Consider the following 57,037-nt stretch of genomic DNA (forward strand, 5'->3'; position numbering starts at 1 on the left):
CCATGGCGGACAAACCCGTTCCCACCGGCTTCGGCGCCTTCTGCTGGAGCCAGCTGAACGCCAGCGATGCGGCGGCCTGCGAGCCCTTCTACTGCAGCCTCCTCGGCTGGTCGGCCACCCACGAGGACATGGGCGGCACGACCATGTCCCTGTTCACCCGGGGAAAGGACCAGATCGGCACCCTCATGCAGATCCCGCCGCAGGGGGCGGAAACTCCCGGCAGCCACTGGATGGGCTATGTCTGGGTGGAGGATTTGGATGCTGCCTTCGTCAAGGCCAAGGCCCTGGGGGCCACGCCCTATGTGCCGCCGACCCCGATCCCGGGCGTGGGACGGTTTGCAGTGATCGGCGATCCCGGCGGCGCCATCCTGGGCATCTACGAGCAGGATGGGCCGGTGGATCCCACTACGCCCATGCCTACCGGTCATGGTGCCTTCAGCTGGTACGAGCTCACCACGCGGGCCGTGGCGCCCTGCATCGCCTTCTACACGGCCCTCTTCGGCTGGACCAGCCAGGACTGGCCCATGGACTTCGGCACCTACACCCTCTTCCTGCGCGGGGAGGAGGCGGTGGCCGGGCTAATGCCCATGGCTGGCCCCGAGTGGGAGGGTGTGCCCAACCACTGGATGCCCTATGTGGGTGTGACGGACGTGGATGAACGCTTCGCGGCAGTGCCCGGGCTAGGTGGGACCGGCTGCGTGCCGCCCACGGACATCCCCGAGGTGGGCCGCTTCGCGGTGGTGACGGATCCCACGGGCGGCACCTTTACCCTGTTCAAGGGCCTAGTGTGACCCGGTCCACCCCGGGGCTGATCCACCTCCACTGTGGGGATGCCGCCGCGGCGGTCCACCGGAAGTCGGGCCTGCCCGGCGAACTCCGCGTCTGGCGGGATTCCCCCGCAGTGGGTCCCTGGACCAAAGACGACAGGGAGCTGACCGGGCTTCGCGCCACCTGGTGGGGACTGCCCGTCATGGAGATGGGCGACATACCCCACCTTCAGGATCTGGCCCGGTCCACGGAACCGGTCCTGTGGTTCGGCCCCGATCCCTGGGAGCAGGCCTGCCTGCTCTGGGTGCTGGGAGCCCTGCCGGAAGGCACCCTGCCGGACCTCGTCCCCCTCGGGCTTGGGATCGGCCGGATGGCCCCTGGTGCGCTGCCCCGCTGCTTCGCCGGGAGGACCCTCCTCGAGGCCGAAACCCTCGCGGAGGCCAGGCTCCTCTGGCGTGCCTTTCTGCAGGGTGGCTGGAGCGCCCTGGGCGGAGCCAGTCTTGCGGCCCTGCCCTGGCTGGGCCAGGCCCTGGCCCGGCTGGCGGAGGACCACCCCCCCGCCGGTCCCGGACGGACGCGCCTCCAGCTCCAGGCTCTGGTGGATGCCGGTGTACGGGACCTGCCCGGTCTCATGAAGGGCCTCGGAGAGCTGGAGCACCCCGCCCACGGGGCCTGGTACGGAGACCTCTATGTCGCGCGGATGGTGGAGGCCATGGGGGTGCGGATAGGCTGAGTCAGCCGCCATGTCGCTCGCTCCGCTCCCCCTCTCCTCCAAGGTCACGGTCCTCCGGGGCCTGGGACCGGCACGGGCCGCGGCGTTGCAGGAGGCGGGCATCGACACGCTCCAGGACCTGCTCTGGAGCCTGCCCTACCGCTACGTAGACCGGGGCAGCCTGAGGCCCCTGGGCAGTCTGGAGATGCGGGGCCTCGAAGCCCAGGAGCCGGGTCTGGTCACGGTGCTTGGCACCATCCAGGACCTGCGCCAGAGCACGACACGGGTGCAGCGCATGGCCCTCACGGAGGTGCTGCTGACGGACGGTACCGGCACCCTGCGCCTGCTCTGGTTCAACCAGTCCTACCTGGGGCGCAGCCTGAAATTGGGAGACCGGCTGCTGGTGTTCGGCACCCTCACGGATGGCCGGCACGGGGTCGAGATGCGTGGCCCGCAGTTTGAGGTGATGGAGCGCAGCGGTGACATCGGCTGGGTGCGGCGGTACCTCCCCCTCTACCGGAAGCTGGGGCCCCTTCCGGGCCGGGCGCGCCAGAAGCTGGTGGCCGAGGCCATGAGCCGCGTCCACCTCGTGGAGGACTGGCTGCCCCTGGAGCTCTCGAAGGACCTGCCGGACACCCTCACGGCCCTGCGCCTGCTGCACGATCCTCCGGACGAGAGCGAGGCTCGGGAACTGGAGGAAGGCACCACACCGGCCCACCGGCGTCTGGCCTCGGAAGAGCTCTTCGCGTTTTCCATGGGGGTCGCCATGCGCCGGGCCGGGCGCATGAAACGCCAGGGCCTCATGGTGCCGACCTCCCCGGAATTGCGGGAGCGCCTGCGGTCCTTCCTGCCCTTCCACTTGACGGGTGCCCAGCGCCGGGCCTTCAAGGAGATTGTGGTGGATCTCACGTCTGGGCGCGTGATGAACCGGCTCCTGCAGGGCGATGTGGGCAGCGGCAAAACCCTGGTGGCCCTGCTCGCCCTGGCCATGGTGGCCGAAACTGGAGGGCAGGGGGCGCTGCTGGTTCCCACGGAAGTCCTGGCCCGCCAGCACGCGGCCAGCTTCCGGCGCTACCTGGGTGATCAGGCGGGGGCCTTGCAACTGTTGCTGGGCGGCATGAAGGCCGCGGAGAAGCGCGCCGCCTTGGCCCGCATCGCCAGTGGCGAGGCGCGCTACGTGATCGGCACCCACGCCCTGTTCCAGGAGTCGGTGGCCTTCCATCGGCTCCAGCTGGTGGTAGTGGATGAGCAGCACCGCTTCGGCGTGAAGCAGCGCGAGGCGCTGAAGGAGAAGGGCGGGGATCCCCACTGGCTGGTGATGAGCGCCACGCCCATCCCCCGCTCCCTGGCCCTGGCGGTCTTCGGGGACCTGGATCAGAGCGTGCTGGACGAGCTGCCGCCCGGACGGCAGTCCATTGTCTCCAAGCTGTACTCCAGCGAAGCGGCGGGCCGGGCCTGGGAGCAGGTGCGCCGGGAGCTGGCCGAGGGCCGTCAGGCCTTCGTGGTGAGCCCGAGCATCGACCCTTCGGACGAAGGCAAGGTGCAGCTGCGGGACATCCAGGCCATGGAGGCCCTGCTGCGGGGCGTCTTCCTGGATGAGACCATCGAGGTGGTGCATGGCCGGCTGAAGGCCGACGACATGGCCGCGCGGATGGGGCGCTTCGTGTCAGGTGAAGCCGGGATCCTGCTGGCCACCACGGTGATCGAGGTGGGTGTGGACGTGCCCAACGCCTCGGTGATGGTGGTGGACCACGCCGAGCGCTTCGGCCTCAGCCAGCTCCATCAGTTGCGCGGCCGGGTGGGGCGCGGCGCGCACCGCAGCCACTTCCTCATGATCAGCGACTCGGAGAACGAGCGGCTCCAGACCCTCCTCGAGACCCAGGACGGCTTCCGCATCGCCCAGCGGGATCTCGAGCTGCGGGGTCCCGGTGAGTTCTTCGGCGTCCGGCAGGCGGGGCTGCCGCAGTTCCAGGTGGCGGATCTCCTCCGGGACCGGGAGCTCCTCCTGCGCTGCCGGGAGGCCGCGGACCGGGCCCTCGTGATTGGGCTCAGCGAGGCCCAGGACGGTTGGCTGAAGCGGATGCAGGCCCGGTTGAAGCTGGCCGACGTGAGCTGAGGCCGGCCTGGTCACTCATGGCGTGGGGCGGGTTCCACGGGATAGAACCCCGAGGCCTGACTGGATTCCGGCCCGGCGCAGGGCAGCCTCAGGGTGAACGTGGTGCCCTTGCCCGGCTCGGACTGCAGGGCGAGACTCCCGCCCAGCAGACCCGTGAACTTTTTCACGAGAGTGAGCCCGAGGCCGGTGCCTCCGTATTTGCGGGTGGTGCTCTCGTCCGCCTGCACGAACTCCTCGAACACTTTGGCCTGCTGGGACTGGGTCATCCCGATGCCGTTGTCCTGGACCATCAGCAGCAGGTCGTCATCCTCGGACCAGGCCTTCACGAGGACCTGCCCATCCTTGGTGAACTTGGCGGAGTTGCTGAGCAGGTTCACGAGGATCTGCCGCAGGCGGGTGGGATCCGAGTGGATGCGCTCCGGCACCTCAAGGATCTCCAGCGTGAAACGGTTGCCATTCTTCTCGACCAAGGGGCGGATGGTCGCATCCAGGTCGCGCAGGAAGGAGTGGAGCTCAACCTCCTGCAGTTCCAGGCGCAGTCGGCCCGCCTCGATCTTGGACATGTCCAGGATGTCGTCGATGAGGCCCAGCAGGTGCTGGCCGGCGCTCTGGATCTTGCCCGCATCCTGTCGGAGGCCTCCCTGGGCTGGATCCTTCATGTCCTCCTGGAGAATCTCGGAGTAGAGCAGGATGGCGTTGAGGGGCGTGCGCAGCTCGTGGCTCATGTTGGCCAGGAAGGCGCTCTTCGCCTTGGAGGCCGCCACCAGGGCGGAGGTCTGCCGCGCCACCTCGTCGATGAGCTCCCGGTTCCGCTGCTCCAACCGCGCCTGACGGACCTTCACCAGAATGAAGACCAGGCCTGCCAGGCCAAAGACACCTAGGACGCGGACCCACCAGCGCTCCCACCAGGCTGGACGGACGTGGAAGTGGAAGCGGGTCACCGGACCGATGACGCCTTCACGGGTCTGGCTGCGGAGCTCAAGGGTGTGGGGGCCGGCAGGCAGACCGATGTAGCGCAGGTAGGGGGTCTCCGGGCGGATCCAGTCGGCATCCACCCCGGACAGCTTGGCCTCATAGATGAGGGCGTCCTGGATCTGGTAGTTGGGGACCATGAACAGCACTTCGAGCTCATTGCGATCCCTGGGCAGTTCCGGATCGGAGTCGCGCAGGTCGAGTTCCTTGGCGGCCACCCGGATGGAGAGGATGACCGGTGGCCGCAGGGCCTGGGCGGGCGGAAGCGGCTGGGGATCGTGGCTCATGAGGCCGGTGGGCGTGCCGATCCAGACGCGGTCCTGCTCCACCAGCAGGGCACCCTGGTTGCACTCCGGGTGGATGATGCGATCCTCCGAGCCCAGCAGCCGCAGCTTCTGGGGATCCTGGGCATCCGTGCAACCGAGGCCGCGTCCGGTGCCGACCCAGATGGTTCCGTTCGCACCGATGCCCAGGCTGTAGACCACCAAGGTCTTCAAGCCTGCAGCGAAATCGAGCGTCCCCGTGCGGACGAGCGTGTCACCCTGCCGTTTGTGGATGGTCAGCGCGGGCTTGGTTTTGTAGCCGATGACTACCTGTCCCTCGGGGCCGACTGCGGCGACGTAGGGAAGCTCGGGCAGCAGGTCCGGGACCTCGTGCCAGGTGCCACGGCTGTACACAGCCGCAGCCTGATCGAAGAGCGCCAGGACCTCGCCACCGGGCAGGGCCATGAGGGCCCGCAGCTCACGGGGCGGAGGACCCTCCCGTGGCACCAGCTCCCAGGACCAGCCAGTGCCGCTCTCCGTTCCCCGGACCACGGTGCCGTCCTCGTTCGCCAGCCAGGGCCTGCCTTCCCGGTCGACGGTCAATCCTGCGGTGATCCGGGCCACGGGCAGGGCCTGGATCCGGAACGACCTGGTGGCCATGGTGCGGGTGTTGACCAGGTGGACGGTCCCGGCTGGGCTGCCCGAGGCCCACAGTGAGTCGCCCTTCCCAAGGGAGAGGTTCAGGAACCGGCCTGTGAGGATCCGCCTGAAGCGCTTCCCGTCTTCGGCCCAGAGTCCCTTGTCCATGCCCACCCAGAGCCTGCCCTGGCGGTCCCGGACCATCTGCCAGGTCGTGTCGAGCGGCAACCCGTTGGGAGGGTGGTAGTTGCGCCACCGGGTGTGCCCCAGGACCCGGAGGACGCCCTTGTCGGTGCGAAACCAGAACCCCCCTTCCTGGTCGACCATGCCGCCCCGGGCATCATCCTGGGCGTGGCCGAACTGCACGCGGCGGTCCCCCCGGACGCGCCAAAGCCCCTCGGTGTTGTCCACCCAGACCCAGCCCTGGGAATCCCGGCTGAGCTTGGAGATGTGGCTGTAGCCGCCGGCCATCCTGATCCTGATCCAGGTGCGGGGCCCTTCGGCCGGCAGCCGCCAGAGGGCGCTGCTGGTGCGCACCCACAGGTGCTTCAGGCCATCGACGGCCACATCCCGGAGGGTCTCGCCAGGCGAGAACCGGGGGGTGGGCACCTGGATCCAGTTGTCGTCCTCCCAATGCCAGATGGTGCGGGAGGTGGTGGCCCAGGCGCCGTTCAGGGACGGGTCTGCGAACAGATGGGACGGGGGCTCCAGTGCTGGCCAGGGGGCCGGAATGGTGAATCGGTCGGGCGACTGCTCCATCCGGATGCCATCCGATCCGAGGATCCAGCGATGGCCCTCGGCATCCCTCACGACCTCCTGGACGGACCCCCGTGGGATGCCGTTGGCTTCGCCGAGGATCTGCACCTTGCCATGGTGGATGCGGGCCAGCCCGCCGTCCGTGGCCACCCACAGGGACCCGTCCCGGTCGACCGAGAGGCTCTGGACGAAACCGGAGGGCAGAGCGCCGGGGAAGGACGAGAAGCGGCTTCCGTCAAAGAAGCAGAGACCACCCTCGGTGCCGACCCAGAGCCGACCCTCCAGATCCTGGACCATGGCGGAGACCACCTCGCTGCCCAGTCCCTGGTCGGTGCCGTAGCGGCGGACTGGGAAGTTGCCCTCCACCTGGGCTTCCAGGGGGAGGACCAGGAGCAGGCAGATCAGCCTCAGGGCGCGGGACAGGTGGAGGAGCATCTTGCAGGTGTATCGGTTCGCGGGGGCAGCCCCTTCAATTTCAGGCCGTGATGGAAGCGGCCTCCTATTTGGCCAGCCGCTGGGCCACGCGCTCCCGCAGGGCCTCTGGGACCAGCTCGGAGAGGTTGCCCCCCATGCTGCCGATCTCCCGGACCAGACGGCTGCTGACGGCGCTGTACTTCTCCTTGGGCATCAGGAAGACGGTCTCGAGCTCCGGGGCGAGCTTGCGGTTCATCAGGGCCATCTGGAACTCGTACTCGAAGTCGCTGAAGGCCCGCACGCCGCGAACGATGAACTGGGCCCCCTGGGATTTGGCGAAGTCCACCAGGAGACCATGGAAGCTCGTGACGGTGACACTCGGCCGGTCGCCCACCAGTTCCCGGAGCATGGCGACCCGCTCCTCCACGCTGAAGGCTGAGGTCTTGGCCGGATTGTGCAGGACGGCGACGACGAGCTTGTCGACCAGCTTCTCAGCCCTCTGGATGATGTCCCAGTGACCGAGGGTCACGGGATCAAAAGAGCCTGGGTAGATGGCCGTCCGCACATGGGCTCCGGGGAGTGGCCCTAGCCTAGCGCACCAGGTCGGGTGTAGGTGTCACAGTGTGCAGGGATCGGGGTACAGTGGACGCATGCACGAGACACTGAGCATCGGCCTTCTCTTCGGCGGGGAATCCCCTGAGCACGAAGTCTCCATCGTCACGGCGCGGGCCATCGCCGAGCACCTGGATCCGGCCCGCTTCACCGTGCGGCCCATGGGCATCGCGCGGAACGGTGTCTGGGTGGTGACGGGCGATCCCTTCGCGCGTCTCGCCGCGGGCGAGCTGCCCCAGCGCAGCGATCACCCCTTTCTGCCCCTGGAGCGGGGCGCGGAAGCCACGTCCCTGCCTGACCTCTTCTTCAACGCCCTGCATGGAGCCGGCGGCGAGGATGGGCAGATCCAGGGCTACCTGGAGCTGCTGCACCGTCCCTACACCGGCGCCGGCCTGCTGGCCATGGCGGCGGGCATGGACAAGTGGATCACCAAGCGCCTGTGGGAATCCGAGGGCCTGCCGGTGGTGCCCTACGTGGGCCTCACCCAGGAGCGCTGGACGCGGGAACGGGCCGTCTGCCTTGCGGACTGCGGGAAGCTGGGTCTGCCCCTCTTCGTGAAACCCGCCAACCTGGGCAGCAGCATCGGTGTCGAGAAGGTGAAGCGCTCTGAGGACCTGGCCGTGGCGCTTGACCGGGCCTTCACCTTCGACCGCCGGGTCCTGGTCGAGCAGGGGCTGGACATCCGCGAGATCGAGGTGGCGGTGCTGGGCGGCGACGAACCCCTGGTCTCCAAGCCCGGCGAGGTGATCGTGGCCGATGAGTTCTACACCTTCGAGGACAAGTATCTCCATGGCAGGAGCCGCACGGAGATCCCGGCCCAGATCCCGGAGGAGCTGACCGATCTGGTCCGCAAGCTGGCGGCGAGGGCCTTCGCCGCCTCGGACGGCTACGGCATGGCCCGGGTGGACTTCTTCCTGGAGCGGCTGACGGGACGGATCTTCCTCAACGAGCTGAACTTCATCCCGGGGTTCACCAGCATCTCCATGTATCCGAAGATGATGGCGGCCAGCGGCGTGCCCTATTCGGACCTGCTGAGTCGCCTCATCCAGCTCGCCCTGGACCGGCATGCCCAGATGGCAGCCAAGCAGAAGGGGTTCCAATCCGGCAGCAATTGGTTCCAGGGACCTAAGAACCCCTGATGAAAAATCGTCAAGTCCCGCCAATCGACTGCCGATAGATTCTGCATGGACGTCGTCGGCATCGCACTCTCCGGTCTCCGTGCCTCGGGCGCGGGGCTGGCCGTGCAGGCCAACAACGTGGCCAACCAGCTGTCGGACGGATACAAGGCCAAGCGCGTCGACCTGGTGGCTGAAGCCTCGGGGGGGGTGCGGGTGTCGGGGGTCTCTACGGACCCTTCACCCGCCGGCCCCGCGCCCTCGAATGTCGATCTGGCCACCGAAGCGGTGCAGGGCATGGGTTTCGAGCTGATGTACAAGGCCAACCTCAAGGTCCTGAAAACCGCCGATGAACTGGCCCAGGCCACTCTGGACCTGAAGGCTTAGGCTCCTACCTGACCGATAGCCGACGGCCCAGGGCCGTTTCCTCATACACTGTCTACATGCATGCGCGCACTTGGCTCTCGGTCCTGTCGCTCCCCCTGGTGGCGGCCTTCACCTTGCCAGTGGTGCAGCAGGGCAACCCGCCAAAGCCACAGCCGAAGGCCGGAGCCAAGGCCGCGCCCCAGGATCCCCTCGCCGGGCTCTCGGACATCCAGGACGTGCTGTCCCTGGTGCAGCAGAACTATGTGGACCCCCCCGACATGGAGAAGGTCGTCTCGGGTGGCGTCCAGGCGGTCCTGGAGCGGTCCCACCCGTTGAACGCGTACCTGACCGCCGAGGACGTACGGCTGCCCGATCCGGGTCCGGCCGAGGCCGGGCTGATGGTCGTGAAACGCGGGATCTACGGGACGGTGGTCGCCGTGACGCCCGGAGGACCTGCGGCCAAGGCGGGGCTCCAGGCCGGGGATGTCATCCGCAAGGTGGATGGTGACTCCGTGGGCCGGCTCAGCGCCTGGGCCCTCGAGCGCAAGCTGCGCGGGCCCGAAGGCTCCTCCCTGGATCTCTACCGCTACAACGCCACCGGGGACCTCACCAAGACGACCATCACGCGGCAGCGGCTGGCCCCCGGCGCCTTGACCCTCAAGCCGGGGCAGAACGCGCTGCTCCTGTCCCTGCCGGACCTGGGGTCCGGCCGGGCTGAAGAGATCGGGAAGACCCTGACAGCCGCGGATCGTGGACAGACCCTGGTCCTGGATCTGCGCCAATGCCAGAGGGGCTCCGTGGAGGAAGCCGCCGCGGTGGCGGGCCTGCTGGGCCTGAAGGGCGCCTTTGCCACGCTGCAGGAGGCCGGCAAGCCTGAGCGGAGCCTTGCGGTGACTGGCACCGGCGCACCCTTCGCCCGCCTGGCCCTCCTGGTCGGGCGCTCCACCCTCGGGGCTTCGGAAGTCCTCGCCTCCTGCCTGAAGAAGGGAGGGGTCCGGACCTTCGGTGAGCGCACGCCGGGGTTGGGCGTGGAGCGCACCCGTTTCGCCCTCAAGCAGGGGGGTGCGGTGGAACTGGTCTCCCGGCGCTGGGTGGGGCTGGGCGGCGAGAAGCTCGATCGCCAGGGTGTGGTCCCCGATCAGGTGCTCCGCATGACCGAGACCGAGGATGCCCTGGCCAGGGTGTTGACCGCGCTGGCGGCACCCGCTCCTGCCGCGCCGATCCCCGCGAAGGCCTCCTAGCTTGGCTCGAGCCAAAGGCCGACGGGCGTCCACCCTGGTCCTCGTCGGGTGGGCCGTACTCATGCTCGCCCTGGGCCTGGGTGCAGGGCTCGTGCTGGGGCAGCAGGGCTGCAACCGCAGGGAGGCGCCCGCGAAGAAGGACACGACGCCCAGGCCCGATGCCAAGAAGCCCGAAAGGAAACCCCCTGAGCCGAAGGCGAAACCCAAGTCTGAGGCCGTCAAGCCTCAGAGCCCCGAACCGGCTCTAGCGCTTCCCCGCCTCGCCCTGGTCATCGATGACCTCGGCTACATCCAGCCGGAGCTGGTCACCCGCCTCTGCAGTCAGCCCGTGCCCTTCACCGTGGCGGTCCTGCCCTACCAGGAGCACACCCGCGAAAGCGCCGACATCGCCCACCGCCTCGGCAAAGAGGTGATGCTGCATCTGCCCATGGAGCCCCTGGGCTACCCAGGACCGGGCCGCGATCCGGGCCCCAATGCCATCCTCTACAACCTGCCTGAGGCCGAGGTCCGCCGCCGGGTGCGCATGGCCCTGGATGACATCCCCCACCGCACTGGCGTGAACAACCACATGGGCAGCCGCATCACGCCTGACCGGACGCGCATGGGCTGGGTGCTCCAGGAGGTCAAGGCGCGGAAGTACTTCTTCGTGGACAGCCGCACGGAGAAGGACAGCGTGGCGTACGACCTGGCTGAGGAGCTGGGCGTTCCCGCCGTGCAGCGCCGCGTCTTCCTCGACGACGACAAGGCCTTCCCGGAAATAGAGAAGCAGTGGGAGCGGGCCCTCAAACTGGCAGAGAAGGAAGGGGCCGCGCTGATCATCGGGCACATCTATCCTGAGACGGTGGAGGCCCTGGAGAAGCTCGTGCCCCGCAGCAAAGGAAGGGTGCGCTTCGTGAGGGCAGGGGAGCTGGTGAAATGAACCACGCCTGGCTGGTTCCGCTTCGGGGGAGGGCAGGCCGATGAATGTCGGAGCGACCTTGGCCGTGGGTATCGGCGCGGCGCTGGGCGCCTGGTTGCGGTGGGGCTTCGGAGCCTGGCTGAACGCCCATTTCCCCACGCTCCCGCTGGGCACCCTCACGGCGAACCTGGTCGGGGGCTATCTGGTGGGTCTGGCGGTGGCCTTCTTCACGCAGCACCCGGGGCTGTCCCCGGAGCTGCGCCTGTTCGTGATCACGGGCTTCCTGGGGGGCTTGACCACCTTCTCCACCTTCTCCGCCGAAGCCGTGAGCCTGCTGGGCCGGGGGGAGTACGGCTGGGCCCTGGCGCATATGTCGTCCCACCTGGCGGGATCGCTGCTGCTGACCTTCCTGGGCATGGCCACCGTCAGAATGGTTCTGAGAGGCTGAAGGAGTTCCGATGCAAGGGATCTGCCTGAAGTTCTACGTCCAAGAGGATCGGAAGCACCACCACGTCCTAGTCTACGAGTGGCTGCTGGAGCAGGCGCGGCAGCTGGGTCTGAATGGCGGCTCGGCGTTCAAGGCCATGGCTGGCTTTGGCCGCCACGGACTGCTGCACGAGGATCATTTCTTCGAGCTGGCCGGGAAGCTGCCGGTGGTGGTGGAGTTCATCGTCACGGAGGCGGAGGCGGATCGGCTCCTGACCCGGGTCCAGGCCGAGGAGGTCACGCTCTTCTATGCCAAGACGGCCGTGGACTTCGGCTGGGTGAAGGGCCTCAAAGGTTGAGATCCCGCGGTTAGTGACCGCAGCCGCAGCCGCCGGTGAAGGCGGCGCTGCGGGCCGCGCGCACCATGCCGAGGCCCTCCTTGCCGATGAGTGCCGCCAGGCCCAGGGCCGCCGCGGCATCCACCCACCAGAGGGCGGGCAGGATCAGGAACAGCAGACTGCCGGAAAAGAGCACGGCCGAGAGCTGGATGCAGGCCAGGCTGCAGGCGGCGTCGGCTTCCAGGGTGGCGCTGTCCAGGGCCTGGGCGGCGAGCAGCTTGGCGCGCCACAGGAAGACCATGAAGGCGAGGGACAAGGTTGAGATGACCAGCCCTGGAACCGTGGTGGGCGGGTGGCGCCGGATCGCCAGCTGCAGGACCGCGCCGCCGGCGATGCCCGCGGCCAGGGCGAGGAACAGGCAGCCGATGGCCAGGGTGGCCTTCCGTTCGCGGGAGAGGTTGCCGTGGTCCAGGAGCTTCCACAGCACCAGCAGGGCCGAGGCCACCTCGATGAAGCTATCGGCGCCGAAGCCGAAGAGGGCCATGGATTCGTCGGCCCAACCGAAGGCCATGGACACGAGCCCTTCGACCAGGTTGTAGGCGATGGTCAGGGCGGAGAGCCAGAGGGCCCGTCGACGCCACTGGTCCTGATTCACGGATGCGACTCGCGAACCTTGCGCGCCTTCACCAGGACGAGGGTGGAACCTTCGGGCCGGCGCTCCATGTGGACCTCGTCCATCACCTGGCGCATGAAGTAGACGCCCCGGCCACCCGGCTTGAGCAGATTCTCTGGCAGGTTTGGATCCGGGAGGCTGGCGAGGTCCACACCGGGTCCCCTGTCCTCGATGCGGATCTCGAAACGGTCCACCCGGGGCGTGAAGGTGACCTTCACGGGCTTGTCCTTCTGCAGCTTGTTCCCGTGGCGCATGGCGTTGGCGATGCCCTCCTGGATGGCCAGCCAGAGGCGCTCTCCGTCCTCCTGGGTGAAGCTGAGGTGCTTGAGGAACTCCGCACCCACCACCTGGATCAGGTCGATGAAGCGCAGGTCTGTGTTGCACGTGAGGACGACGGGCAGAAGGGCGGGGTGGGCCATGGACGCGGATTCCCTTTCACAGACCGGAAGAACCAAGCCCAAGGTACTTGGAATCCCGGCGATTGGGCAGGGGTTTTGCCATATGGGCCAGCCTCTGGGATCGGTGGCGCGTGTCATGGATCACAATTAAGAATAGTTGGTCTTAAATAATAAGAATCATGAAACACTGCTTTCCGGCGAGCAGATCCGCCCTGATGGAGGTTCCGATGAAGGCAAGATGGTGGCTGTTATTGCTGGTGCTCTTGGCAGGCTTCGGCGTGCTGGGACTAGGCGGGCGGCAGATCGCCCAGAATGCGCCGCCCATTCCACAGAAGGTGGTGGCCGAGGATGGCACCCTCCTGGTGGGACCCGGCCAGATTCTCGAGGGCCAGGTCAGCTACCTGGGCCACGGTGGCCAGCACATCGGCTCCATCTGGGGCCATGGGGCCTACCTGGCACCGGACTGGACGGCCAAGGCACTGCACCAGTGGGCCTCCCACACCCTCGATGGCGTGAAGGCCCAGGGTGGGTCGGTCGCCGATGCCAAAGCCGGCACCATAGCTATATTTCAGAATAATAAGTATGAATCATCCAGCGGCACCCTGACCCTGGGCGCCGCCCAGGCCGCCGCCTACCTGCAGACCCGAAGCGAGTTGGCGAAGATCGCAGTGGACGGCGACAAGGGTGCGGCCATCCCGGCCCGCTGGATTCCCACCCTGCAGGAAGGCGAGCGAGTGGCGGATTTCTGGCTTTGGACGGCCTGGTCCGCCGCGGCCCGTCGGCCCGGCGCCGACCACAGCTTCACCCAGAACTGGCCCCAGGAACCCCTGGTGGGCAACAGCATCACGCCCATTAGCCACCTCTGGAGCATCCTCTCCATCATCCTGCTGATCCTCGGCGTGGGTCTGATGGTCTGGCATCACGCCAGCCAGCCCGAGGAGGCGTTTCCCGCGCCCCAGGGCATCCCCGCCGCCCCCGCCACCCCCAGCCAGCGCTGGTCGGCCCTCTATTTCGCCGTCGCCATGGCCCTGTTCCTGGTGCAGATCGGCATGGGCGTGTTGACGGCCCATGACGCGGTGGAAGGCAACGGACTCTACGGCGTGGACCTCTCTCACATCCTGCCCTACGCGGCCTCCCGCACATGGCACCTGCAGCTGGCCGTCTTCTGGATCGCCACCTGCTGGCTGGCCACGGGCCTCTACCTGGGCCCCAAGCTGAGCGCCAAGGAACCCAAGGGCCAGTGGTTCGGCGTGGCGGGCCTGCTGGTCGCGCTCGTGGTGGTGGTGGTCGGTGCCCTGGGTGGCAGCCACCAGGCCATCCTGGGCAAGCTGTCCGGTTCCTTCATGCTGGGCCACCAGGGCTATGAATACGTCGAGCTGGGCCGACTCTGGCAGATCCTGCTGACGGTGGGCATGATCGGCTGGCTTGTGCTGGTGTTCCGCGCGCTGATTCCAGCGCTGAAGGGTGAGGCCGGCCGCGTGGGCCTGCTCAAACTCTTCGTGCTGTCAGCCGTCGCCATTCCGCTCTTCTACTCCGCGGGCTTCATGTACACCCGCGAGACCCACGTGGCCCTGGCCGAATACTGGCGCTGGTGGGTGGTCCACCTCTGGGTGGAGGGTTTCTTCGAGGTCTTCGCCACCGTGGCCATCGCGCTGCTTTCCACCCGCATGGGACTGCTGCGCGAAACCACCGCCCTCCGTGCTGTGAGCCTCTCGATGGGCCTCTTCCTGGGCAGCGGCGTCATCGGCACGTTCCACCACCTCTACTACACGGGCTCTCCGGCCTCCATCTCGGCCCTGGGCTCCGTGTTCAGTGCCCTGGAGATCGTGCCCCTCACCATCGTGGGCTTCGAGATTGCCCAGAGCCTGCGCGCCGGCAAGGCCATCGGCAGCGGCTACGAGTGGCCCTTCAAGTTCTTCGCGGCCGTGTGCTTCTGGAACCTGATCGGCGCGGGCGTCTTCGGCATGCTCATCAACCCACCCTCGGTGCTCTACTTCGGCCAGGGCCTGAACACCACCCCCATCCACAGCCACTCGGCGCTGTTCGGGGTCTACGGCTTCCTCGCCATCTCGCTCATGCTCTTCGCCCTGCGCGGCATGACGCCGGACAAGGCCTGGGATGAGAAGTGGCTGAAGGTGGGGTTCTGGGGCCTGAACCTTGGCCTTGGGCTGATGCTGGTGTTCTCGCTGATCCCCAGCGGGTTCTTTCAGATCGCCCAGAGCCTGGAGCACGGCACCTGGTATGCCCGTAGCGCCGAGGTGGTGCAGAGCCCTCTCATGCGCACCTTCACCTGGCTGCGGATGCCTGGCGACGTGGTCTTCGGCGTCGGCGCCCTCGCCGTCATCCTCTTCACGTTCAAGGCCGTCATCGGCGCCTGGGGCTGGAGGGAGGCGGAGGAGATCGAGTCAGCAAAGGACAACCTGCCCGTGGCTCCCGCCTTTGCTGTGGCCGAGGACTGACTCGATTTTGATGTAAGACGGGGCCCCTGCCGCAAGGTGGGGGCCTCGTCCCGGAGGGTGGTTTCCCGGGGCGTCGAGGCGCTGCGGTCCCGCTCGTCCAGCAGGCGGGCGATCTCCATCTGCGCGTTGAGGATGCACTTGCGCTGCACTTCGGTGGGGTGGGCGGTGAGCACCGGGCGGACCTGGGCGCTGGCGAAGAAGGCCCGCAGCGCCTCCGCGTCCCATCCCGCCTCGCCTGCTCTGAGAAGGGCGTGGCCCAGGGAGCTGGGCCTGGGTGGGGCGTTTCCCATGCGGTGGGCCCGGGATCGCCGAATGTGATGCTGGTCTTTGGCTAGGTTGGCCAGCTGGGAGAAGTAGCTGAAGGCGCGGACCACCAGGATGGCGCGGCCGGGACTGAGGTCACTCAGGATGGCCTTCAGGTCGTCGCCCGCCCCGGCATCCTGGGCACGGCGGAAGCGCACCGCGCTCTGCCGGATCCGCTCGATGAGCCGGAAGGTCTCGTCGCCCTCCTGCTCCCTCACCGTATCCCCCAGCACTCGGCCCAGAAGGCGGATGTCCTCCTTGAGGGGCAGGTCCTTGTCGGGGTGGGCTGGGTCCATGGACAGGTCTCCCTGGGGCAGGCGGCCTGGGTGGCGTGCAGCCAGGGTAAGGGATTTCGGGCCTGCGGCCCGGGGGAAGTGCCCCCCGGAGGGAAATTGAGGTCTTTGAAATCCCAACCGGTGGGCTGACCATTCCTGAACCCCCAACCTTCCCCTCCAGGAGCTCCGCCCATGAAGCAACACCACCGGCTGCTGATGGGCTTCGTCCTGGGTGTCCTGGGCGGACTGCTGGGCTTCTACCTGCTGCCGGCCCGCGACCATGCCGTCATGACGAGGATCACCGAGGTCTTCACCTTCGTGGGGGCCGTCTTCCTGCGGCTGATCTTCATGGTCGTGGTGCCGCTCATCCTTTCCGCGCTGATGCTGGGTGTCATGGAGTTGGGAAAGGGCCGGGGGCTTGGAAGGGTGGCGGGAAAATCGCTTCTCTACACCATCCTGCTCAGCGGCCTGGCCGTCCTCATCGCCATCTTCACCACCCACCTCTTCAAACCCGGCGTGGGCCTGGTGTTCGACCGTGCGGCCTTGGCGGGCAACTCCGGCGTGCTGAAGCTCCAGGAATCGGTCAAGACCGTTACCGCCAAGCCCTGGTATCAGTACCTCGTGGATCTGCTCCCCCAGAATCCCATCGACTCCGCGGCCCGGGCCTTTTCTGGGGAGATCGTGGCCTTGATGGTCTTCGCCCTCTTTTTCGGGTGGGCCCTGAGCACCGTCATCAAGGAGGACGATCATCCACTGGTGCGGTGCCTGGAGGCGACCTTCCAGGCTTGCCTGAAGATCATCGATCTGGCCATGATCCTGGCGCCCTTCGCCATCTTCGGCATGGTGTTCAACACCGCCTACCGGATGGGGGCCGGCTTCCTTGGCAATGTCGCCTACTATGCCGCCGTCGTCGTCTTGGGCCTCGCCCTGCAGTTCTTCGTGGTCTACGGGTTTTTCCTGAAGGTCGTGGCCAAGACCTCGCCCTGGGAATTCTGGAAGGCCTGTCGTGATTTGTTTCTTTATGCCTTTTCCACCGCCTCCTCCAACGCAACCCTGCCCATGTCCCTCGAAACTGCCGAGCTGGTGCTAAAGCTCCCCCCGAAGATCTCCCGCTTTGTACTGACCGTTGGGGCCACCGCCAACCAGAACGGCACGGCCCTCTTCGAGGGGGTGACCGTGCTCTTCCTGGCCCAGGTCTACGGGGTGGACCTCAGCCTGGGCCAGCAGCTGCTCGTGGTGCTGATGTCGGTGCTCGCGGGCATCGGAACGGCTGGGGTTCCCGGCGGGTCGCTGCCGCTCATCGTGGTGCTGCTGACCCAGGTGGGCATCCCGGCCGAAGGCATCGGCCTGATCCTCGGGGTGGACCGCTTTCTGGACATGTGCCGGACCACCCTGAACGTGGCGGGTGACCTGGTGATCGCCAAGCTCGTCAGCGTGGGGGCTGAGGAGGTCGACGCCCGGACCGAGGATGGACCGGCCACCTGAGGGGCGCGCTGGCCGCCGGGCTTCCGGCCCTGACACTCATCTGGACAGCCGGACGCACGCCGTCCCCAGGGAGGTCGTGCACCAGGGGGCCGCGGGCGCTATGATTGATAACCTGACCAACATGGTCAGGATTGTGGAGTCGGGATGAAGGTCGTCGTCGCCAAGACCGCGGGGTTCTGCTGGGGCGTGAAGCGCGCTATGGACGCGGTGCTGGAGGCCTCGGTGCGCAATGATGGCCGGACGGTCCAGACGCTTGGGCCCCTCATCCACAATCCCCAGGCCCTGGAGCTCATCGGGAAGCGGGGCGTGGCCGTGGCCGAGACCCCGGACCAGGTGCAGGGCGGCACGGTGGTGATCCGGGCCCACGGCATCCCCATCCAGGACCTGCGGGGCCTCAAGGAGCGGCAGGCCCGGGGCGAGTTGAAGATCGTGAACGCCACCTGCCCCGAGGTGGCCAAGGTCCACCACAAGATCAAGAAGTGGAGCCCCAAGGGCTACTTCACGGTGATCCTGGGCAGCCATGGACATGCCGAGAGCGTGGCCCACCGCAGTTTCGCGGAGAGCGGCTCGATCATCGTGGCGACCATGGCCGAAGCCGAGGCCCTGACGGAAGAACAGTTGCGGAAGGTGCTGGTGGTGGCCCAGACCACCTTCACGGTGAAGGACTACCACGCCATCAGCGACTACATCCGGAACCGCGCGGGCGAGGCGGTCCTGGAGAACACCATCTGCGAGGACACCTGGATGCGCCAGGACGAGGCCAGGGAACTGGCCCGCACGGTGGATGCCGTGATCGTCGTGGGCGGCAAGGCCTCCAGCAACACCAAGCACCTGGCTGAGCTGGCCCAGCACTACGGCAAGCCCGTCCAGTATGTGGAGACGGCCTCGGAGTTGGATCTGACCGGCTTTACCGGCCATGAGACGGTGGGCGTGCTCGCCGGTGCCTCCACGCCGACCTGGCTGGTGGATGAGGTGGTGGAGGTCCTGGAGGAGGTGGGCGACGCCCCCGGGAAGTTCGCCCACTTCATGTCAAGCGCCTTCGCGACCCCGGTAGTGATGGCCGTGGGAGCCGCCCTTGCCACCCTGGGCGTCCAGAAGTGGCTGGGGCTCGCGCTGGGCTTCCGCTCCCCTCTGATCACGGGTTCCTACGTGCTGGCGATGTACCTGCTGAACCCGTTCCTGGATCCCATGGGGCTAGGCGTCAAGGGACCTGGCCGGGAGCGCTTCCTCGTCAAGAATCGGGCCATCCTCCTGGGCATCGCCTGCGTCTCGCTCTCCGTCTCCATCGGCACAGCCGCCTTCCTGGATTGGCGCGCACTCCTGGTCGTGGTCTCCGCCAGCATCCTCGGGTCCACCTACAAGCGCGGATTCCGACTCGGCAACCGCTTGGTCAGCCTCAGCTCGCTGCCCGGGGCCAAGGATGTCCTGGTGGCCGCCGCCCTGAGCGTCGTGGCGGTGGTGATGCCCAACTGGGTGAAGGGCGGGCACTGGGACCTGCATACCTTCGCCGCCGTCGTTCTGGTCGCGGCCTTGGGCTTCTCCCGAACGGTCATCTACGACATCCGGGACATGCAGAACGACCAGGTGCTCGGTCGGGACACCCTGCCGATCCTCATGGGCAAGCAGGCCGCGAAGCGCGTGCTCATCGGCCTGCTCTCGGGCATATTGCTCGTGCTGATCGGTCTCACCCTTTCCTCCCGGGCCCCGCGGGCAGTGTGGGAGGCTGGGATCATGGCGTCCGCCCTGATCTACCCACTCCTCTACCAGTGGTACTACCATGAGCGCTTCAACGCCGGCCGCCCTGCCTTCGAGCTCAGGCCGGAGTTCAGCTTCTACCTCCTCGGTCTCCTGGTCATCGTCTGAACCTGCTAGCCTTGGGGCACCTTTTCCAAGGAGAGCCCCATGCGCATGAAGTCGATCGCGGCCTTCGCCGCCACCGCCATCCTCAGTGGCGCCCTTGCCTGGGCCGCCGCGGCCGCCAGCTACCAGAAGACCGGCGTCGTGAAGGAAGTCTCCGCCGACAGCTTCACCCTCGACCTGGGTAAGGAGGAGTGGCGCTTCTACACCGACGGCGGTACCACCGGAAAGGAGGCCGTCAAGGCCGGCGACAAGGTGACCGTCACCTACAAGCAGATGGCGACCAAGGTTGAAGCCAAGGGCGCCGCCAAGGCTCCTGCCAAAAAGAAGTAGTCCTGCGCCACGGGCGATGACTGCGAAACGGGGCGCCAGGGGCGCCCCGTTTCGCAGGATGTGAAAGGATGGATGGATGCGCCACTGGGTCCTCATCACCGGCTGTTCCACGGGCATCGGGCGTGCCCTGGTGCCCCTCTGCCGGGCGGCGGGCTGGGGCGTCGTGGCCACGGCGCGCAAGCCGGGAGACCTGGCCAACCTGCCACCGGGTGAGGACCTGCGGGTCCTGCCCCTGGACGTGACCGACCCCGCCAGCATCGCCGCGGCGGCCGGTGCTTGTGTGGATCTTTCCTTGAAGGCCCTGGTGAACAACGCCGGCTACGCCCAGGTGGGCCCCCTGGAGTTGCTGCGCCCGGAGGAACTCCGGGCACAGTTCGAGACCAATGTGATCGGTCTCCACGCCGTCACCCACGCCTTCCTGCCTCTGCTGCGTCGTGAGCCCGGCGCGCGGATCCTCCAGGTGGCCTCGATCCTGGGCCGCATGTCCGCACCCCTGGCCGGCCCCTACAACGCCTCCAAGCACGCGGTGGTGGCCCTGGCGGAAACGCTGCGCCTGGAGGTGGGACGCGAGGTGGCCGTGGTGGTCGTCGAGCCCGGCGCCGTCCAGTCTGAGTTCCGTGCGACGCTGGCGAGGGTCTGGGGGGACCTGCCGGAACGAGCGCGCGGCACCCGCTATGAAGCCATCATCAGCGGCTACCTGGCTCACCGGAACCATCAGGCCGGACGGCACGGACTGACTTCGGAGGCCTGTGCGCGCCGCCTGCTCAAAGCGCTGAATGCCGAGCATCCCCCCCGGCGGCTGGTCATCGGGCGTGATGCCTTTTGGGCCGGATTCGCCAAGGCCCTCCTGCCAGCCGCCTGGTGGGAGGGCCTCCTGCGCCGAGTCTACCGCCTGGGCTGAGTTACCTGTAGATCCCGCAGCCGACGATGATGTCCCCTTCTGCGATGCAGAAGGACGTCTTCTGCTCGATTTTCTTGGTTTCAGGATTCTCGACCAGATGGTCTACCCAGCCGCCGCCTTTCTTCATGCCAGTCTTGATGATCTCCTGCACGTTGAACACGCCATCCGGCCCCTTTACATTCCAACGGTTGACCCCCAGCCAATTGCTCTTGGAACCATGGGCCAGCACCACGCCCTTGGGGTCGTAGACGAAGAGATAGAGGGTGCTGCCTGGCTTCACGTGGAAGCGACCGGAGCCCATGCTCACTTCGGCGAAGAAGGCCTCTTTGCCCTTCGCCTTCAGGAAGGCGATGCCCTCTGTGACCATGGCCTGGGCCTTGGGGCGTTCGGCGGGCTGCGAAGCGAGGGGGATTGCCAGAACGCAGGCGAACAGGGGAACGAGGTGGAACGTGCGCATGCTGCCTCCAGGACCGGTGGGTCTCCACCCTTTTCGGAGGGCAAGGGACATTCATGAATCCCCGCATGCCCTGCCAGACTGGAGCCATGTCCGAAGACCGCCTCTACTTCACCAACACCTTCGCCTCCACCCTCTCGGCATCCTCTGCGCGGATACGCGAGACCTCGCCGTTGCGTGGGGAGGTGGCCTGTGGCTGAGGATCGCCTTTACCTCATCGACACCTTCGCCTTCATTTTTCGAGCCTACTTCGCCAACCCCCGGCTGAAGAACGGGGCGGCCTATACCTTCACGCGGCTGGTGCTGCAGCTGCTGGAGAAGCACAAGCCGACGCACATTGCCTGTGTTTTCGATACGCCGGAGCCCACGTTCCGCCACGAGATCTATCCCGAGTACAAGGCCAACCGGGATGCCATGCCCGAGGACTTGCGCCCCCAGATCCCCATGATCCGCCAGCTGGTGGAGGCGTTGAACATTCCCATCGTGGAGCTGCATGGTTACGAGGCCGACGATGTCATGGGCACCTTGGCGAGAGAATCCGCCGCCATGGGCCTGCCGGCCGTGATCGTGAGCCCCGACAAGGACCTGCTGCAGCTGGTGGACGACGGCCTCCGGATCCAGGTGCTCAACACCAAGGACGGTGAGGTCTGGCACGACCGGGAGGGCGTGAAGGCCCGCATGGGCGTGTGGCCCGAGCAGGTGGTGGACTTCCTGAGCCTGGTAGGGGACGCCTCCGACAACGTGAAGGGCGTACCCGGCATCGGCGAGAAGGGCGCGGCCCTGCTGCTGGAGAAATTCGGGAGCCTGGAGGGCGTGATCGCCTCGAAGGCCGAGCTGAAGCCAAAGCAACGAGAAGGTCTGGAGGCTGCCGGCCAGTGGCTGGACCTCACCAAGCGCCTCGTCACGGTGGTGACAGATCTCAGCCTTGCCCTGCATCCCAAGGACCTGGTTTATCCCGGCGTGGATGAGGGCAAGGCCCGCGTGACCTTCAAGGAGCTTGGCTTCCAGACCCTCACCAAGGAGTTCACCCAGAGTGCCGAGCAGGCCGGCAGTGCAAGAACCTACCGGTCGGCGGCCACCCTTGGCGACCTCGAATCCGCCGTGGCCGCCTGTCGCGCCGCCGGCCGTTTCGGCCTGGATACCGAGACCACGAGCATCGATCCCACCCGGGGCCACCTCGTGGGCCTCAGCCTGGCCTGGGCGCCCAACGAGGGGCTCTACGTGCCCCTGGCCCACCTCAAGCCGGCCACGGCCGATACCGAAGGCTCGTTGCCGGGCCTTTTGCCGGATTCGGGACTGCCTGAAGCCCTGCTGGACCTGCGGGGTGAGGCGGCTGACTTCTTTGCGGAACTGGCGTCCCACCTGGATCCTCGCAACCTGCCCTTCTCGGAGTCCCGAGGCATCCTGGCGCCGCTGCTGGCGGATCCAGCCGTCGGCAAGTGCGGCCAGAACCTCAAGTACGACCTCCAGGTCCTGGCCCGCCATGGCCTGCCGGTGGTCGGTCTGGCCGACGACAGCATGATCCTGAGCTTCCTGCTGGAGAGCGGCGTCCGCCACAACCTGGATGACCTCTCCGTGCGCCTGCTCGACGTGAAGCCCATCACCTTCGAGGAAGTGGTGGGGAAGGGCAAGGCCCAGAAGCGCTTCGACGAGGCCGACTTCGACCAAGCCGTGCAGTACGCCGCCGAGGATGCCGACCTGGCCCTGCGCCTTTGCGACAAACTGCGGGAGAAGCTCACGGATGACCAGCTGAAGCGTCTCTACGCCGAAGTGGACCTGCCCCTGGTGGAGGTGCTGGCGGCCCTGGAAGGCCACGGGGTCCGGCTTGACCTGAGTGTCCTTTCCCAGCTCGCCGTGCGCATGCACGGTGAGCGCAAGCGAGCCGAAGCCAGGGTGCTCGAGCTCGCCGGCGAACCCTTCAACCTGAACAGCCCCACCCAGCTGGGGGCGATCCTCTTCGGCAAGCTGGGCTACAAGCCCGTGAAGTACACGGGCAAGACCAAGGCCCCCAGCACCGATGAGGATGTCCTCCAGGAACTGGCGAAGGAGCAGGGTGCCGAGATCGCCAGTGAGCTGCTGCGGCACCGGCAGATGGTGAAGCTGCTGGGCACCTATGTGGAGGCGCTGCCGCAGATGGTGAACCCCGTCACGGGCCGGGTGCACACCAAGCTGCACCAGGCTGTGGTGGCCTCCGGACGACTGGCCTCCAACGACCCGAACCTGCAGAACATTCCGATCCGCACCGAGGAAGGCCGCGCCATCCGCGGCGCCTTCGTGCCCGAGCCGGGCTGGGTGCTGCTGGACGCGGACTACAGCCAGATCGAGTTGCGCGTGGTGGCGGCCCTGGCAGAAGATCCCGTGCTGCTCGGGGCCTTCGCGGCCGGGGAAGACATCCACCGCCGCACGGCCTCGGAGGTCTTCAGCGTGCCCATGGATCAGGTCACCTCCGACCAGCGAAGCGCCTCCAAGGCCGTGAACTTCGGCCTGCTCTATGGCCAAGGTGCCTTCGCCCTTGCGGCCAACATTGGCGTCAGCCAGAAGGAGGCCAAGGCCTTCATTGAGCGTTATTTTGAGCGCATGCCGAGGGTGGCTTCCTGGATCGAGGGCGCCAAGGCGAAGGCAATCGCCGAAGGCCTCGTCCGCACCCACTGGGGCCGCATCCGCCGCATCCCCGAGCTGGAGAGCCCCAACAAGCAGTTCCAGGCCCAGGGGCTGCGCGAGGCCGTGAACACCATCGTGCAGGGCACCGCCGCGGACCTCATGCGGCGGGCCATGGTGCGCTTACACCGCAACCTCCAGACCTCAGGGCTCAGGGCCCGCCTGCTGCTGCAGGTCCACGATGAGCTGCTGATGGAGGCCCCGCCGGAGGAGGTGGAGCGTGCAGCGGCCCTGCTGAAGGAGGCCATGGAGGGCGCCGACGATCTCGGAGCCCTGGGTGTGAAGCTGGCCGCTGAGGTCCGCACCGGAGACAGCTGGCTGGCCTGCAAGTGATTTGACACTTTGTCGGGCCGGTTCCCCAGATCATGCGATTTCGGGGGGTTTTGTGATGGCTGACCGGGCCCAAACTTAACGGGGAGGTCATGATTGGGCGGATCCGGAGTGATCCTCTGGGCGATTCCAGCCCCCTTCTGCAGGAGCCTGAACATGAGCCAGTACAGGATTGCGTGGTTGCCCGGTGACGGCGTCGGCATCGAGGTCATGGAGGCGGCCAGAATCTGCCTCGACGCACTGAAGTTCGATGCCGCCTACACCCATGGGGACATTGGCTGGGAGTTCTGGTGCAAGGAGGGGGAGTCCTTCCCCCAGCGCACCATCGACCTGCTGAAGAACAGCGACGCCGCCATGTTCGGCGCCATCACCTCCAAGCCAGTGAAGGATGCCGAGGCGGAGCTGGTGCCCGAGTTGAAGGGCAAGGGGCTCATCTACCGCAGCCCCATCGTCCGTATGCGGCAGATTTTCGACCTCTTCACCTGCCTGCGTCCCTGCAAGGCCTACCCCGGAAACCCCCTGAACTACAAGGAAGGCATCGACATGGTGGTGTTCCGCGAGAACACCGAGGATCTCTACGCCGGTGTGGAGTTCAGTCCCGTGCCCGATGAGCTCAAGGAGAGCCTGAAGAAGCTAAGCAAGCCCTTCGGGCACTTCGCTGACATCCCCGGCGACCAGTTCGCCATCACCTGCAAGGTGAACACCCAGAAGGGCTGCGACCGCATCATCCGCGCGGCTTTCGAATACGCCCAGAAGTTCGGCTACCCCAAGGTCACGGTCATCCACAAGGCCAACGTGGTGCGCGCCACCGAAGGCATGTTCCTGGAGACCGGCAAGCGCATCGCGAAGGAATTCCCTGGCATCGAGATGGACGACGCCAACGTCGATGCCATCACCATGTGGATGCTGAAGAACCCGAAGAACTACGGCGTGATGGTGGCTACGAACCTGTTCGGAGACATCATCAGCGACCTGGCGGCCCAGATGGTGGGCGGCCTGGGCTTTGGCTGCTCGGGCAACATCGGCGAGAAGCTGGCCGTGTTCGAGCCCAGCCACGGCAGTGCGCCGAAGTACGCGGGCCAGTACAAGGTGAACCCCATCGCCACAATCCTCGCCGCCAAGATGATGCTGGACTGGCTGGGCGAAACCGAGAAGGGCGCCAGGCTTGAGGCCGCCACGGCCGCCGTCATCGCCGAGGGCCAGGTGCGCACCTACGACATGGGCGGCAGCGCCACCACGCTCGAGATGGGCGAGGCGATCGCGCGCAAGCTCTGAGGCAGTCATGAATCCCATCCTCATCCACGAAGTCGGCCCCCGCGACGGCCTCCAAGCCGAGAGCACCGTGGTGCCGACGGAGGTCAAGCTCGACTGGATCCGCCGTGTGGCGGCCTCCGGCGTGGACATCGTCCAGGTGGGTTCCTTCGTGCGGGGCGACAAGATGCCCCAGATGGCAGACACGGACGAGCTGTTCCGCATCCTCGCGAAGGAATCGCACCGGGCCATCCTGTCGGGCCTGGTGCTTAATGAGAAGGGGCTTGAGCGGGCGCTGGAGGTGGGTGTCCAGCTCATCTGCATGGGCGTGTCGGCCTCAGACACTCACAGCCTCAAGAACACGGGCATGAGCACCGAGGATGCCACCCACCGCATCGTCGCCACGGCTCAGGAAGCGAAGAAGGCCGGCAGCAAGGTGCAGGTGAGCGTGCAGAGCGCTTTCGGCTGTGGATTCGAAGGGGCCATCGACGAGGCTCGCGTGCTGGCCATCGTGGCCGCCTATCTGGACGCGGGGCTGACTTCCATCAGCCTAGCCGACACGGCGGGCCACGCGCACCCCGCGCAAGTCCGTCGCTACGTGCAGAAGGTGCTGGAACTTGATCCCGCTGCCGAGATCACGGCCCACATCCACGACACCTACGGCCTGGGCATGGCCAGCGTCTACGCGGCCATGGACGCGGGCGCCCGGACCATTGAAACCAGCTTCGGCGGGCTGGGGGGCTGCCCCTTCACCAAGGTGGCCGCGGGCAACGTGGCCACAGAGGACCTGGTGCATGGCCTCCAGCGCACCGGGCAGCGGGTGGACATCGACCTGGCAGCGCTGGTGGGCATCACCAAGGATGTGGCCCGGCACTTCGGTCTTGAACTGCCCGGCTGCGTCTACAAGACCGGACCCATTCAAGCGAAGGTCACCTCATGAGCAAGAGGATTCTCGAAGGCATCAAGGTCCTCGACCTCACGAACGTGCTGTCCGGTCCCTTCACCACCCTCCACATGGCGCTGCTCGGCGCCGAGGTCATCAAGGTGGAGAACCCCAAGGACGGGGATCTGGCCCGCAAGCTGGGCATCGTTCCCGGATTGAACAAGCAGCTCATGGGCACCAGCTTCCTGGCCCAGAACTGCAACAAGCTGTCGATCACCCTCAACACCAAGTCGCCCGAGGGCAAGGCGATCTTCCGCAAGCTGGTGAAGGACGCGGACGTGGTGGTGGAGAACTTCCGCCCGGGTGTCATGGACCGGCTGGGGCTGGGCTACAAGACTCTGGCCGAGCTCAATCCTAAGCTCATCTACTGCGCCATTTCCGGATTTGGCCAGACGGGCCCCGATGCCCTCAAGCCGGCCTACGACCAGATCATCCAGGGCCTGTCCGGCGAGATGGCGGTCAACGGCGATGAGCGGCTGAACCCTCTTCGCACGGGCTTCCCAGTCTGCGACACCGTAGGCGGCCTCAACGCGGCTTTCGCCGTCATGGCGGCGCTCTTCCACCGGGAGCGCACCGGCGAGGGGCAGTTCATCGACGTAGCCCTGCTGGACAGCATCATGCCCCTCATGGGCTGGGTGGCGGCCAACCTGCTCATCGGCGGCGAACAGCCGGTGCTCATGGGCAATGACAACTTCACGGCGGCGCCCAGCGGCACCTTCCGCACCCAGGATGGCCACATCAACATCGCGGCCAACAAGCAGGAGCAGTGGGAGGCGGTCTGCGAGGTGCTGGAGGTCCCTGAGCTGAAGACGGACCCGCGCTTCCAGGAGCGCGACACCCGGAAGAAGAACCGCAAGGGCCTCACACCACTGCTGGAAGCCAAGCTGGCCCAGCGGCCCACCGCGCACTGGGTGGAGGCTCTGAACGCGAAGGATGTGCCTAGCGGGGACATCCTCAGCCTGGAGGACGCCCTGCGCCAGCCCCAGGTGCAGCATCGACAGGTGCTCCAGAAGGTGGCGGTGGCCGGTGTGGGCCAGGTGGAGGTCTTCGGGCTGACGGCCCTGTTCGAGAAGACGCCGGGCACCGTGGACACACCTCCGCCGACCCTGGGCGAACACAATGCAAGGATCTTCGGGACCCTGGGCCTGTCGGAATCAGAGCAAGCTGAATTGAAAGCCAAAGGCGTCATCTAGGAGGTTGTATGGGTATGACCGTTGTCGAGAAGATCCTGGCCCGCGCCGCGGGGCAGTCCTCCGTGAGAGTCGGGGATGTGGTCGAGCCCAAGGTGGACCTGGCCATGTCCCACGAGAACGCGGCGCTGGTGATCAACCAGTTCCAGGAAGTGTTCCAGGGCACCGGCATCGAGCCCAAGGTGTGGGATCCCTCCCGCATCGCCATCATCTTCGACCACCGCGTGCCGGCGGAGTCGCCGAAGACCGCCACCAACCACAAGAAGATCCGCGGCTTCGTGGCGGCCAATGGCATCACCAAGTTCCATGACGTGCGCGGCGACGTGGGCGGCATCTGTCACCAGATCCTCCCCGAGTACGGCTACGTGCGGCCGGGCTTCGTGGTGCTGGGCACGGACTCCCACACCACGAGCCACGGCGCGCTGGGCGCCTTCAGCTTCGGCGTGGGCGCCACGGAGATGGCCTCGGCCTGGAGCCTGGGCATCGCGGTGAACATCGAGGTGCCCGCCACCATCAAGGTAGTGGTGAAGGGCGCGTTCCCGCCCATGGTGGGCCCCAAGGACCTGATCCTGCACCTCATCGGCAAGCTCACGGCCCAGGGCGCCAACTTTAAGGTGCTGGAATTCCACGGCGAGACCATCCGCAACATGAGCACCAGTGGCCGCATCGCCATCTGCAACATGAGCGTGGAGGCGGGCGCCACATCCGGCATCGTGCCCGGGGACGAGGAGACCGTGCGCTACCTGCGTGAGGAGGCGGGGGTCACCGAGGCCATTCCCTGTGTCACGCCGGATGCGGACGCCACCTACGTGCAGACCGTGGAGATCGACGTGTCGGCCCTGGAACCGCAGATCGCCTGCCCGCACATGGTGGACAACGTGAAGTCCATCGATCACGTGGTCGGCACCAAGGTCCAGCAGATCGTCATCGGCAGCTGCACCAACGGCCGACTGGACGACCTGGCAGATGCTGCCGCCATCCTGCGCGGCAAGAAGGTGGCAGAAGGCACTCGCATGCTGGTGTTCCCCGCCTCCAGCAAGATCTTCGCGAAGGCCCTGGACCTGGGCTACATCCACGACTTCATGAAGGCCGGCGCCGTGGTCATGAACTCCGGCTGCGGGCCCTGCCTGGGCGTGCACGAGGGTGCTCTGGGCGATAATGAGGTGGCGCTCAGCACCACGAACCGCAACTTCAAGGGCCGCATGGGCAACCCCACGGGCGAGGTCTATCTCTGCAGCCCCGTGGTGGCCGCGGCTTCCGCCATCACCGGCGTCATCACCGATCCACGGAAGGGCTGAACCATGTCCAAGGTCATCATCAAACTCGAGAACGACATCAGCACCGACGACATCTATCCGGGCCGCTTCATGGCCACGGTGCTGCCCACGGAGACGCCCCAGTTCGCCTTCTTCGACCGCACGGAGTTCAACGCCCAGCTCAAGGCCAAGGCCTTTCCGGCGGGCTCGATCATCGTTGGGGGCGAGAACTTCGGCTGCGGCTCCAGCCGCGAGCAGGCCTGCTCCACGCTGAAGGGCCACGAGGTGGCTGTGGTGGCCAAGAGCATCTCGCGCATCTTCCTGCAGAACAGCATCAACCTCGGCCTCCAGGTGGTTATCTGCCCCACGGTCGAAGCCAGCGAAGGTGACGAATTGGAGATCACGGCCGATCAGGTGCTCAACAGGACCACAGGCCGGACTTTCGAGCAGGTGAAGCTGCCCGCCGCCCGCAAGGGCATCATGGATGCGGGCGGGCTTATCCCCTACACCCGCGCGAGGCTGATGGCCAAGGCCTAGAGACAGAAACAGCTTCACCACGAGGACCATCAAGACCACGAAGAGAGGCGGTCCTTTTCGTGGTCTCCCCGTCTTCGTGGTGAGGTGTTGGCTACTCCGTGCTCTCCAGCGCGTCCTCAGGACAGGGGTGGTGCCGGTTGCGGATGGCGTGGATGGCCAGGTCGTAATCCGGCTCCTGTGTGAGCTCCGACACCAGCTCCGTATGGGCAACCGTGCCATCCGCATCCAGGGCCACGATGGCCCGGGCGAAGAGGCCCCGCAGGGGCCCATCCAGGATGGTGACTCCGAAGGCCTCGCCAAACTCGGCATGCCGGAAGGCGGAGGCGGTCATCACCCGTTCGAGCTGCTGGGAGCCGCAGAACTGGGACTGGGCGAAGGGCAGGTCCATGGAGACGCAGAGGAGCACGGCATTGGGCAGGTCGGCGCTCAGGTGGTTGAACTTCCGGACGCTCTCTGCGCAGGTCGCCGTGTCCAGGCTGGGGAAAATGCTCAGCAGGACGCGCTTGCCCGTCAGATCGGTACTCATGAACTCGGTGAGGTCCCGGCGTGTGAGGGTGAAGAACGGGGTCCCTTCCCCAGGGAGGGGAAGCTCGCCACAGGTGTGGATGGGGTTTCCGTTCAGGGTGATGGTGGCCATGTGGAACCTCCCGGCGGGGCCATGCTACTCCCAAGACCGCTGTGACGGGAGGCATTCCTGACCCAGGCATCCGTTCGGCTCTCGGGTCACCCCCCGAATCCCTCGCCTCGCCCCAGGATCGCTGGTGGGGACCTCCTCGCTCGTCTAGCCTTGTGAGCATGGAACAGGTGCGTCCGAAGTGGAGCTGGTACTGGGGCATCTGGGCCCTGATGGGGCTCTACATGGCCAGCTGGGACCTGGCCATGTACCCCTCGGCCTCGATGTTCCGCATGCTGGTGCTGAACTTGCTCCAGAACGGGACCTGGGGCCTGCTGGGCTTGTTCCTGCTCTGGCTCGCCAACCACCGGCCCATCGAGACCCTGGCCTGGTCCCACTGGCGGGTCTGGGCGCTCCATCTGCTGGCCAGCGTGGTCGTGGCGGCCCTAGGCCTGCTGATCGCCTACCTGATCTCGCTGTGGGTGCAGTCCGACGAATGGAAGAAACCCCTGGACCTGGCCATGGTCCTGAAGGGGCTGCCCCGCTTCTACCGGGCCTACTTCCACACGAACCTGCTCTTCATGTGGGCCGTGGTGGCGTCCTTCCACGGTCTGAGGATCTACCGGAAGTACAAGGCCCGGGAGGTGGAAGCCGCCCGGCTGGAGACCCGATTCGCGGAAGCGCAGAACCTGGCCCTCCGGATGCAGCTGCAACCCCACTTCCTGTTCAACACGCTCAACTCCATCTCGGCGCTGGTCCACTCAAACCCGGATGGCGCGGACGAGATGATCAGCCGCCTTGGCGATTTCCTGCGGACCACCCTGGACGCCCCCCACGAGCAGCTGCTGCCGCTCCGGCGAGAACTGGCCTTCATCCAGGACTACCTGGCCATCGAGCAGATCCGCTTCCAGGACCGGCTCCGGGTCGAGGTCCAGATCCCCGCCGACCTGATGGAGCTCCGCGTCCCCAGCTTCATCCTCCAGCCGCTGGTGGAGAATGCCCTGAAGCACGGACTGGCGGATCGGCCCCAGGGTGGCACCCTGACGATCCGGGGCCGGAAGGAGCCCGGCAGCCTGGTGCTCGAGATCCAGGATGATGGCGAGGGCTTCACGCCTGGTCGGGAAGGCGTGGGCCTGGCCAACGTGAGATCCCGCCTTGGCCTGCTCTACAAGGGCCGGGGCCAGCTGGACCTCCTCGGCGCCGCGGGCCGCGGCACCCTGGTCATCCTGCGGTTGCCCCTCGATCCCCCGGAGGGTGAGGCGTGAACCTCCGCGCCCTGGTGGTGGACGATGAACCGCTGGCCCGGCAGCGGATCCGGCATCTGCTGCGCCGGGCCACGGACATCGACGTGGCGGGGGAGTGCGCCAACGGCCTCGAGGCAGTCAGGGCCATTGAGGACCAGAAGCCCGATCTGGTGTTCCTGGATATCCAGATGCCGGAGCTCGATGGCTTCGGCGTGGTGGAGGCCGTGGGCGCCGAGGCGATGCCGCCCACCCTCTTCATCACCGCCTACGACCAGCACGCGCTGCGCGCCTTCGAGGTCCATGCCCTCGACTACCTCCTCAAGCCCTTCTCGGTGGAGCGCTTCCACCAGGCCCTGGAGCGGGCCCGACGCTGGTGCATCCACCAGAAGGACGGCACCGGGCCCAACCTCGAGGCCCTCATCGATGGCCTCCGCCAGGAGCGACCCTGGGTGGATCGCCTGCTGGTGAAGCAGGGTGACCGGCACGTCCTGGTGCGGACCGCCGCCATCCAGTGGATCGAGGCCGAGGACAACTACGTGCGCCTGCACGTGGAGGGCACCTCGCACCTGCTCCGCCAGACCATGACCGGGGTCCTAGGTCGTTTGAATCCGGCCCAGTTCCGCCGCATCCACCGCTCCGCCATCGTGAACCTGGACTGCATCAAGGAGTTCCAGCCCTGGTCTGGCGGGGACCACCTGGTGATCATGCGGGACGGCACCAAGCTGACCCTGAGCCGCACCTTCCGGGAGCAGTTCGGCGAGTGGCTCTGAATGCGGAGAGCCCGGCATCGCCGGGCTCCCGTTCTATTCCGATTCTGGTCATTCTGCGGCGCACACCGAGACCGTGGCCATCCCCTCCCGCCGCAGGACCAGGCTGGCTTTTGCGCTGGCCCTGGCTGGATCGGGCAGGATCACATCCACCGTGCCGATGAGCCGATCCGTGACGAGGAGTTGGCCCTCGGTGCCATCACCCACACTGAAGACCGCGCCCTGCTTCAGGGCCACGGGCATGGTGCCGATGGCGGGCACGCCCCGGCTCGCCAGACGGTTCACGGCCACCGTCGCCGCGAAGGAACCGTCCCGGAAATGGCGGTCCCCGGGCATGAGGACAAGGTAGTCGGCCTTCTGGTTGGCCAGGAGGAGAGCCGCGGCGCTCGACTGGTCGGCGGTACGGGTGTCCACCACGGTGATGAGGGTGCCCTCTCCGGCGGCCTTGGCCAGGGCCCACACCTCGGACTGGTTCGTCCGGTAGTTGCAGATCACCCCGATGTGGCGCTTCTCAGGCCAGGTGGCCTGGGTGGTCTTCATCAGCGGCTGGAAGTCCTCAGCGGAGAGGGCGAGGCCGGCCAGCGCAAGGGCGGCCACACTGAGCGAGGTCGAAAAGCGGTTCATGGTGCCTCCGGGCGTTGGGCCACCGGCATCCCCTGCGGCGGCTGGATTGGATGGGGCCCGGGGCGATGGTCCGACGGGCGTGGGATGACGTCCACCAGGATGGGAAGGGGTGGCATTCCCGCCAGGATCCAGGGGCGGGGCGACGCAGGACACGGCCAGGGGAGCGTTCGCCGGGGCGAACCGTCCAGGGCATTCAGACCCCGACGGCGTCCGGCTGGGCGATACTGGGAGCTCCGGGAGGTCCCATGAAGATCCTGCTCCTCGGCTCCGGCGGCCGGGAATACGCGCTGGCCCTGAAGCTCCAGGCCTCGGCCGCGCCTGTGGAGCTAGTCTCCGCGCCGGGCAGCGATGCCTTGGCCGAGCTGGGTGCCTGCGTCAAACTGGACCTCGAACGGCCCGCTGAGGTGGCCCAGTGGTGCGCGGTCCATCTCCCGGATCTGGTCGTGGCCGGACCCGAGGTGCCCCTCGTGGCCGGGGTAGGGGACGCGGTCCGGGCCTTGGGGATTCCCTGCTTCGGCCACGGCGCGGCCACGGCGAAGTTGGAGGGCAGCAAGGCCTTCGCCAAGGATTTCATGCTGCGGCATGGCATCCCCTGCGCCGCCAGCCATACCGTAACGGATCTGGCTTCGGGCGAGGCCCTGATCCGGTCCTGGTCCCACGGCTTCCCCATCGTCCTGAAAGCCGACGGTCTGGCCGCGGGCAAGGGCGTGGTGTTGGCCCAGAGCGAGGCCGAGGCCCTGGCCACCTTTCGTTCCTTCATGGCGGGTCAGTTCGGGGATGCCAGCCGCACCGTGGTCTTCGAAGCGCCCCTGGTGGGCATGGAGCTGTCCCTGCACGTGCTGGTGGACGTGGACGCCGACCATGCGGCCTACGCACTGCTGCCCGCCTGCCAGGACCACAAGCGCATCTTCGAGCAGGACCAGGGGCCGAACACCGGCGGGATGGGCGCCTTCGGGCCGCTCCCCTTCCTGCGCCCCCAGGACATCGAGCTCATGCGCACCAAGCTGGTAGAACCCACGGTCCACGGCCTTCAGAAGGACGGCCTGACCGGGCGCGGTGTCCTCTTCCTGGGTGTCATGTGGACCGCCAAAGGCCCCGAGCTGCTCGAATACAACGTCCGCTTCGGCGATCCCGAAACCCAGGTGCTCATGCAGCTGCTGGACGAGGACCTCGCGGCCCTGCTGCTGGAGGTGGCCGAGGGCCGGCTGGTGTCCAGGGATCTGAAGCTCAAGCCCCATACCGCCATTGCTGTGGTCCTCGCGGCGGAGGACTATCCCGAGGGCGCCCGGAAGGGCGTGCCCATCATCCTAGGCACCCCCCAGGCCACGCTCATCCATGCGGGCACCCGGAAGCAAAATGGTCAGTGGCTCACGAACGGGGGCCGCGTGCTGAACCTGGCCACCTCCGCGCCGGACCTGGCCACGGCCCGCACCGTGATTGAGGCCTCCCTGCCGCAGGTCCACTGGCCCGGCATGCAGGTCCGCCGGGACATCGGGCTGAAGGCCCTCCGGCACGCGGAGGCAGGCAGGACCGTCCAGGATCCCTGGTAGCTCTACCAGCGGTTGCGCAGGAGCCAGGCTGCGATGGTCACGGCCACTGTTGCCAGAGTCAGGGTGCCCAGGGCCCGGTGAATCCGCAGATGAGACGAATGGATGCTGCGCGCCTCCCGCCAGGCCAGGGCCTGCCGCCCCAGGAGCATGGTCGCCGCAGCAGCGGCCAGGCTGGGGAGCCAGATCCTCAGGTGAGGCCATGGAAGGCTCCCCGGATGCAGGAGAAGCCTGAGGCCGATGAGGGTGAAGGCAACTGTCATCAAGTGGCTGTGGCGTCGGTAATCACCCCGGCGAACGGCACGCAGGCCCAGCGCCAGGAGCAGGGTTACGGGGATCAGCAGGACGTCGAGCATGCCGCCAGCCTACCCGGAGTGGGTCAGAGGGGCAGGGCCTCCTGGCGCTTCTCGCCCTCCCAGCGGTAGAACCCGGAGCCGGTCTTGCGGCCCAGGCGCGATAGAAAATGTAATCAAGATATTCAAAACAGAATAATTACAAAAAAAATAAACCATCGATCTACTCCTCTGATTGATCAAATCCTGAAACCATCCTGAAAAGGTGTTCCGAGCTTCAGTCGTTGTCGCCGATCTCTGGAGGTCGCCATAGCTTGCCTGATGTCACGAAGCTTCCGAAGCAAATCAGCATTAATGGGGCACTTATGGACACGCGATGCAAAATGCAACATTGCCAAGTACAATGGAGTCCGAGGAGGCGCTCATACGATGAGCCATGCACATAAGCGAACAGACACTATCCCCAAATTTGCATACTCCATCCAGGAGTTAGTGCAGGGACTAGGGATTGGTCGAACAAAGCTCTACGCCCTGCTCAAGCAGGGAAGACTCAAGGCGATTCGGATCGACAAGCGCACGCTCGTTACTTCTCAAGACCTTGAGGCGTTCATCGACTCGCTGAGAGCCGCGTAGCAAGTGAGTGAACCGTTCTCGACTCGACTAGCAAGCGGCAAAGAAGCCGAACGAGCCATAGCGAATTTTCTACGCGATCAAGGGCATTCAGTTCTGTTTGCAGCAGAGGTTCCAGTCAACGCCTTCCGTGGCCCACAGCTCTACTACCCAGGCGGCTCGGTCTCATTGCCGGATCTGCTTGTATTTCCGAAGGCACAGTCAAGTTTCTTTGCTGAGGTTAAACTTCGAGAGAACGCCTCTTGGCATCGTTCGACTGGAAATTGGCAGACAGGAATCGAGAACCGATATCTCGAGGATTACCTAAAAGTGGCGGAGTACACCTCTCTGCAGATCTTTCTCTATTTTGTCCAGGTGAAGAGCAAGCCAAGTAGTGCTGATGAGCGTTATGGATGTCCCGCAGAATGTCCAACCGGGATCTTCAAAGCAGAGGCCAAGGCTCTGGCCGAGAGCATCAGTCATCGTTGGCAACATGGGTTCACGCAACCAAGAGTTTATTGGAATCTCGCCGATCTCGAACAGGTAGCACCCCTAGAGGCAATCAGCCAATTTAATGTCATCGATTCGACATATTGAAGAAATGCATCAAGGCATCCCTGAAATTCCACAGGAAGCATGGGAAGTTCACTTCCCCGATTTAATTTTTACGAATTTCTGAACCATTCCGTCGAAATAAGTAATATAACTATTTATTGTTTCAACAGTAACGCCCGAGCCAATGTAGAGATCCATTCCAAGAATTCCCGCCCCATCCTTATCTGCCCAAGCAAAGGCGAAGGGCGTCTCTGCATTCCACTTATTCAGTTCAGCGCAAGAATACTTATCGGATAGAACCAGTAAGAATTTCAATGATTTACCAGTCTCAAGTGCGATACCCACACGAAGGTTATTCATCATTACAATGACGCCACCGTCTAACTTTTCATCCAGAATTGGGATTTGGACACCTCGAAGGATTGTTTTAAATTGATCAATTGTGAGGTTTGAGATCACCCCCTCACCCTTCACATATCGAACACTGCTCTCGGTCGGCGTCCGTGTATCTCTAAAAGGGGGAGCAGCAGTCTCACTCTTACCCAGTCTTTTCCGGAGTTCTGCCATATTGAATGGTGTACCGCCATCTTTCAGTAGGCCCCGTGCGTAATTGATTGGAATAGCGAAGTTAAGACTCTCGGAGCCTTTAAACTTATAATCCAGGACTCCAATCACCTGGCCGCTCAAATTGAGAAGTGGCCCACCACTATTTCCAGGGTTAGAGGCCGCGTCGGTTTGAATTACCTTGAAGGTCCCGTCCTGTGAGTCTCGTATTGCACTGATAATTCCGGCTGTTAGCGTCCCTCGGAGTCCTTCTGGATTCCCAATCAAAACAACTGAATCACCTTGAGTTGCTTTGTTTGAATTCCCTAGTTCAAGGAAGGGAAGGTCGAATCCAGAAATTTTAATAATGGCTATGTCCTTCCGTTTGTCATAACCCAAGACTGTGAATGCGTCGTAAAGTTCGCCATTTGCGAGGCGAACAGTTCCACCCTGGAGGTCTTCAATTACATGGAGCGCAGTGACGATCTTCCCATCTGAGGACACGAGAAACCCGGTTCCAGAAGTAGGTCCTGTGGCGCTATCACCTTTGATTTGGACAATGGACGGCGAGGCTTTCCGCGCAATAGCGGAAACTGAAAGCCCCTGGGATCGAGCAGAGACGGAGCCTAACCCAGAGAGAGCACACGCAATCCCCGCGACCTGGAAAATACGAACCAAGGACTTAGATTCCACGCCCATAAGGTGATCTCCCCTCTTTGCCCCTATCGGCGAAGAATACACCAGGATCAAGTAATTCTCGCGCCCATCCGGAGGGCTCAAGTGGCGCTGAATTCCAACCAAGTGCAGTAGGGGGTTTGTTTAATTCAACCACCGTTGAAATCGCGGAACCTCGCTTGTAGATCCCCCTCCCAACGCCTGGGAATCTCATTCCAGAAACCCTGGTTGAGGTTCCGGACGAACCATGGCCGTGCTTGCGCCAGAAGGGGTCTAGGATCGACGCGACTATCTTCGGAGCATCCCACAGGCTCGGAGACCCTCCAAAGGCTTAAAAGCCCTGCCAGAGAGTACATATCTAGTATTCAGTACCTAGTAATCATTACCAATAAACTTAGGTTAATAATATCTATCAGCTAAGTATTATTAATTATATAGGTTATACAGTACAGCGTTCGGCCTATCGGCCTCTAAAGATTAAAAGCATATATATCATATTGTTATTAACTTGTTAATCTTTATATGTTTTATATGTATATCATCTTATTAACTTATCTATCCATTATCTAAACTATTAGTACATAGGTAATACATTCTATAGAATGATGTCTCTAATCTAAAGGACTTAGCCGATTTAGAAGACGAGGGTTCTTGCCGGTTGGTGCGGATCACAAAGGTGGCGCATTCATCCTCAACTAAATCCCAACTGGGACCCTGGAGCAGAGGCAAGGTTACTCCGGGGGGATCGTCAAGGCAGCCGAGTAGCTTTATTCATCTATCCCCTCCAGCAGTTCCTTTTGAAGTGAAGAATGACTCGATCACTTGTAGGAAAACCCTCACCAAGAAGCCACTCTCTGGTTCCCCGGGGGATAGGTGGCTCGATAGCAACAGAGGGCTTTGGCGGGGCATCCACGGCTCAGGAAACGGCAATCCGGTGAGGTCATGGGCTCAGGCTCCCGTCTTCTTGATTCGGAGGTTCTCGACGGAAGGAATCCTTCCTTCGAACTTCACAGAGGTCGCCTCAAGGTACCTCTTAATTTCGGATGGGGCGATGTGGCTGTAATGCCTCTCCGTCATTCGGGAGTCTTTATGTCCAGTCAGGCTTGCAACGATCTGGAGTGGCACGCCAAGAGTGGCGAGATTGCTGGCGAATGAGTGCCGCAATTGGTGGAATCCCATTCGTGGAAGTCCGGCAACATCGCAGGCGTCATGCATCCGGGGAGATTGCTCCGAAGTCCTCCACGCAAGGGGGTCAGAACCAGTTTCGGCAGGTTTGATTCTGTCCACAGAAGTCCGCTGGAAAATGGCTTCCGTTGATGGCCTCCCAGCCGTAATGCCTTCTATGAACTTGGTGCCAGCATCAGTGAGGTATACAAATCTGTAATGGCCGTTCTTGGCCTCGGGAATCAATATCGTCTGGCTTTGGGCATCGAAGTCTCCGACTCGCATTTTGCAGAGTTCGCCGTACCTGCAGCCAGATACTAAGGCCCCATAGACCAGGTTCCAGAAGTCTGGTTCCTTGATCGCATTTAGGAGTCTCTGCTGTTCCTCGGGGTTCAGGTAACTCTGCCTGGCGACGCTCACACCTTCGAACGGCCGAACAAACTTCCAAGCATCGTCCGCACAACGCACCAACTCCCGTGACCGGGCATAGTTCAACGCGGCCTTCAGTGTTGCTAGTACACGGTTGGCGGTTGATTTCCTGGCTCGCAATGCCTCGGGAGTGCTCGGGGGATCGTATCGGGTTTCGTCATGCTCTTGGGCTTTCCGATGTCGAGGCGAGTTGCTGGATTTTCTTACACGAGGTGAAGTTGCCAAGGTGTCGAGCCATTTCTCCAATTGAAATCGACTCAACCGTTCGACCTCAAGTGCACCAAGCGATGGAAGAATGTGGACCTTTGCAATGGCACGAGCGCCGTAGCCTGCGGCCTTACTTTTGGCATCCTGACGCTCCAAGTAAGCGCTCATGGCATCAGCCACGGTAAATGGCCCCCTTCTGCGCACGATGCCATCGTGAGCCGTTCTCGCTTCATCGGAACGAGCCTGGAACCATTTCTGAGCCATTGCCTGAGCCTGGGCATAAGTGAGGACGCCTTCGCCATCGGCAGTTGCGAAGTCATCCGCTGTGCCCAGCCTTTCCTGCTGGATCTTTTTGTTATGCCGCCAAAGCGCTGACCAAGTGCCTGCGGCTCCACTTTCGGGCCTCCGATATGCGAGGTAGTGTCCGGGAGCCAATGGTTCTTGGTTCATCTTGCCTGCCGGGAGCTTCTTCCTAGCGCTCCAGGTGTCCATCTTTGCGCTTCGTTTCGTCCTCGCCACGGCTCACCTTTCCGGGGAGGATCCTGAAACCATGCTGAAAGAATATCCCCGATTCAGTATGAACCAATACGAACAAAAAGCAAGTAAGCTAAAGCTATTCCAGCACAAAAGGCGGCTCAAAGAGGCAGGGCCTCCTGGCGCTTCTCGCCCTCCCAACGGTAGAACCCCGTGCCAGTCTTGCGGCCCAGGCGGCCAGAGGCCACCAACTGCCGGAGCAAGGCCGGTGCCTTGAACCGGGGCTCGCCGAAGGCGTCGAAGAGGACCTCCGCCACGCTCTGCATGGTGTCGAGCCCGATGAAGTCGCTGAGGTGGAGCGGCCCCATGGGGTGGCCGCAGCCCAGCTTCATGCCTGTGTCGATGTCCTCCACGCTGGCCAGCCGCTGCTCGGCGCAGCGCATGGCATCCAGCAGGTAGGGCACCAGCAGGCGGTTCACGATGAAACCGGGGGCATCCGGAGCCATGACGGCCGTCTTGCCGAGCTTCTGGACGAAGGCCCGCAGGGAGGCGAGGGCGTCCTCCTCCGTGGCGAGGGTGCGGATGATCTCCACCAGGGGCATGACTGGTACAGGGTTGAAGAAGTGCAGGCCGGCCAGCCGGGGCAGGCGATGGGGAGACAGGACCGGGCTTAACTGGGCTACGGAGAGGCTGGAGGTGTTCGAGCAGAGGAGGGCCGAGGCACCCAGCACACGATCCAGCTCGGCGAAGGTCTGCAACTTGAGGTCAAGCTGTTCCGGGATGGCCTCCACCACGAGGTCGCAGGTGGCCAGGTCGGGGAAGGCGAGGGTGCCATGCAGGTTGCCGGTCCAGGCGCTGCGCTGTTCTTCGGTCGCCTTGCCTTTGGCCAAGGCCCGGTCCCAGGCGCTGTGGATGCGACCCAGACCTCTCGACAGCAAGGCCTCGTCGGCCTCCTTCACCCAGACGTCGCACCCGGCTTGCGCCGCACATTGGGCGATGCCCGAGCCCATGAGTCCACAGCCGACAACGCCGACGCGATGGATGTCCATTCGTTCCTCCTGGTGGATGTTCCGGTTGGTCTGAAACCCATTGTCCGGGAAAACCCGACTCCCTCGGATGCCGACCTCCGGTAGAATCCGCCCAGCGCTGGGGAGGGACCATGCTCGGCCCATTGAAGGATCTGCTGGGTCACCACGCCTGGGCGGACGCGATGTTCTTCCATGCGTGGGAGAAATCCACCCGGGTGGAGGATGAGGAGCTGCGCACCCGAACCGACCATCTGGTGACCACCCAGGAAGCCTTCTTGAAGGTCCTGAAGGGGGACCCTGTGGCCTTTCCCGAGCGACCCCTCCCGGACTTCCAGCAGTTGAAGGACCGCTGTGAGGCTGGCCACCAGGTCTTCAAGGCCCTGGGCCACGGACTGGATGCCGCTTCGCTGGCCCGCACCGTCCGCGTGCCCTGGTTCCCGGAGCCCCCCTGTCTGATCTCGGTGTCGGACGCCCTGCTGCAGGTGTGTCTGCACAGCCAGCACCACCGGGGCCAGAACATGGCCCGGCTGAAGGCCCTGGGCGCTGCGCCGAAGAACGTGGACTACATCATCTGGCTCTGGAAACAGAGGCCCGAGGCGCGCTGGATGCTGTGAATCAGATCTCGAGGTAGGTGTGCAGGTTCCGCTCCTCGGTGAGGAGGGTGCGGAGGGCCTCGGCGGCATCGTTCTTCGCGCTGGCCTTCCGTTTGGTCTGGGGGCCCGCGATCAGCACGTCGGGATCGTAGTGGACGCTGCGCAGCACATGGTCCACGGTGTCGCCCTTGACGACGTGCTGGACCTTGAAGGTGTCGTCCTCGTGGACCATGATGTGGGCCTCGTTGGGCGCGCCGAAGAGGTTGTGCCGCATGCCGAGGATGTCCTGGTAGGCGCCTGTGAGGAAGAAGGCCACATAGTAGGCCTCGCCGCTCCGGGGCTCATGGAGCGGGATCTCGTCGCGGACGTCCTTCAGGTCGATGAACTTCTCCATCTTGCCGTCGCTGTCGCAGGTGATGTCGCAGAGGGTGGCGGACAGTCCCGGCTTCTCCTTGAGTCGGTGGATGGGCATGACCGGGAAGAGCTGCTCGATGGCCCAGTGATCGGGCATGGACTGGAAGATGCTGAAGTTGGCGATGAGCTTGTCCGCCAGGCTCTTGTTGAGGTCCTGGAACTCCTCGGGGATGTACTTCAGGGTCTTGCTGGCGAGGATGCGGGAGAGCTTGCGGCAGACTTCCCAGAACAGCGTCTCGCCCTTGGAGCGATCCTCCAGACCCAGGTAGCCCAGGTTGAAGAGGGTGAGCATCTCGTCCTTCTGGGTAATGGCGTCGTGGTACATCTCCGAGAAGTTCTTGATGGAGATGTTGTCTCGCGTGTAGGCCAGCTCCTTGAGGATCTGGGGCTCGTTGCCCGTGAGCGTCACGGTGTATTTGGTGTGCGTGGTGTCGATGAGGCCGATGATGTCCACCACCACCACCTGGTGGTAGGCCACGATGGCGCGGCCGGATTCACTGAGCAGGTCCGGCATGGGCACTTGCTCCTGGGCGCAGATGTCCTTGGTGGTATAGACCACGTCGGCCGCGTACTCGGCGATGGTGTAGTTCATGGAGCTGCTGAAGGTCGTCTTGGAGCCGTCGTAGTCGACGCCGAGGCCGCCGCCCACGTTAAGGTACCGGATGGGCACCCCCATCTTGCGGAGCTTGGCGTAGATACGGGTGGCCTCCTTCATGGCCGATTTGATCTTGCGGATGTCCGTGATCTGGCTGCCGATGTGGAAGTGCAACTCGATGACGCAATCCAGTAGGTCGCGCTTCTCCAGCACCTCGATGGCGTCGAGGATCTCGCGGGTGGTGAGACCGAACTTGGCATGATCGCCCGCGCTGGTCTCCCACTTGCCAGACCCCTGCGCGTTGAGCTTGGCGCGGAGGCCGATGAGGGGCTCGACCTTCAGCTCCTTGGCCACCTTCAGGATGAGGGGCAGCTCGGTCATCTTCTCAACCGTGATGACCACCTTGCGGCCCGCCTTGCGGGCCAGCAGGGCCATGCGGATGAAGGATTCGTCCTTGTAGCCGTTGCAGAGCACCAGGGCCTCGGGGTGCAGATCGAGGCTGAGCGCGATCATCAACTCGGGCTTGGAGCCGGCCTCCAGGCCGTAGTGGTACTTGTTGCCGGCCCGGATGATCTCCTCGACCACTTCCTTGGTCTGGTTGGTCTTCACGGGATAGACGCCCTGGTAGCCGCCCTCGTAGCCGAACTCGATGATGGCGTGGCGGAAGGCCTCGTTCACCTCGATCACGCGGTGGGCCAGCACCTGGGGGAAGCGGAGGTTCACGGGGGTGCGGATGCCCTTCTTCTTCAGGTGCTGGACGATCTCATAGACGTCGCAGCTGAGGGACTCATCCTTGGTGGGCGTGATCTCCAGATGACCCTTGGCGTTGATGCCGAAGTAGCCGTTACCCCATTCCTTCACGCCGTACAGAGAGGCGGCATCCTGGACCGTCCAGTGCTTCATGGGCATCCGAGGGGCTCCTCAATCCTAGGCGGCCACCTTTGGCCGGAAGTTTGTTTATAGGTAAAAAAGCCCAACACTTCCAATGAAAATGTCAGGAACCGAGAATCCGTAACAAGTTGCTCCTCCAGTGGCGGTCCCGGACCCGTCTCAGGGCGGTCCTGCGGGTGAGCTTCCGCCACTGGGCCGCCCCGCGGGGCAGATCCTCCGCCGGGCAGGTGTGGAGCGGGCTCGGACCGCCCCAGAGGGCCGGGTCGCCCCAGATCGGGGCCCGGTTCCAGGGGCAGACTTCCTGGCAGGCGTCACAGCCTGCAGCCCAGCGGCTGTCTGCCAAGGCCGCGGCGACATCGGCCGGGGGCTCGGTTTCGGTTTCGATGGTGTAGGTCGTGAGGCAGCGGGCCGGATCCAGCAGGAAGGGTTCCAGGGCCCCGGAGGGGCAGGCTTCCAGGCAGGCGGTGCAGGTGCCGCAGAATTCGGTGGCCACCGGCTCATCCAGGGGCAGGTCCACCGACAGCAGCAGCACGCCGAGGAAGCCCCAGGAGCCATCCTTCCCGGCAATCAGAAGGGTGTGCTTCCCCTGCCACCCGAGCCCCGCGCGTGCGGCCAGCTGCCGCTCGAGCAAGGGGGCCGTGTCCACGCAGACGCGTCCCTCAAGGCCGGGCCAGCGGGCCTGGGCCGCCTCCAGCAGCCGGGTCAGCCGGGGCTTCAGGAGCATGTGATAGTCCGGTCCCCAGAGGTAGCGGCTCAGCTTGAGGCTGCCGGGGGTGGAGCCCGGGATGGCATCGGGGCGGGCGTAGGGGAAGAAGCCCACCAGGGCGGTGCGGGCCGGTGGCCAGAGGACCCTGGGATCCAAAAGGGTTGTCGGATCCAAGTAAGGCAGGAGGGTGCCACGGCCCCCCTGGAACCAGGCCTGGAGCCGCGCCTCCTCCGGCTCGAACGCATCGCAGGCCGCGAAGCCGACCCGCGCCAAGCCCGCGGACAGGGCCTCGGATTGAAGCCAGGCCTTGAACGCCAGCGGATTCAGGTGTTCAACTGGCACGAGAAGGCCACCTCCCATGGATATCCTCACCCTCGAGCTGCTTGATGTCACGGTCTTCCAGGCTCTCCTCGAGCTGCGGGGCCTTCTGGCGGACCACCCCGGCGAAGCCATGTGCATCCGGGGCGAGGATGACCTCCTTCGGGTGAACGTCACGGGGTTTCTCGAGAAGCAGGGACGGGTGGTCCGAGCCATACGACAGGGTCCGCTGTGGGAGCTGCAGGTGGCCCAGGCTTCCCGGCCGATGCCCCTGGTATCGCCGGCTGCTCCGACGGTTCGGCCCGTGCTGCTGCTCCGGTCCGCCTTCGCCCCCGGGGATCGGGCCCTGGGTCGGCGCTTGCTGCTGGAGACGCTGGAGCAGCTCGAGCTGGGCACGCCGTGGATCTGCCTGGCCCACCAGGCCCTGGAACTGCTGGATGATCCAGGTGCCGTGGGCATCCTGGAGGGCCTGAGGACCCGGGGCATCCCCGTGCATGTCTCTGCGGCGAGCCTCGCCCATGTCGGCCAGGAAGCTGGCGGGTTCGACCTCGTCCCGGATGGCGGCTGGCAGAGACTTCTGGCCCGCGGTGGTCTAACCGTTCTGTAAAAAGGCGGTAGGCTGGAACTGGAGTCGATCCCAACCCCATGAACCTCCCGAACATCCTTTCGCTCGCCAGGATCCTGATGGTCCCCGTCTTGGTCGTGGTGCTCATGACCAAAGTGACGAACCATGAGGTCATCGGGGTGTTGGTATTCTGGGTGGCCTCGATCACGGATGCCCTGGACGGCTACCTGGCCCGCCGGTGGAAGCAGGTGACGACCCTCGGCAAGCTGCTGGATCCCCTGGCGGACAAGCTGCTGGTGGCCGGGGCCCTGATCTCCCTGGTGGAGCTGAACCTGGCGCCGGCCTGGATGACCTTCATCATCCTGGCCCGGGAATTCGCCATCACCGGGCTTCGCGGTATCGCCAGCGAGGAGGGGCTCACCATCCCGGCCGGCACCATCGGCAAATGGAAAATGGGCTTCCAGGTGGCGGCCATTTCCTGCCTGATCCTCGGCCCGCGGCTCGACTACTGGCTCTACGACTGGACCCAGCGTGAGATATTCCACTTCTTCATCCAGCTGAACCGTCCCTACAGCTTCTTCTGGGGCATGGGCGTCCTGCTCTTGTGGGGGGCTGTCATCCTGGCGATCTGGAGTGCGATCACCTATTTCCAGGGTTTCTGGAAGGTGGTGGGGCCGCGCATCATGGCCGAGAACAGCCACCTGACTGGACCAAAGGATTCCGAATGATCCGCAAGTACCTCCTCGCCGGTCTGTTTACCCTGCTGCCTTTGGTGGTGACGCTCTGGATCCTCAAGGCGATCTTTACGGCTCTCGTGGACATCTTCCGCGGCCCCCTGACCTGGCTGGCCCACCAGATCCACGTTCCGGATCCACCCACCTGGGGGCTGGCCCTGTTCTCGGCCCTGGCCACGATCCTCCTGCTCCTCCTGGTGGGAGCTCTGGTGGGCAACTTCATCGGGCGGCAGGTGCTGTCCTGGCTCGACGAGCTGATGCTCCACGTGCCGGTCGTGAAATCCATCTACGGCGCGACCCGGCAGCTCATGGGCGCCATCCAGTCAGGTCAGGGTGGCTCCTTCAAGGATGTGGTCCTGGTGGAGTGGCCTCACCCCGGTTCGTTCACCTTGGGTTTCGTAGCCAGCAGGGATTGCTCCTGGGCGGTCGAGGGAGGGGAGGGCATGCTCGCGGTCTACGTGCCGACCTCGCCCAATCCCACGTCCGGCTACGTGATCATGCTTGAGGCATCCAGGGTGCGGCCCGTGGATCTCAATGCCGACCAGGCCCTGACCTGGGCCGTGAGCGGAGGCGTGGTGGTCCCGGATGTCCTGCGGGGGCGGTGGACCCGGAGTCACGGGGAATTCCCGCGGGATTCCAATCCGACGGCCTAAACTGGGGCCGTTGGGCATCGCCCTGGGAGTGGTCCGATGAGCATGGTGATCTGGAATCCGGCGTGGGAGACGGGCAACGCGCTCATCGACCAGCAGCACCAGTCGTTGCTGGCCCAGTTCGAGGCGCTACTGGTCGCGATCCACGAGAACCACCCGGATGAACGGATTCCGTCCCTGCTCCAGTTTCTGGCCGACTACGTGGAGACCCACTTCTCCATGGAGGAGGGCCTGATGCAGGGCGCGGGCTACCCCGGTTTCGCAGGCCACAAGGCGATCCATGACCACATGCGCACCCGGGTGGGTCAGTTGGTGGAGGTGGCCAGGGGCAACCCGGCCAGCCTGACCGAAGAGGTGATCGACTTCCTGACCGACTGGCTGCTTCGTCACATCAACGAGGAGGACCGGCGCATGGCCCGGCATGTCCATCATGCCAACGGCAATCAGGCGGGGCCTGCACCCGGAATCGTGCCGTGACCTCACTGGTGGGCAAGCGGATCCTGGTCACGGGCGCCGGAAGCGGCATCGGGCGGGCCGCAGTCCGGATGTTCCGGGATCGCGGGGCGGAACTGGTGCTGGTCGGGCGTCAGCTGGCTGCGCTCAGGGAATCACTCCCGGACGCGGAGCACGTGGTGCTGGATCACACCGTGGATGCGGCCGTGGCCGCCTTCGCCGGGACCTGCGGGGCCCTGGATGGCATGTTCCTCGCGGCCGGTGCGCTGAAGACCGGCTCCGTGGAGGGCACGTCCACACCTGATTTCGACGCCGTGCTGGCCGCCAACCTGAAGGGGACCTGGCTGATGGCCCATTACCTGGGGCCGAGACTCAGGGAAGGGGCCAGCGTCGTACTCGTGGGTTCCAACATCGGCCTCCGGGCCATCCCCGAGAGTGCGGCCTACAGTGTGGCCAAGGCCGGCGTCCACATGCTGGCAAAGGTCCTGGCCCTGGAGTGGGCCCCCCGGAGGGTCCGCTGCAACGCCATTGCCCCGGGCCCCGTCCACACACCGATGGTGGAGGCACGCCTAACTGCGAGCGCCGATCCCATGGGGGATCTGGCGAAGCTCTCAGGCGTCAATCCACTAAAGCGACTTGGTACATCACAGGAAGTCGCCGCCTTGGCCGCCCACCTCCTGAGCGATGAGAGCGCCTGGACAACGGGGGCCGTGATTCCGATCGACGGCGGGGCAGACGCCAGCTACTGAGCGGAAGGCTCAGTCCACTTCCAGGAAGTCCAGGTCCTTCGCGTGGGTCTCCTCCATGCCCCAGAGGCTCAGGGCCGCGAGAGCCAGGCAGCAGAGGCCGATGAACAGGGCCGAATTGACGATGCCCCAGTGGGCCTTGAGGGCCAGGAAGCTGGTGGTGATGGGGACGACCGCCCCCCGCACGAAGTTGGGCACCGTGACCGTGACGGTGGCCCGCATGTTGGTGCCGAACTGCTCGCTGGCGATGGTGACGAACACGGCCCAGTAGCCCGCGGAGAATCCGAGCGCCACGCACAGCAGGTAGTAGATCTGCGCCGAGACGCCGCGGCTGGAGAGCGTGATCAGCACGGTCGCCAGGGTGAGGCCCTGAAAGAGCAGGACGGTCTTCTTCCGGCTGGCGATCCACTGGCTGATGAAGCCCGAGCCCAGGTCGCCGATGGCCAGGCCCAGGTAGCAGGCGGCGATGGCGTGGCCGGGGTTCACGGCGCCCACCACACCCAGGCTCTTCGAAAGCTCGGGCGACGAGGCCACCAAGATGGCCACCACGTACCAGATGGGGACCCCGATGAGGATGGCGCGGAGGTAGCGGATGAACCGGGCGCGGTTGGTGAAGAGCATCAGGAAGTTTCCCTTCATCACGTTCTGGTGGGCCAGCTGCTTGAACATGCCCGAGTCCGTCACCTTGATGCGCAGGACTAGGAGCATCAGGCCCATCACCCCACCCGTGATGAAGGCCCCCCGCCAGCCGAGCTTATTGCCCACCAGATCGGCCACCAGGGCCCCGGTGATGCCCAGGCTCGCCACCACCGCTGTGCCGTAGCCGCGCACTTCCTTGGGCAGCACCTCGCTCACCAGAGTGATGGCTGCCCCGAGCTCACCTGACAGCCCCAGGCCTGCGAGGAAGCGCATGGCCGCGTAGGCGGGGATGGTGGTCACAAACGCGTTGGCGATGTTCGCCAGCGAGTAGAGGGTGATACTGCCGAAGAGCACCGACATGCGGCCCTTCTTGTCGCCCATGACACCCCAGAGCACGCCACCCACGAGCATGCCGATCATCTGGAAGTTGAACAGGTAGACGAAGGTGGGAAGGATCTGCTCTGGGGCCACGCCCAGGTCCGTCAGGCTGGCCGTGCGGACAATGGGAAAGAGGATGAGATCGAAGATGTCCACGAAGTAGCCGAGGGCGCCGACGATCACGGTCAGGTTGATGATGGATTTCCAGGCATGACGCTGCATTGGACTGCTCCAGGTGGTCGGGGTGGAAGCATTCATGGTTCATGCGATTGGATCCCCGATCAAGGGTCGGGCACACTGGGCCGAGGAGGCGCCCGTGCTTGAGACCGCCTGGCCCGCACCACCCGAAGGCCTCTGCACACTGCCCCAGACGCTGAATACCGAGGTCGCCATCCTTGGCGCGGGGATCCACGGCGCAGCCCTGGCGCGGGAGCTGACCCTCCGGGGCGTGGCCTGCGCCCTCATCGACAAGGGCGAGGTGGGCGGCGGCACCAGCCAGTGGTCCAGCCAGTTGCTGCATGGCGGCATCCGCTACATGCTCACGGGCGACATCACGCAGATGCGGGAGGGCCTGGCCGAGCGTGCCACCTGGGCCCGCCTCGCACCCCGCCGCTGCCGATGGGAGGCCTTCTGGATGCCCCACCGGTTCTGGGCGGAGGGCTTGGCCCACCGGTTCGGCATCGGCCTTTACGACCACTGGGGCGCCGTACGGCCGCATTGGCCCCCGCACTTGACCCTGGGCAAGGTACCGCAGCCCACCTTCGAAGCCGATCCCCGCGGGTCGGGCGGGCCCTTCCAGGGCGCCACGGCCTACGCCGACCTCATGACCTGGGACCGGGAGCTGACCCGGGACCTGGCGGCCTCCAGCCTGGCCTTCCGGCTGGATTTCCACGAGCCCGAGACCTTCTCGGACACTGGCGGCGAGCTGAAGAGTCTGCGCCTCCGGGACCGCCGCGACGGCACCCTCCGCACCCTCACTGCCCGGCGCTGGGTGGTGGCGCTGGGGCCCTGGACGGATGGGGCCATGGGCCAGTGGTTCGGCGAGACGCGGCAGCGCCTGCGCCTGTCCTCGGGCATTCACCTCTGGTTTGACTCAGTCCCGGGCTGCGAGCGGCCCTGGGCCCTCCGCCGACCCAAGGGGCGCATCCTCTTCGTCATCCCCCGGGATGGCCTGCTGCAGGTGGGGACCACCGAGCGGGAGGTCCACGACGGCTGGGTGCCCATCGCTGCCTCGGAGCGGGCCGAGCTGTTCGAGGCCCTCGAGGCCAACCTGCCGGCCATCCCCTGGCGCCAGCTGCCCGTGCGCGCCGAGGAATTGGGCGTGCGCCCCCTGGTCGCGGCGGATGGCCAAACCACGCACCTCAGCCGCGAGGCCGTCCTCGAGCGGCACGCCCGCTTCGCGAACCTCACCCTGGTGCTCGGCGGCAAGCTGACCACAGCCCGGGCCCTCATGGACCGCCTGGCCACGGATCTCACCGGCTGCCGCTGCCCGGCCTCCACCACCGAGCCCCTGAGCCTTTGGGATGGACAGCCCGCGCCGATCCGGTAGAATCATTCTTTCAATGCGGTCCCGTAGCTCAGCTGGATAGAGCATCAGACTACGAATCTGAGGGTCGGACGTTCGAGTCGTCTCGGGACCACCACTTAAGCCCCTGTAGAGTCAGGGGCTTCCCTTTATCTGCATTTCCGAGGTTCATTGCTCGGCGATGCTCGTCATGGCTTGTAAGTGTTGATAATTTGCCCTGATTTCAGAGCAGTGGCGGGAAAGTGGCGGGCCTAATTTAAGGGTGACGGAAGCCGCCGACCTGGTGTTTGTGGTGCAACGCTAGCGGCTGCCCGTTTCCAGAAGATTCGATCTCGGTCCAAGGGACACCAGTCTCACTGTGGTCGCCCGCGACCAAACCTTGTCCGGAGACTAAGGCTCGCCAGGTTGGTGTTGGGTCACCCCGTTTGAACGTTCCGAACAAAAATTCTCGAGGTTTGAGCAAATTGAGTATTAGCCCAGGGAAGGCAGTCCGATGACCGTAAGCCCTTCACTGGAGCCACAGATGAACGACCTAACCGAACAGCAGTTCAACCGCCTTACCCAAGTCCAGAAGGTCGAGATGGTTATGGAGGTATTCAACCGAAGGAGCCAAGACAACTTAGATGCTTATGAGACCTACTGTCAGGAGGAGGAGTCCGATGAGGAAGCCAGGATCAACTCTGAGCTTCTGTCCAAAGTCCTCGCCGATCTCTTCGAAGAGACAATGGAGATCCTGTCCCAAATGGAAGAAGCCAACATGTATGACCTTTGCCAGCACTTCGGGGCTACAGACCCCAGTTTCAAGCTTGAAATGGATCAGCTTTATCCCGCAGATGAATCTTACTGGACTGGCAAAAAACTCAATGGTTTCAAACTTAATGACGTGTCTACAGCCATCGACAAGATCAAGGGGGCTATGCTGCGTCTCTCCGAAAGCCCACTTCGAGCTCTGATTCTGGAGCAGCAATCCGAAGACTGAAATGGGCAAACAGATTCTGCGGGTTCGACCATAGGAGGTGGTATGTCAGCCAAACCTCCTATGGTTTCAACCTCACCAAACTGCCCAATATTTGTGGCTTAGTATTAGAGCCGGGCGTCATGAGCTGACGGTCCCCTGATTGGGAGAACCAACTTGCCGAACATCGCCTCCGTTCTCAAAGACGAAATCCTCCGATTGGCCCGAAAGGAAGTTCGCAAGGAGGTAGAGGGGCTCAGGAAGGCGTCAGCACAGTACCGGTCTGATATTGCGCGACTGAAGCGGCAGGTTGCCGCCCTGGAGAAGCAGCAGGCGCGAATCTCCAAGAAGGTCCCAGGGAAGGTGGCACCTACTGTTGAAGGCGAGGCAGCCACTAAGTTCCGGTTCTCCGCTAAGCGGTTTGCCGCCCAGCGACAGAAGCTGGGTTTGTCCGCTGGGGACATGGGGACCCTACTAGGGGTGTCGGGTCAGACCGTCTACCACTGGGAGAGCGGGAAGACCCGGCCCCGGCAGGGCCAACTGGCCGCCATAGCGGCAGTCAGAGGAATGGGGAAGAGGGCTATCAAGGCGCAGTTGGCCGATCTGGCCTGACCCTCGACAGTGTCAACTGGAGCCCTTATGGCTCGTGCAACTTTCAAGAACAACCGAAGGTAACCTGGTCGCCATGGAAGACCTTCTTCGGACGATCCTGGCTGGCTACGAGCTTCCCAACGAAGGGCTTCATGGCCCCCGCCACTGGATCAGGGTGAGCAGGACAGGGCTGAAGCTCGCTAAGGCCACCGACGGGGCTGATCCTGAAGTCGTTCACATGTTTGCCCTATTCCATGACTCCCGGCGGGAGAACGAGGACTGGGACCCTGACCACGGTCTCCGTGGTGCAGAACTGGCTCGCAGTATGAGGAGCACCCACCTCACCCACCTGAATGATGCGCAGTTTGAACAGCTCCGTTACGCATGCGTCCACCACACAGACGGCGACACCACCACGGATCCCACCATCGGCTGCTGTTGGGATGCGGATCGTCTCGACCTGGGTAGGGTAGGGACTGAGCCAGAGGCCGAGTATATGAGCACCGTGGCGGGGAAGAGCCTGGTCCGGTGACTGTGCCAAAGCAAGCCTGAGTCCATGCGGATCCTTCAGTTCACCTCAGACGCCCATATTCGGTCCAGGGTTCTAGACCTGGCAGAGGCACGGCACCTGCCAGTCCGACCGCACGGCCCCTGGGTAATCTTCGAGGCTGTGAATGGCTGGCAGCCACGATAGGTGCTGTGGGCGGTGGGGCTGGAGGTTCCGGCTCTGGAAGGGGCTCCAACGCCCAGAGCCGCAGGCGCTCGGCGTTCCAGGCCTTCACAAAAACATTCATAGCCAGGTGCGGGTCCTCACCGAAGGACTCGGGAAGTGGGTATGCCAAGGTCCGTTGGGACTTCGATGCGAATTCGTAGCGGCAGGGATAGGGGTATGTTTGGTGGAAGTAGATCCACCGCTCCCCGTCCACCAGATAGGCCGTAGAGCCGATGTGGAAGCCCACGTGGGCCGGTTGCCCAGCCCTGACACGCTTGTGTAGTTCTGGATCGCCTGGATCGAAAGTGTCGGTCTGAAATGGATGGAGCATTGGGTAAGCATGGGGCGCGGGATTGGACATCGGGTGACATACGGCACAAGCCTTCGTCCGGTGTGCAGTTACATGTGAGAATTCGGCGGAGAAATCCAAATAAGGAATGGACCCATGACAGATCTCCCTAAGGAAGTAGTGCCCACCGGAGTTGGTGAACGGATCATTGGGCTGGACATCGTGCGTGGCTTAGCGCTGTTCGGTGTGCTCCAGATCAACCTTATCTTTTTGTCGGGGCACATTTACCAGGACTGGGCGGGAGTGACCTATCCGCTTGGTTGGAGTGGGGGTGTCCTGACTTGGATCCGGGACCACCTGATCGAGGGGAAGGCCATGTTTTGCTTCTCCATGCTTTTCGGCGTGGGCCTCTGCATTCAGATGGAGCGAGCGCTGGCGAGAGGCCATGGGTTTGGCGTCTTCGCGATGAGGCGACTAGGAGCCTTGGCTCTGATAGGCGTTGTCCACGGAACCTTGATCTGGGTTGGGGACATTCTGTTTGTCTATGCCGTGGTTGCGTTGGTCCTATTGCCTCTGCTCCGAGCCAAGGTGAGAACGATCCTTATCGCTTTGTCAGTGGCGTTCCTGCTCAATTACAATTTCCATTCGATCCTCCAACTGCTTCACGCACCAGATGGGCTGGTTTTTTCTCATTGGTTCAAACAGGGTTCCTGGCTTCTCCAGTCAGCCAATCAAGCCTATGGACATGGCACTTGGATCGAAGCTACGCGCTGGCGGTTTTGGGAATGGAACCACCTCGGACGGGCCATCCAATTGATAAGTGCGATCCAATGTCTGCCGCTCTTTCTTATTGGGCTCGCTCTATGGAGAAGCGGCATCCTAAAGGATCACTCAGCACGAATTCAAACGATCCGTCGGATATTTCATTCGGTCTTCTGGGTTGGGCTGGCACTGGCAATTGTCCCCAGTGCCTGGTTGGAGCAGATCCCCAAGATCTGGCATACGGGATGGCGAATGAGAATTCTTAGAGGAGTGTTTTCTTCAGGGATGGCCATGCTGGCCCTGGGGTATTTCATGGGCATCCTAATGCTTCTCCAAAAGGATTGGTGGACTCGAACTCTATCCCTGCTAGCCCCTCTGGGGCGGATGGCCTTGACGAATTACCTACTACAGTCCTTGGTGTGTACCTGGTTCTTCAATGGCTACGGACTCGGCTACTGGACCAAGGTGACGCCTTCGGCCTATATCCTTGGCGGGATCGCACTCTATGGATTCCAGATCGTTTGCAGCCACTTGTGGCTGGCCCGCTTTAGATTCGGCCCAGCAGAATGGCTTTGGAGGTCCATGACCTACGGGAACTTGCAGCCATTCAAGATTCAACCGGGTGTGAGCTAGGTCTAGGTTAAACAATCGTCCTCGGCATCCCAGCAATCGGCGGGATTCGAACTCCGTTGACCACGCCCCCTTTTGGTTTTAAGGCCCCTCCACCTGGGTCCATGGCCCTCCCCCTCCGGGTCGCACGCATCCACCCCTCTATGCCGGGGCGGTCACTATTCGAACCGATCGACCAACCGGTGAAAGATGCAATCGCCAGTCTGGGTGTAACTTCTCGGGCCAAATCTCCCTGTGTGACCGTGATCACCGAGTAAAAAGTCGACCATTCTATCCACTAAAAGCAGAGGGTCCCATGCGATCAACCAAGTGGTTAGGCCTTTCTCTGGCAGCAGCACTTCTCCTGGTGCTGGGCTGTGGCGGGGGCGGGGGATCGACGCCTCCACCGGTGGTCCAGGCACCAACCGCGCTGATCTACAGTACGAACCCTGCCGTCTATACCAAGGGCGCAGCCATTGCGACGAACACACCGTCGAACTCCGGCGGTGCAATCACTACCTATGGCGTGTCCCCGGCTCTACCTACGGGGCTGAACCTGAATGCCGCCACTGGAGCTATCACAGGCACTCCAACTGCCATCTCTGCACATTCCGTCTATGTGGTCACGGGAACCAATGCGGGGGGCACTACCAGTTGCAACCTTGGCCTCACGGTCAATGATGTAGCCCCGACTGGGCTGACCTACACCACTAGCACCTCGGTCTACACCAAGGGCTTAGCGATCACGGCAAACAACCCGACCAGCGGCGGGGGTGCGGTTGTCTCCTACAGCATTGCTCCTGCATTGCCCACCGGCCTGGGCATTAACGCATCCACAGGAGTCATCAGTGGGACTCCTACTGCCATCGTTGGGACTGCAACCTACACCGTCACGGCAACTAACTCGGGTGGTATTACCACGGCCTTGTTGAGCATCACGGTCAATGACATGGTGCCCAGCAATCTGACTTACGCCAGCAACCCGGCCACCTATACAAGAGGAAGCGCCATAGCCGCGAACACCCCCTCAAGTTCAGGCGGGGTCGTCGTGTCCTATTCCGTAACCCCGACCTTGCCAGCTGGCCTGGCCTTCAGCACCACCACCGGTGTCATCTCCGGAACGCCTACCGTCGTTGCAGCCTCAGCCGCCTACACGGTAACTGCCACCAACTCGGGGGGATTCACCACCGCCTCGCTGACCATCACGGTCAATCCGGGAGCTGCCACTCACTTCAGTGTCACTGGCTACCCCAGTCCAGCCCTGCCTGGTGTCGCCCACCCCGTGACCATCACTGCCCTGGATGCTGCAAACTACACCGCCACGGGCTATTCGGGAACAGTCCACTTCACCAGCAGTGACCCGACTGCCCTACTGCCAGGTGACTACTTCTTCTCTGCTAGCGACAGTGGGATCAAGAGTGTCAATTGCACATTGAAGACGGCAGGGACGCAGTCCATCACTGTCACAGACACTGTCTCAGGGGCTATCACGGGAAGCCAATCCAACATAGTGGTGCAAGCGCCTTCACTCACCATCACGGCCCAACCAACGAACATCACGGTCGCAGTCGGCGCCACCGCGACCTTCAATGTCACGGCTTCGGGCACTGGTTATCTGAGCTACCAATGGAAGAAGAATGGGATCGATATCGGAAGTGCAACCTCGTCCAGTTACACAACACCGGCATTGATCCTGGCGGACAGTGGCTCGACCTACAGCGTGGTGGTATCCGACACCTACAGCAACCAAGTTGCAAGCAATGAGGTGACGCTCACGGTCACCCAGGGTTCCTTTGTCGTCACTGGATCTCTGAATAGGGGTAGAACCTGGAATACCGCAACAAGGCTGCCTAATGGCAAGGTCTTGGTCACTGGTGGGGATGGTGTCGACGATAAGAGTGCAGAGGTATTTGACCCATCCACGGGGACCTTCACTGCCACTGGATCTATGTCTGTGGCTAGGCACTCCCATCAAGCGATCCTCTTGCCGAACGGCAAGGTCCTCCTCGTGGGAGGAGCCAGTAATGGATTCGCAACTAGAAGTGCAGAACTCTACGACCCCGTGACAGGAACCTTTAGTGACACAGGTCTCATGGTTGCGGCCAGAATCGATTTTACGGTTACTCCGTTAAGCAACGGGCAGGTTTTGATCGCTGGTGGAGGCAATACTGTCGGGAGTCTTTCCACCGCTGAGGTCTATGACCCTGCCTCAGGGACATTCACAAGCACCGGGAGTTTAGGCGAAGCACGGTTCAATCACACGGCTACCCTGTTGCCAAACGGCAAGGTACTTGTCTGTGGTGGTGCAGTCTCCGGCAGCCTTCCTAGTCTTGCCTCTGCCGAACTATACGATCCCTCCACAGGAAGCTTCACTCCGATCGGATCTATGGGGACAGCCCGGGAGTGGCATTCATCAACGCTTCTCCCGAACGGCAAGGTCCTTATCACCGCGGGATTCAATAATGGCGGATTCAGCGGCGTCCTGCTTGCAAGCGCAGAACTGTTCGACTACACCACTGGTTCGTTCACTGCCACTGGGTCTATGGGGTTGGCTAGATACCTCCAAACAGCAACGCTTCTAGCGAATGGGCGAGTCCTGATGGCGGGTGGAAGCGGCGGTGTTCACACTGCCACCGTTGAGTTATACGACCCGAGTTCTGGGACATTCACACCCACTGTTTCCATGGGAATGGCCAGGGCACCAAGCACGGCAACGGTGCTGCCGGATGGGAAGGTCCTTATCATTGGCGGTGCCAACAATCCCATTAGTGCAGAGCTATATGACCCGAATGACCCCTCCCCAGGAGTGTTCACAGCCACTGGTTCGATGAGCAGTGGTCGGCGAAATCACACCGCTACTCGGTTACCGAACGGCAAGATTCTTGTCGCCGGGGGGATTGTAGGTGCGGTCCCCATCGCTAGCGCTGAACTATATGAACCGAACACTGGGACATTCACTCCGACTGGTCCCCTGGGGTCACCAAGGGAGCAGCACACCGCCACCCTGCTCCCTAACGGGAAGGTGCTTATCTCTGCGGGACAAGGACTCACAGGGTTCCTTGCAACCTCTGAACTCTACGACCCGGTCACTGGGACCTTCAGTTCAACTGGCCCCATCAAGAATATGAGGATTCGTCACACCGCCACCCTTCTTCCGAACGGGAAGGCACTCCTGGTATGCGGTGATGATGGTGGCTCTGGCGCCTGGCAGAGTGCCGAACTATACGATTCATCCACTGGATTGTTCACCGAAACGAACGGACCAATCACAGCACGGCGGGAATGGTTCACAACCACACTGCTGCCGAATGGCAAGGTGCTCTTGGCCGGTGGCATTGACTCGTCGAATGGTGTCACCACCCAAGCAGAACTCTTCGACCCCGTTACATCCACATGGACCTCCACAGGCTCAATGGGAACAGCCCGCTACTACCACTCAGCGACCTTGCTCCCCAATGGCAAGGTGTTGGTGGCAGGAGGCTTGATTCCAGGAGGGCCGTTCCCTGCCGGAGTTGCTAGTGCCGAGATCTACGATCCAATCACAGGGGTCTTCACAGCTACCTCAGACATGGGCACGGCAAGGCAGGAACACAATGCGATCTTGCTTCCGACAGGGAAGGTCCTCATCACCAATGGCTTTGGCCTCGCAAGCGCGGAACTCTTTAACCCTTCTACTGGGACCTTCTCGCCCACGGGACCACCGGGAGCAGTTCGAGTAAGTGGCTCCATCACCTTGCTTCCAAACGGCAAGGTCCTGCTCGCGGGTGGAGGCGATGGACCAAGTAGCGGTAACTACAGCACCGCAGAGGTCTATCAGTAGCTAGGCCGGTTCTACCTGTTCCGTCTCAATATCTTGCTATCTCGGCTTTGCTCATCGTATCGGTGCAGGCGTGGCCGCTTGGTTCCCAGGGTAGGGCATTAACAAGGACGGTTTAGATGAACCTCTTATTCCATCGGTTGCTACTTTTATCCGCACTAATTGCAGGAAGTAATAGCCTAAGCAATGCGAAAGCCGGTTTGGTCCCTAGGGAAGGCTTTGTGCAAGTGGAAGGTGGGCCAATCTGGTACCGCATCTTCGGATCAGGAAAAGGAATTCCAATTCTCATCGTACATGGGGGACCAGGGAGTCGGTCTTGTTATTACGAGAACCTTGCGGTAATTCTCGGGAAAGACCGCCCTGTGATTGTTTATGACCAACTTG

Annotated in this window: 52 protein-coding genes, 1 tRNA gene and 1 pseudogene (1 of these 54 only partly in view); 39 read left to right on the top strand and 15 right to left on the bottom strand. The window is 63.9% G+C overall.

All coding sequences use genetic code 11. From position 1 onward, the window contains the following. Positions 1–2: 2 nt before the first annotated feature. Genes WAS25_RS09425 through recG form a run of 3 tightly spaced genes read left to right on the top strand, consistent with a single transcriptional unit; the run spans position 3 to position 3,596 of the window. Complete coding sequence (locus WAS25_RS09425; protein WP_422311391.1) at positions 3–791, top strand: VOC family protein; 789 nt, start codon at positions 3–5, stop codon at positions 789–791. Beyond that, positions 788–1,501 carry a hypothetical protein gene (locus tag WAS25_RS09430; protein ID WP_422311393.1) on the top strand — a complete coding sequence of 238 codons (714 nt, stop codon included), beginning with the start codon at positions 788–790 and terminating at the stop codon, positions 1,499–1,501. The genes WAS25_RS09425 and WAS25_RS09430 overlap by 4 nt, the downstream gene beginning before the upstream one ends. Before the next feature lie 10 nt (positions 1,502–1,511). Next, positions 1,512–3,596: an ATP-dependent DNA helicase RecG gene (recG, locus tag WAS25_RS09435; RefSeq protein WP_422311395.1), complete on the top strand. Its 2,085-nt coding sequence runs from the start codon at positions 1,512–1,514 to the stop codon at positions 3,594–3,596. Between the two features lie 11 nt (positions 3,597–3,607). Here the strand turns inward: recG and WAS25_RS09440 are convergent, their stop codons facing one another. Both WAS25_RS09440 and coaD read right to left on the bottom strand, forming a co-directional pair. After that, on the bottom strand, positions 3,608–6,661 hold the full coding sequence (locus WAS25_RS09440; protein ID WP_422311397.1) for an ATP-binding protein: 3,054 nt from the start codon (positions 6,659–6,661) through the stop codon (positions 3,608–3,610). Between the two features lie 64 nt (positions 6,662–6,725). Continuing rightward, entirely contained in the window at positions 6,726–7,205 is a 480-nt protein-coding gene (gene coaD, locus WAS25_RS09445; protein WP_422311399.1) for a pantetheine-phosphate adenylyltransferase, read from the bottom strand. An 85-nt stretch (positions 7,206–7,290) separates the two neighbouring features. Between coaD and WAS25_RS09450 the strand changes: the two genes are divergently transcribed. Genes WAS25_RS09450 through WAS25_RS09475 form a run of 6 tightly spaced genes read left to right on the top strand, consistent with a single transcriptional unit; the run spans position 7,291 to position 11,657 of the window. After that, positions 7,291–8,391, top strand: a complete 1,101-nt coding sequence (locus WAS25_RS09450) for a D-alanine--D-alanine ligase family protein (RefSeq protein WP_422311401.1) — start codon at positions 7,291–7,293, stop codon at positions 8,389–8,391. A 45-nt stretch (positions 8,392–8,436) separates the two neighbouring features. Then, positions 8,437–8,754 (top strand): flagellar basal body rod C-terminal domain-containing protein, encoded by a 318-nt coding sequence (locus tag WAS25_RS09455; protein ID WP_422311403.1) that lies wholly within the window; start codon positions 8,437–8,439, stop codon positions 8,752–8,754. A gap of 56 nt (positions 8,755–8,810) precedes the next feature. Then, positions 8,811–9,974: a S41 family peptidase gene (locus WAS25_RS09460; RefSeq protein ID WP_422311405.1), complete on the top strand. Its 1,164-nt coding sequence runs from the start codon at positions 8,811–8,813 to the stop codon at positions 9,972–9,974. A gap of 1 nt (position 9,975) precedes the next feature. Then, positions 9,976–10,893 carry a divergent polysaccharide deacetylase family protein gene (locus tag WAS25_RS09465; RefSeq protein ID WP_422311407.1) on the top strand — a complete coding sequence of 306 codons (918 nt, stop codon included), beginning with the start codon at positions 9,976–9,978 and terminating at the stop codon, positions 10,891–10,893. 40 nt (positions 10,894–10,933) lie between these two features. Next, the gene (gene crcB, locus WAS25_RS09470; protein WP_422311409.1) at positions 10,934–11,320 is read left to right on the top strand and encodes a fluoride efflux transporter CrcB; all 387 of its coding nucleotides are present in this window, start codon (positions 10,934–10,936) and stop codon (positions 11,318–11,320) included. A 10-nt stretch (positions 11,321–11,330) separates the two neighbouring features. After that, on the top strand, positions 11,331–11,657 hold the full coding sequence (locus tag WAS25_RS09475; RefSeq protein ID WP_422311412.1) for a DUF190 domain-containing protein: 327 nt from the start codon (positions 11,331–11,333) through the stop codon (positions 11,655–11,657). Positions 11,658–11,667: 10 nt separating this feature from the next. Here WAS25_RS09475 and WAS25_RS09480 read toward each other — a convergent pair whose 3' ends face one another. Further along, positions 11,668–12,291, bottom strand: coding sequence for a cation transporter (locus WAS25_RS09480; protein WP_422311414.1), 624 nt, complete (start codon positions 12,289–12,291; stop codon positions 11,668–11,670). Beyond that, entirely contained in the window at positions 12,288–12,728 is a 441-nt protein-coding gene (locus WAS25_RS09485) for an ATP-binding protein (protein WP_422311416.1), read from the bottom strand. The genes WAS25_RS09480 and WAS25_RS09485 overlap by 4 nt, the downstream gene beginning before the upstream one ends. A gap of 206 nt (positions 12,729–12,934) precedes the next feature. Here WAS25_RS09485 and WAS25_RS09490 point away from each other — a divergent pair, with 206 nt between their 5' ends. Next, positions 12,935–15,166 carry a nitric-oxide reductase large subunit gene (locus tag WAS25_RS09490; RefSeq protein WP_422311418.1) on the top strand — a complete coding sequence of 744 codons (2,232 nt, stop codon included), beginning with the start codon at positions 12,935–12,937 and terminating at the stop codon, positions 15,164–15,166. A 68-nt stretch (positions 15,167–15,234) separates the two neighbouring features. On the opposite strand, the pseudogene WAS25_RS09495 reads toward WAS25_RS09490, so the two are convergent. After that, a pseudogene (locus tag WAS25_RS09495) lies at positions 15,235–16,026 on the bottom strand (phosphoenolpyruvate carboxylase); the annotation flags it as partial. Between WAS25_RS09495 and WAS25_RS09500 the strand changes: the two are divergent. From WAS25_RS09500 to WAS25_RS09515, 4 genes are all read left to right on the top strand, one after another. After that, positions 15,937–17,229, top strand: coding sequence for a dicarboxylate/amino acid:cation symporter (locus WAS25_RS09500; protein ID WP_422311420.1), 1,293 nt, complete (start codon positions 15,937–15,939; stop codon positions 17,227–17,229). The pseudogene WAS25_RS09495 and the gene WAS25_RS09500 sit on opposite strands and share 90 nt — an antisense overlap. 144 nt (positions 17,230–17,373) lie before the next feature. Further along, the gene (gene ispH, locus WAS25_RS09505) at positions 17,374–19,092 is read left to right on the top strand and encodes a 4-hydroxy-3-methylbut-2-enyl diphosphate reductase (protein WP_422311422.1); all 1,719 of its coding nucleotides are present in this window, start codon (positions 17,374–17,376) and stop codon (positions 19,090–19,092) included. A gap of 39 nt (positions 19,093–19,131) precedes the next feature. Then, positions 19,132–19,419 (top strand): hypothetical protein, encoded by a 288-nt coding sequence (locus tag WAS25_RS09510; protein ID WP_422311424.1) that lies wholly within the window; start codon positions 19,132–19,134, stop codon positions 19,417–19,419. 76 nt (positions 19,420–19,495) lie between these two features. Then, positions 19,496–20,320, top strand: a complete 825-nt coding sequence (locus WAS25_RS09515; protein ID WP_422311426.1) for an SDR family NAD(P)-dependent oxidoreductase — start codon at positions 19,496–19,498, stop codon at positions 20,318–20,320. Between the two features lies 1 nt (position 20,321). Here WAS25_RS09515 and WAS25_RS09520 read toward each other — a convergent pair whose 3' ends face one another. Continuing rightward, complete coding sequence (locus tag WAS25_RS09520; RefSeq protein ID WP_422311428.1) at positions 20,322–20,777, bottom strand: cache domain-containing protein; 456 nt, start codon at positions 20,775–20,777, stop codon at positions 20,322–20,324. Positions 20,778–20,966: 189 nt separating this feature from the next. Here WAS25_RS09520 and polA point away from each other — a divergent pair, with 189 nt between their 5' ends. The 6 genes from polA (at position 20,967) to WAS25_RS09550 (ending at position 28,939) form a co-directional block, all read left to right on the top strand. Further along, positions 20,967–23,765, top strand: coding sequence for a DNA polymerase I (gene polA, locus WAS25_RS09525; RefSeq protein WP_422311430.1), 2,799 nt, complete (start codon positions 20,967–20,969; stop codon positions 23,763–23,765). A gap of 153 nt (positions 23,766–23,918) precedes the next feature. After that, positions 23,919–25,037, top strand: coding sequence for an isocitrate/isopropylmalate dehydrogenase family protein (locus WAS25_RS09530; protein ID WP_422311432.1), 1,119 nt, complete (start codon positions 23,919–23,921; stop codon positions 25,035–25,037). Positions 25,038–25,044: 7 nt separating this feature from the next. Further along, positions 25,045–25,953, top strand: a complete 909-nt coding sequence (locus WAS25_RS09535) for a hydroxymethylglutaryl-CoA lyase (RefSeq protein WP_422311434.1) — start codon at positions 25,045–25,047, stop codon at positions 25,951–25,953. Then, positions 25,950–27,149: a CaiB/BaiF CoA transferase family protein gene (locus WAS25_RS09540; RefSeq protein WP_422311436.1), complete on the top strand. Its 1,200-nt coding sequence runs from the start codon at positions 25,950–25,952 to the stop codon at positions 27,147–27,149. The genes WAS25_RS09535 and WAS25_RS09540 overlap by 4 nt, the downstream gene beginning before the upstream one ends. Positions 27,150–27,157: 8 nt before the next feature. Then, complete coding sequence (locus tag WAS25_RS09545; RefSeq protein ID WP_422311438.1) at positions 27,158–28,444, top strand: 3-isopropylmalate dehydratase large subunit; 1,287 nt, start codon at positions 27,158–27,160, stop codon at positions 28,442–28,444. A gap of 3 nt (positions 28,445–28,447) precedes the next feature. Then, on the top strand, positions 28,448–28,939 hold the full coding sequence (locus tag WAS25_RS09550) for a 3-isopropylmalate dehydratase (protein WP_422311439.1): 492 nt from the start codon (positions 28,448–28,450) through the stop codon (positions 28,937–28,939). A gap of 91 nt (positions 28,940–29,030) precedes the next feature. Here the strand turns inward: WAS25_RS09550 and tpx are convergent, their stop codons facing one another. Beyond that, entirely contained in the window at positions 29,031–29,576 is a 546-nt protein-coding gene (tpx, locus tag WAS25_RS09555; RefSeq protein WP_422311441.1) for a thiol peroxidase, read from the bottom strand. 158 nt (positions 29,577–29,734) lie between these two features. Between tpx and WAS25_RS09560 the strand changes: the two genes are divergently transcribed. Then, on the top strand, positions 29,735–30,817 hold the full coding sequence (locus WAS25_RS09560) for a sensor histidine kinase (RefSeq protein ID WP_422311443.1): 1,083 nt from the start codon (positions 29,735–29,737) through the stop codon (positions 30,815–30,817). Continuing rightward, positions 30,814–31,566, top strand: coding sequence for a LytR/AlgR family response regulator transcription factor (locus WAS25_RS09565; protein WP_422311445.1), 753 nt, complete (start codon positions 30,814–30,816; stop codon positions 31,564–31,566). Before WAS25_RS09560 ends, WAS25_RS09565 begins: the two co-directional genes overlap by 4 nt. A gap of 48 nt (positions 31,567–31,614) precedes the next feature. On the opposite strand, the gene WAS25_RS09570 is transcribed toward WAS25_RS09565, so the two are convergent. Further along, on the bottom strand, positions 31,615–32,187 hold the full coding sequence (locus WAS25_RS09570) for a hypothetical protein (RefSeq protein ID WP_422311447.1): 573 nt from the start codon (positions 32,185–32,187) through the stop codon (positions 31,615–31,617). Between the two features lie 245 nt (positions 32,188–32,432). Here WAS25_RS09570 and purD point away from each other — a divergent pair, with 245 nt between their 5' ends. Next, positions 32,433–33,737, top strand: coding sequence for a phosphoribosylamine--glycine ligase (gene purD, locus WAS25_RS09575; RefSeq protein ID WP_422311449.1), 1,305 nt, complete (start codon positions 32,433–32,435; stop codon positions 33,735–33,737). Between the two features lie 2 nt (positions 33,738–33,739). Here the strand turns inward: purD and WAS25_RS09580 are convergent, their stop codons facing one another. Continuing rightward, positions 33,740–34,090, bottom strand: a complete 351-nt coding sequence (locus tag WAS25_RS09580) for a hypothetical protein (RefSeq protein WP_422311451.1) — start codon at positions 34,088–34,090, stop codon at positions 33,740–33,742. Positions 34,091–34,456: 366 nt separating this feature from the next. On the opposite strand from WAS25_RS09580, the gene WAS25_RS09585 reads away from it, so the two are divergent. Together WAS25_RS09585 and WAS25_RS09590 are read left to right on the top strand one after the other, a co-directional pair. Then, positions 34,457–34,660 (top strand): helix-turn-helix domain-containing protein, encoded by a 204-nt coding sequence (locus WAS25_RS09585; RefSeq protein ID WP_422311453.1) that lies wholly within the window; start codon positions 34,457–34,459, stop codon positions 34,658–34,660. Positions 34,661–34,663: 3 nt separating this feature from the next. Beyond that, positions 34,664–35,233: a hypothetical protein gene (locus WAS25_RS09590; protein ID WP_422311455.1), complete on the top strand. Its 570-nt coding sequence runs from the start codon at positions 34,664–34,666 to the stop codon at positions 35,231–35,233. 48 nt (positions 35,234–35,281) lie between these two features. On the opposite strand, the gene WAS25_RS09595 is transcribed toward WAS25_RS09590, so the two are convergent. The 3 genes from WAS25_RS09595 to WAS25_RS09605 form a co-directional block, all read right to left on the bottom strand. Then, positions 35,282–36,475, bottom strand: a complete 1,194-nt coding sequence (locus tag WAS25_RS09595) for a trypsin-like peptidase domain-containing protein (RefSeq protein ID WP_422311495.1) — start codon at positions 36,473–36,475, stop codon at positions 35,282–35,284. 882 nt (positions 36,476–37,357) lie between these two features. Continuing rightward, the gene (locus tag WAS25_RS09600) at positions 37,358–38,701 is read right to left on the bottom strand and encodes a tyrosine-type recombinase/integrase (RefSeq protein ID WP_422311457.1); all 1,344 of its coding nucleotides are present in this window, start codon (positions 38,699–38,701) and stop codon (positions 37,358–37,360) included. A gap of 143 nt (positions 38,702–38,844) precedes the next feature. Beyond that, entirely contained in the window at positions 38,845–39,732 is an 888-nt protein-coding gene (locus WAS25_RS09605) for a 3-hydroxyacyl-CoA dehydrogenase family protein (protein ID WP_422311459.1), read from the bottom strand. Positions 39,733–39,842: 110 nt separating this feature from the next. Here WAS25_RS09605 and WAS25_RS09610 point away from each other — a divergent pair, with 110 nt between their 5' ends. Beyond that, positions 39,843–40,325, top strand: coding sequence for a DinB family protein (locus WAS25_RS09610; protein WP_422311461.1), 483 nt, complete (start codon positions 39,843–39,845; stop codon positions 40,323–40,325). Position 40,326: 1 nt separating this feature from the next. Here WAS25_RS09610 and speA read toward each other — a convergent pair whose 3' ends face one another. Together speA and queG are read right to left on the bottom strand one after the other, a co-directional pair. Then, complete coding sequence (speA, locus tag WAS25_RS09615; protein ID WP_422311463.1) at positions 40,327–42,216, bottom strand: biosynthetic arginine decarboxylase; 1,890 nt, start codon at positions 42,214–42,216, stop codon at positions 40,327–40,329. Between the two features lie 91 nt (positions 42,217–42,307). Continuing rightward, positions 42,308–43,252, bottom strand: a complete 945-nt coding sequence (gene queG, locus WAS25_RS09620) for a tRNA epoxyqueuosine(34) reductase QueG (RefSeq protein WP_422311465.1) — start codon at positions 43,250–43,252, stop codon at positions 42,308–42,310. 16 nt (positions 43,253–43,268) lie between these two features. On the opposite strand from queG, the gene WAS25_RS09625 reads away from it, so the two are divergent. Genes WAS25_RS09625 through WAS25_RS09645 form a run of 5 tightly spaced genes read left to right on the top strand, consistent with a single transcriptional unit; the run spans position 43,269 to position 46,379 of the window. Next, entirely contained in the window at positions 43,269–43,835 is a 567-nt protein-coding gene (locus tag WAS25_RS09625; RefSeq protein ID WP_422311467.1) for a hypothetical protein, read from the top strand. Positions 43,836–43,873: 38 nt separating this feature from the next. Continuing rightward, positions 43,874–44,521 carry a CDP-diacylglycerol--glycerol-3-phosphate 3-phosphatidyltransferase gene (gene pgsA / locus WAS25_RS09630; protein WP_422311469.1) on the top strand — a complete coding sequence of 216 codons (648 nt, stop codon included), beginning with the start codon at positions 43,874–43,876 and terminating at the stop codon, positions 44,519–44,521. Further along, positions 44,518–45,180, top strand: a complete 663-nt coding sequence (locus tag WAS25_RS09635) for a DUF502 domain-containing protein (RefSeq protein WP_422311471.1) — start codon at positions 44,518–44,520, stop codon at positions 45,178–45,180. The genes pgsA and WAS25_RS09635 overlap by 4 nt, the downstream gene beginning before the upstream one ends. A 36-nt stretch (positions 45,181–45,216) precedes the next feature. After that, positions 45,217–45,654 (top strand): bacteriohemerythrin, encoded by a 438-nt coding sequence (locus WAS25_RS09640; protein WP_422311473.1) that lies wholly within the window; start codon positions 45,217–45,219, stop codon positions 45,652–45,654. Beyond that, positions 45,651–46,379: an SDR family NAD(P)-dependent oxidoreductase gene (locus tag WAS25_RS09645; RefSeq protein WP_422311475.1), complete on the top strand. Its 729-nt coding sequence runs from the start codon at positions 45,651–45,653 to the stop codon at positions 46,377–46,379. The genes WAS25_RS09640 and WAS25_RS09645 overlap by 4 nt, the downstream gene beginning before the upstream one ends. A gap of 9 nt (positions 46,380–46,388) precedes the next feature. On the opposite strand, the gene WAS25_RS09650 is transcribed toward WAS25_RS09645, so the two are convergent. After that, positions 46,389–47,615, bottom strand: coding sequence for an MFS transporter (locus WAS25_RS09650; protein ID WP_422311477.1), 1,227 nt, complete (start codon positions 47,613–47,615; stop codon positions 46,389–46,391). 94 nt (positions 47,616–47,709) lie between these two features. On the opposite strand from WAS25_RS09650, the gene WAS25_RS09655 reads away from it, so the two are divergent. From WAS25_RS09655 to WAS25_RS09690, 8 genes are all read left to right on the top strand, one after another. Beyond that, complete coding sequence (locus WAS25_RS09655; RefSeq protein ID WP_422311479.1) at positions 47,710–48,942, top strand: FAD-dependent oxidoreductase; 1,233 nt, start codon at positions 47,710–47,712, stop codon at positions 48,940–48,942. 17 nt (positions 48,943–48,959) lie between these two features. Then, positions 48,960–49,036, top strand: a tRNA-Arg gene (locus WAS25_RS09660). A gap of 405 nt (positions 49,037–49,441) precedes the next feature. Further along, positions 49,442–49,897 carry a hypothetical protein gene (locus tag WAS25_RS09665; protein ID WP_422311481.1) on the top strand — a complete coding sequence of 152 codons (456 nt, stop codon included), beginning with the start codon at positions 49,442–49,444 and terminating at the stop codon, positions 49,895–49,897. Positions 49,898–50,050: 153 nt separating this feature from the next. Further along, entirely contained in the window at positions 50,051–50,485 is a 435-nt protein-coding gene (locus WAS25_RS09670) for a helix-turn-helix domain-containing protein (protein WP_422311483.1), read from the top strand. 73 nt (positions 50,486–50,558) lie between these two features. Beyond that, a complete protein-coding gene (locus WAS25_RS09675; protein ID WP_422311485.1) occupies positions 50,559–50,996 on the top strand; it encodes a hypothetical protein in 438 nt (145 codons plus the stop codon). A 625-nt stretch (positions 50,997–51,621) separates the two neighbouring features. Next, the gene (locus WAS25_RS09680) at positions 51,622–52,860 is read left to right on the top strand and encodes a DUF418 domain-containing protein (RefSeq protein ID WP_422311487.1); all 1,239 of its coding nucleotides are present in this window, start codon (positions 51,622–51,624) and stop codon (positions 52,858–52,860) included. 385 nt (positions 52,861–53,245) lie between these two features. After that, positions 53,246–56,656, top strand: coding sequence for a kelch repeat-containing protein (locus WAS25_RS09685; RefSeq protein ID WP_422311489.1), 3,411 nt, complete (start codon positions 53,246–53,248; stop codon positions 56,654–56,656). A 116-nt stretch (positions 56,657–56,772) separates the two neighbouring features. Further along, positions 56,773–57,037: the 5' portion of a proline iminopeptidase-family hydrolase gene (locus WAS25_RS09690; RefSeq protein WP_422311491.1), read on the top strand. 704 nt of this gene lie beyond the right edge of the window; 265 of the gene's 969 nt are visible here — the first part of the coding sequence; the start codon lies at positions 56,773–56,775; the stop codon falls past the right edge of the window.

This window comes from Geothrix sp. (assembly GCF_049292215.1).
Classification (GTDB): domain Bacteria; phylum Acidobacteriota; class Holophagae; order Holophagales; family Holophagaceae; genus Geothrix.

Bases quoted from the DNA above. Each gene is read 5' to 3' on its own strand.
- speA (WP_422311463.1), bottom strand. From the start codon at position 42,216: ATGAAGCACTGGACGGTCCAGGATGCCGCCTCTCTGTACGGCGTGAAG.
- WAS25_RS09675 (WP_422311485.1), top strand. From the start codon at position 50,559: ATGGAAGACCTTCTTCGGACGATCCTGGCTGGCTACGAGCTTCCCAAC.
- WAS25_RS09580 (WP_422311451.1), bottom strand. From the start codon at position 34,090: ATGCTCGACGTCCTGCTGATCCCCGTAACCCTGCTCCTGGCGCTGGGC.
- WAS25_RS09650 (WP_422311477.1), bottom strand. From the start codon at position 47,615: ATGCAGCGTCATGCCTGGAAATCCATCATCAACCTGACCGTGATCGTC.
- WAS25_RS09530 (WP_422311432.1), top strand. From the start codon at position 23,919: ATGAGCCAGTACAGGATTGCGTGGTTGCCCGGTGACGGCGTCGGCATC.
- WAS25_RS09485 (WP_422311416.1), bottom strand. From the start codon at position 12,728: ATGGCCCACCCCGCCCTTCTGCCCGTCGTCCTCACGTGCAACACAGAC.
- WAS25_RS09425 (WP_422311391.1), top strand. From the start codon at position 3: ATGGCGGACAAACCCGTTCCCACCGGCTTCGGCGCCTTCTGCTGGAGC.
- WAS25_RS09600 (WP_422311457.1), bottom strand. From the start codon at position 38,701: ATGGACACCTGGAGCGCTAGGAAGAAGCTCCCGGCAGGCAAGATGAAC.
- WAS25_RS09440 (WP_422311397.1), bottom strand. From the start codon at position 6,661: ATGCTCCTCCACCTGTCCCGCGCCCTGAGGCTGATCTGCCTGCTCCTG.
- WAS25_RS09570 (WP_422311447.1), bottom strand. From the start codon at position 32,187: ATGAACCGCTTTTCGACCTCGCTCAGTGTGGCCGCCCTTGCGCTGGCC.
- WAS25_RS09500 (WP_422311420.1), top strand. From the start codon at position 15,937: ATGAAGCAACACCACCGGCTGCTGATGGGCTTCGTCCTGGGTGTCCTG.
- WAS25_RS09610 (WP_422311461.1), top strand. From the start codon at position 39,843: ATGCTCGGCCCATTGAAGGATCTGCTGGGTCACCACGCCTGGGCGGAC.
- WAS25_RS09475 (WP_422311412.1), top strand. From the start codon at position 11,331: ATGCAAGGGATCTGCCTGAAGTTCTACGTCCAAGAGGATCGGAAGCAC.
- crcB (WP_422311409.1), top strand. From the start codon at position 10,934: ATGAATGTCGGAGCGACCTTGGCCGTGGGTATCGGCGCGGCGCTGGGC.
- WAS25_RS09640 (WP_422311473.1), top strand. From the start codon at position 45,217: ATGAGCATGGTGATCTGGAATCCGGCGTGGGAGACGGGCAACGCGCTC.
- WAS25_RS09535 (WP_422311434.1), top strand. From the start codon at position 25,045: ATGAATCCCATCCTCATCCACGAAGTCGGCCCCCGCGACGGCCTCCAA.
- WAS25_RS09680 (WP_422311487.1), top strand. From the start codon at position 51,622: ATGACAGATCTCCCTAAGGAAGTAGTGCCCACCGGAGTTGGTGAACGG.
- WAS25_RS09490 (WP_422311418.1), top strand. From the start codon at position 12,935: ATGAAGGCAAGATGGTGGCTGTTATTGCTGGTGCTCTTGGCAGGCTTC.
- pgsA (WP_422311469.1), top strand. From the start codon at position 43,874: ATGAACCTCCCGAACATCCTTTCGCTCGCCAGGATCCTGATGGTCCCC.
- WAS25_RS09510 (WP_422311424.1), top strand. From the start codon at position 19,132: ATGCGCATGAAGTCGATCGCGGCCTTCGCCGCCACCGCCATCCTCAGT.
- WAS25_RS09520 (WP_422311428.1), bottom strand. From the start codon at position 20,777: ATGCGCACGTTCCACCTCGTTCCCCTGTTCGCCTGCGTTCTGGCAATC.
- WAS25_RS09455 (WP_422311403.1), top strand. From the start codon at position 8,437: ATGGACGTCGTCGGCATCGCACTCTCCGGTCTCCGTGCCTCGGGCGCG.
- WAS25_RS09545 (WP_422311438.1), top strand. From the start codon at position 27,158: ATGGGTATGACCGTTGTCGAGAAGATCCTGGCCCGCGCCGCGGGGCAG.
- WAS25_RS09460 (WP_422311405.1), top strand. From the start codon at position 8,811: ATGCATGCGCGCACTTGGCTCTCGGTCCTGTCGCTCCCCCTGGTGGCG.
- tpx (WP_422311441.1), bottom strand. From the start codon at position 29,576: ATGGCCACCATCACCCTGAACGGAAACCCCATCCACACCTGTGGCGAG.
- WAS25_RS09665 (WP_422311481.1), top strand. From the start codon at position 49,442: ATGAACGACCTAACCGAACAGCAGTTCAACCGCCTTACCCAAGTCCAG.
- recG (WP_422311395.1), top strand. From the start codon at position 1,512: ATGTCGCTCGCTCCGCTCCCCCTCTCCTCCAAGGTCACGGTCCTCCGG.
- WAS25_RS09585 (WP_422311453.1), top strand. From the start codon at position 34,457: ATGAGCCATGCACATAAGCGAACAGACACTATCCCCAAATTTGCATAC.
- WAS25_RS09605 (WP_422311459.1), bottom strand. From the start codon at position 39,732: ATGGACATCCATCGCGTCGGCGTTGTCGGCTGTGGACTCATGGGCTCG.
- WAS25_RS09450 (WP_422311401.1), top strand. From the start codon at position 7,291: ATGCACGAGACACTGAGCATCGGCCTTCTCTTCGGCGGGGAATCCCCT.
- WAS25_RS09540 (WP_422311436.1), top strand. From the start codon at position 25,950: ATGAGCAAGAGGATTCTCGAAGGCATCAAGGTCCTCGACCTCACGAAC.
- WAS25_RS09560 (WP_422311443.1), top strand. From the start codon at position 29,735: ATGGAACAGGTGCGTCCGAAGTGGAGCTGGTACTGGGGCATCTGGGCC.
- WAS25_RS09550 (WP_422311439.1), top strand. From the start codon at position 28,448: ATGTCCAAGGTCATCATCAAACTCGAGAACGACATCAGCACCGACGAC.
- WAS25_RS09625 (WP_422311467.1), top strand. From the start codon at position 43,269: ATGGATATCCTCACCCTCGAGCTGCTTGATGTCACGGTCTTCCAGGCT.
- purD (WP_422311449.1), top strand. From the start codon at position 32,433: ATGAAGATCCTGCTCCTCGGCTCCGGCGGCCGGGAATACGCGCTGGCC.
- WAS25_RS09635 (WP_422311471.1), top strand. From the start codon at position 44,518: ATGATCCGCAAGTACCTCCTCGCCGGTCTGTTTACCCTGCTGCCTTTG.
- WAS25_RS09515 (WP_422311426.1), top strand. From the start codon at position 19,496: ATGCGCCACTGGGTCCTCATCACCGGCTGTTCCACGGGCATCGGGCGT.
- ispH (WP_422311422.1), top strand. From the start codon at position 17,374: ATGAAGGTCGTCGTCGCCAAGACCGCGGGGTTCTGCTGGGGCGTGAAG.